The organism is Occallatibacter sp. FHG110214_02, from assembly GCF_059115385.1.
Genome location: NZ_JBZYWK010000012.1, coordinates 57482 through 115152 on the forward strand (window position 1 = coordinate 57482; position 57671 = coordinate 115152).

Below are 57671 nucleotides of genomic sequence, written 5' to 3' on the forward strand. Positions count from 1 at the left end.
GAGATCGTGCAGTGTCCATGGATGAGCTGGAGTGGCGTGAATCGCCTGAATTGCCGCGCCAATCTGCGGATCGGCAAGCGCATAAAGCCATCCCACACCGCCCTGTGGACCATAGCAACCCGTCATGTAAAGACGCAGCGCCTGCAGCAGAATCATGTGGGCAAGATGCTGAACCACGAGAAAGCCGCCCGGCTGCTCATCGCCTAGCTCCTGGCGCATGTGTTCGAGATACCAGCGGAGCGTGGCTTTGTCTGACTCCTTGCGGATGTGCGCGACAGGCGGCAGCACATCGAGCAGAATGCGCGCATGATTGCCGGTGAAAGCGAAGAAGCCACCAACAATGCAGCAGTCTCCGCCGCCGTTGATGACAGTGAAGCGGCCCTTGGGTTGTTCGTTTTTCAGTGGTATGTAGGCCCGATAATCCACTGGCGGAAGAGAGAGGTCGGTTGCCAGGCGGAAGGGACGGCCATGAGGGAGCAGAAAGCAGTCGCCCGCAGTAAGGCGCATGGGCTCTGGTTCCCCCTCGACAACAAGCCAGCCCTCGCCGGAGACAACGGCATAGCACTTGATGCCGTCATGGCGTCCGAACTGAACCGCGTGGCTCCCTCCGATGTCAAAACCACCGGCGGCGTAGGTATGAGGCTTGAGCAGTGAAAGAACGTCGGATAGCGGGTCCATATCTGTTTGATTCCAAACCTGGCTGGACGATTGCAAAGATATTACGGACTTCCAAGTATAGATAGTACGCAGCTTGTAGCCTATTGTGCTGATAGTGAGGTTGCGGACAGCATGGATAACTGCTCCAACCCACCGATAAGGAGAAGCTATCATGCGTGTTTTTGTTACGGGCGCAGCGGGATTTATTGGCTCAGCGCTGGTGAAGGATCTGATTGGTGCGGGGCATAGCGTGCTGGGTCTCGCCCGCAATGACGCGAATGCGGCAAAGCTGACCGAGTTGGGCGCAGAGATACATCGCGGCGATTTGACCGACCTGAAGAGCCTGCAAAACGGCGCGGAGCAAGCTGATGCTGTGGCTCATCTTGGCTTCGTTCATGACTTCACGCGGTTTGCTGAAGTAAGCGCCATCGATAAGGCTGCGATTGAAGCAATGGGCGAAGTGCTGCTTGGCACCGAAAAGCCATTGCTGGTAACGAGCGGAGTAGCCGTTCTGCCGCAAGGCCGTGTCGTCACGGAAGAAGATGTAGCGCAGCATCAGTTTCCGCGCAAGTCAGAGGAAACAGCCGCAGAGCTAGCACAGCGTGGAGTACGAGCGGGCGTGGTACGACTGCCTCCCACGACGCATGGCGCTGGCGACCACGGCTTTGTTCCGCGGCTGATTGAGATTGCGCGGGAAAAAGGCGTAGCGGCATATGTGGGCGAAGGCAAAAACCACTGGCCTGCGGGGCATCGCCTGGATGCGGCAGTAGTATTTCGCCTGGCGCTGGAAAAAGCCCTGCCCTGGGCACGCTATCACGCAATTTCCGAAGAAGGCGTGGAGTTCCGCGCTATTGCTGAAGTCATCGGAAAGCGTCTGGGCATTCCCGTAGTCAGCAAAGCGCCGGAAGAAGCAATGGAGCACTTCGGCTTCCTCGGGCTGTTTGCGGGAGTGGATGTTATCGCTTCGAGCACATGGACGCGCAAGGAGCTCGGCTGGGCACCGAAGCAGCCGGGGCTTCTCGCGGACCTCGATACGCCAGAATATTTTGCAGGGGCGAGCAAGTACGCGGGACAGTAGCACTGCGCTTGACGGCGCTGGTGCTGGAAAGAAGGGACGTCCATCAGGACGTCCCTTCTTTAGTTGGGCGCGCCGGTTAGTTGGGTGGCAGCCAGCTTGCACTCGCCGCAGGTGCAGTGGCGGCGGAGGTAGTCCCACGAATAGATCCCAGCAGAGTGCCCGTCCTGCCAGTTGAGTTGCAGTGCGTAGCGTCCCACAGCCTGCGCACTTACCGGGCGCGCTGGCGGAGTATACATAGGGAGCAGTTCAGTCGCTTTTGACGGGGCTTCCCCAGCAGCGCGGTTTTGCTGCTTGCGCTCCTCAATGCAGGTGGCACAGGGGCAGGCATTGCGAAGCCACTTAAAATCCCAGGCGCTCTTGTGGCCATCCTGCCATTCAATTTCCAGGCCCTTACCTTCCGTAATGAGCACGCGGACCTTGGCGGGGGTAATGGCGGCGCGGGCAAGCGGCTTTTCTTTGGCTTCAAACTCGGCCTGTTCCTGCGCGCTGATAAAACGGATTCCTTCGTGGCTCATAACTACATTATAGGGACGAGTGATGAAGGACGAGGCACGAAAGGGACAGCTGGAGTCGCGGCGTTTTCGTTCCTCGTCCTTCGTCCCTACCTGTTCTTATAGAAAAACCACGCTGCCATGGAAAAACCTATGACTACAACCGTGGTTCGCAAAACCTGTTGCGGGATGCGGCGGGCCAGCGAAGCGGACGAATAACCGCCAATGGCGCAGGCAATCATAGCGAGAAGACAGTAGCGCCACTCGACCTGCCCGGTGATGACGAAGATGAAAAAGGCTACGCCGTTGGCCATGGTGGTGGAGACAACTTTGAGCGCGTTGATCTCGTTAAGGTCCCGGAAGCCGTACAACGAGAGCGTCGTAATGATGAGAAAGCCCGCTCCCGCGCCAAAGTACCCAATGTACGCGCAAACAACAGCGGTGATAACGAAAAGGGTAAGGCGGTTGGGTGAGGGTTCGGCCTGCGATGAGGCAAGCTTTCTGCTTTCCCGCCAGCGAGTAACGGGACCGCTCAGCGCAAAGAGCGTGGCAGCAATCAGCAGCAGCCACGGCACCAGGTGCAGAAACGTAGATTGCGGGGTACGGAGGAGAATGATGGCTCCGACGGTGCCGCCGAGGAAGCCAGCCGTGCCCATAAGAACAGCCAGCCTGAGATATTTGCGGACATCATTGCGATAAGCGGCGACGGAGGTAAGCTGCCCCGGCCAGAGTGCGACGGTATTCGTGGCATTCGCCTGCACGGGCAACATTCCGGTGCTCAACATGGCGGGAAACGAGAGAAACGAGCCTCCGCCAGCTACCGCATTCAGGACTCCGGCAAGAAACGAGGCCACAATCAGCCACAGCCAATGGCCGCTAAAGGGCAGAGCGTAAGAATTCATTTCTCTCTAGATTGTAGTGCTATGCGGGGCGTTCGGAGATTTCCGCGATTCCAGCGCGATGCAAGTCTTTTATTTTCAATGCATATATGATTATTTTGAATAATATTAGCGTAATAGACTCATATTTCATGAATCTTTTGTGCTACGATTCCATCAGATTGATTGAAGGCCGGTGAGAGGATCTCCCGGCTAAACATTTATCTGTTTGGAGGACACACAATCATGGCCATTACCCGTTGGGACCCGTTTCGCGAAGTCTTTGCGCTGGAGAACCGCTTCAAGCCGCTGTTTCGCGGATTTGACGAGGGCGCGGCGCTGACTGGTGGCTTTGTGCCTGCTGTCGATATTTATGAGGACGCCGAGAAGGTGGTTCTCAAGCTCGAAGTTCCGGGCGTGGAAGAGAAGGACCTCGACGTTCGCGTGGAGAAGAACACGCTAACGGTGCAGGGCGAGCGCAAGTTTGAAGGCGAGGAGAAGCAGGAGAACTTCCACCGCATTGAGCGGCGCTACGGCAGCTTTTACCGGGCCTTTACGCTGCCCACCACGGTGGACACCGAAAGTATTGACGCGAAGTACAACGCCGGCGTGCTGAAGCTGGAGCTGAAGAAAAAGGCAGAGGCTCAGCCGAAGCAGATCAAGATTAACGTTGCGGCGTAACAGCAGCGTTGAACCGCCGGCTTTTGGTTATTCGCTTGGTTAAGCTAAGGCTGGCGGTAGTGCGAGGCGCCGGGAGTGAATGCGAAATTGCTTCACCCTCGGCGCATTTTTGTTGGTAGTTGCAGGATGCGTGAATAGCATCCAAAATTCTGTGTGAGAGCTATGGCCGCAGCTTGGCGATCTGAGCTAAAAGCTAATAGCTAGCAGCTAAAGGCTGTTTTTGAGGAGCTGTCTTTCATGGCGATTCGTTGGGATAAGTTGACGGTAAAGTCGCAGCAGGCAATGCAGGAGGCGCAGGGGCGCGCCGCAGAGCTTGGCAATCCGGAGATTGTGCCGGCGCATTTGCTGCTGGCCCTGGTAGAGGACCGCGAAGGCGTAATTCCTGCTGTTCTCGAAAAGATTGGCGCACCGATTGAGCGCCTTGAAAGCGAACTGCGCGGCATCGTCGAGAAGCTTCCGCGCGTTTCTGGCGGGGCGCAGCCGGGGCTGAGTCAGGCGTTGAATAAGGTCCTCGAACAGGCATTCAAAGAGGCCGACACCTTTAAGGACGAGTATCTTTCGACCGAGCATATTCTGCTGGCGGCAGCCAAGCAGAAGAATGACGCAGCACGCGATGCTCTGGCAGCCGCGGGCGCCACGCACGACGCAATCCTGAAGGCACTGACCGCGGTTCGCGGCTCGCAGCGTGTGACCGATCAGAATCCTGAGGCAAAGTTTCAGGCTCTCGAAAAATACGCGAAAGACCTCACCGAGCTTGCCCGTCGCGGCAAGCTGGACCCCGTCATTGGCCGCGATGAGGAAATCCGCCGCGTCATCCAGGTGCTAAGCCGCCGCACCAAGAACAACCCCGTGCTCATCGGCGAGCCCGGCGTCGGCAAGACAGCCATCGTCGAAGGCCTCGCACGCCGCATTGCTTCCGGGGATGTGCCGGAGATTCTGAAGAACAAGCGCGTCATTTCGCTCGATCTCGGCTCCATGCTTGCCGGCGCGAAGTATCGCGGCGAGTTTGAAGATCGCTTGAAGGCGATTCTCAAAGAGATTGAAGAGTCGAATGGAGAGATTGTGCTCTTCATCGATGAGCTGCACACACTCGTTGGCGCAGGCGCAGCCGAAGGCGCAATTGATGCAAGCAACATGCTGAAGCCCGCGCTGGCTCGCGGTGAGCTGCGTGCCATCGGCGCCACCACGCTGAACGAGTACCGTAAGTACATCGAGAAGGACGCCGCACTCGAACGCCGCTTCCAGATTGTCTATGTCGGTGAGCCGAATGTCGAAGACACGATTGCGATTCTGCGCGGCCTGAAGGAGCGCTACGAGCAGCATCACAAGGTGCGCATCAAGGACTCCGCGATCGTCTCCGCGGCCACGTTGTCGCATCGCTACATCAGCGACCGCTTCCTTCCCGATAAGGCTATCGACCTTGTCGATGAAGCAGCAGCATCGCTTGCCATCCAGATCGGCAGTGTTCCCACGGAGATTGACCAGCTTGAACGCGAAACCACCTCGCTCGAAATTGAAGCAGCCGCGTTGAAGCGCGAGACAGATGCGAACAGCATAGAGCGGCTTGCGGAAGTTGAGAAGGAAGTGGCCGAGAACAAAGAGAAGATTACCACTCTGCGTGCGCGGTGGACCAATGAGCGCGATGCGATCACTCGCATCAGCGATCTGAAGAAACAGATTGAGAGCCTGCGCTTTGAAGCTGAAGAACAGACGCGCAAAGGCCAGCTCGACCGCGCCGCACAGATTCAGTATGGCGAACTGCCCAAGCTCGAAACCGAGCTGAAGGAGTTGAACGCCCTGCAGGATGGCGCGGCGAACGAATCAACAGCTCGCATGCTGAAAGAAGAAGTAGACGAAGAAGACATCGCGAAAATCGTCTCCAAGTGGACCGGCATCCCCGTTACCCGCATGCTTGAGGGTGAAGTAAAGAAGCTCGTCCACATGGAAGAGCGGCTGAAGGAGCGTGTCGTTGGCCAGGATGCCGCGTTGAACGTTGTTGCAAATGCAATCCGGCGTTCGCGTGCAGGCTTGAGCGACCCGAAGAAACCAATCGGCTCGTTCATCTTCCTCGGTCCAACCGGCGTAGGCAAAACCGAAACTGCCAAGGCTCTCGCCGAATTTCTCTTCGACGACGAGCAGGCGATGGTGCGCATCGACATGAGCGAGTATATGGAGAAGCATGCCGTCGCACGCTTGATTGGCGCGCCTCCGGGCTACATTGGCTACGACGAAGGCGGCCAACTGACCGAAGCGATTCGCCGCAGACCATACGCAGTCATCCTGCTTGACGAAATCGAGAAGGCGCACCCCGATGTCTTCAACGTGCTCTTACAGGTAATGGACGATGGCCGTCTGACAGACTCCAAGGGTCGCACCGTGGACTTCAAGAACACGGTGCTGATTATGACTTCGAATCTTGGCTCGGCTGCGCTGACGGCCGATACGTTGAAGACGGACCATGATTTCGAGATGGCGCGCGAGAGTGTGATGCGCGTGCTTCGCGAACATTTCAGGCCGGAGTTTTTGAATCGCGTGGATGACATTGTTATCTACAAGCCGCTGGGCAATGCGCAGGTGAGCGCGATTCTCGACCTGCGACTCATGGACTTGCAGAAGCTTCTCGAAGACCGCCAGATCAGCTTCGAACTGACAGAACCCGCACGCCAGCTAATCCTGGCCGCTGGCTCTGACGCGGCCTACGGAGCAAGGCCGCTGAAGCGCGCATTACAGCGCATGGTGCAAGACCCGCTGGCGATTAAGATTCTCGACGGCGAAGTATTGCACGGCTCGCATGTGAAGATTGACGTGGATCGCAAGACGAATCAACTGCACTTTGAAGCGATGGGCCGCGAAGCAATGGCTTAATCGTCAAAGCCAAATAACTTAAAAGCCGGGCATATCTGCCCGGCTTTTTTATTGCCTTAATTCAACGATCGTCGCCCCTTGTCCACCTTCGATCTGCTCAGCTTCTGCAATCGTAGCCACATGAGGATGCGACTTCAGAAAGTCGCGCACGCCGCGGCGGAGGATGCCTGCGCCGTGACCGTGGATGACTCGCACTCTTGGCAAGCCCGCGAGAAAGGCTCGATCGAGATACTTTTCTAACTCTTCTGTGGCTTCGTCTACGGTGCGGCCTATGAGGTTGATCTCCATGCGCATGTCGTCGGTGTTGGCGTGGGCTACGGAGACTACTACGTTCTTTTGTTTGCGGACAGCATCTAGCGGAGTCTGCTTTTGCGCAGCAGGCTGCGGGTCGGCCAGGTCATCGCGCTTGACTCGCATTTTGATGGGGCCTAGTGCTACTTCAAAAACATCTTTCTCTACTTCGCGCTGGACAATAGCAACCTTGTTCATGGATTTGAGCAGCACTTTGTCGCCGGGGGAGATGTGGCGAAGCAGATGAGGCTGCGCATTCGCATCCCCAGTATCGGCTCCCGTGCGATGCGCAACTACGGTTTGATTGAAGCTCTCCTGAAACTCGCGGCGGAGGCGGGTGATGCGGCGCTCGGCTTCCTTGGATAGCTTTTGCTGCGCGGCGCGGTCCTCTACGGCGCGGACATTTTCGCGCATCTGGAATTCGAATTCCTTGAGCAACGACGCAAGCTTTTGCTCCAGTTCGCGAGTGCGCTTGCGGATTTCGTTGTCGGATTCACGGTCGAGGCGTTTGCGCTCTTGATTCAACGCGTACTGCTCTTCGCGAGCGAGTTTGCGTTCGGCTTCCAGTTGCGCCAGCTCGTTGTGAAGCTTGTCGAGGAAACGGGCCAGGTCGACTTGCTGCGTGCCAAGGCGTTGCTTGGCCGCGGCTACGATGCGCGAGTCGAGACCGAGGCGCTCAGCGGTAGCAATGCCTGCCGACGCGCCGGGAACACCCAAGCGAAGTTGGTATGTTGGAGCGAGGGTACGCTCGTCGAATCCTGCGGCTGCGTTGAGAACGCCTGCAGTGTTAGCTGCATAAACCTTGAGTGAGGTGTGGTGCGTAGTGATGATGGACCACGACTTCGCATCGAGGAAGAACTGCGCCACGGCTACAGCGAGCGCAGAGCCCTCTTCCGGGTCTGTCGCAGAACCAAGCTCATCAAGCAGTACCAGCGAATGCGTATCGGCCAATTGCACAAGACGCGAGAGGTTGGTGATGTGCGCGGAGAAGGTAGAGAGCGCGGCTTCAATCGATTGCGCGTCGCCGATGTCGGCGAGGAAAGCGGTGAAGATGGGGAAGCTTGCCTTGGCGGCAGGAATGGGAAGGCCGGCCTGTGCCATCATCGCGAGAAGCGCGGTGGTTTTGAGGGTTACGGTTTTGCCGCCGGTGTTGGGGCCGCTGATGATTAGCTGGCGGTGTTCTGACGTGAGCTCGAGTGTTAGCGGGATGATGGTGCCGCTTGTTGCGCGGAGGCGCTTTTCGAGAAGTGGGTGACGGGCTTGTTCGAGGGAGAGGATTTGCTCGCTGAAGGTTGGGGCTATGCAGTCGAAGGCTTTGGCGAAGCGGGCGCGGGCTTGGAGGCTGTCGATTCTGGCGAGGACGCGGGCACCTTCGGTGAGTGGGTGGGCGTAGGTGCCGACCTGGCGGGTTAGCGCGACGAAGATGCGGTGGATTTCGGCTTGCTCTTCTTCGAGGAGTTGGACGAGGAGGTTGTTTTGCTCGATGGTTTCGAGAGGCTCGACGTAGACGGTTTGGCCGGAGCTGCTGGCGCCGTGGACTACTCCGCTGACGCGGCGCTTGAGCTCGCTGCGGACGGGGATGACGAAGCGGTCGCCGCGGATGGTGATGAGATCGTCCTGCGTGGCGTTGTCGGCGGAGAGCTTGCGGAGGGCGGCGCGGAGGGATTCTTCGATGGCGCGCTGCTGGCGCTCCTGCTCGCGGCGGATTCGGTTGAGTTCGGGGGAGGCATCGTCGGCCAGTGTGCCGTCGGGGAGGAATTTTCTTTCTATCGATTCGGCTAGTGGTTTGAGGTTGAGGGTCAGGGATGCGGATAGTTCGGTGAGGCCGGGGAGTTTGCCGGCTAGGCGGGCTGGCGGTTGCTGAAGAAGCGATTGCCAGTTGGCGATGTCGTGGGCGAGGCGAGCGATGGATTGGAACTCTTCGGGTTCGAGGGCGGCTTCGGGGATTTGAGCTTTCGCCGCTAGTTGCGTGGGGTCGAAGAGGCCTCCAAGCGGGATGCTGATTTGCTCGTCGAGGATGAGGCGGAGCTCGGCGGTGAGGGCGTGCTCGGTGGTGATCCATTGCTCGCTTGTCGATGGGACGAGGGCGAGGATGCTTTCGCGGCCTACGGATGAGGAGGCGTAACCGGAGACTAGCGCCAGGAGTGGCTGCCATTCGAGGGCGGCGAAGTCGGCGTTGAGTGTGGGAGACGGGATGGGATTTATGAGGGCCACACTACCATTTTAGGTGGGAGATTATGTTCCCACCCCACCCATGCGCGACAAAGCCGCGCATGAATGGGGCACCCGGATTATGGGTGGACCACCCGCCTCAAGAGTCCGACGGCTCAGACTGGCACTCCTTGCCCTGCCTCGACAACCGCCAGATTGCCACCAGCACCATCGCATCCGCGGAGCCATGAAATAAAAGAAGCTCCCAGATTGGGTAGAGCTTCGTTACGGTTGGTTTCACTTGCTCTATGATTGCCTGATTCTCGTCCGAGTCGTGAGCCTGGTACTCCTGGACGATCTTATAAATATGGGACCGGACATGGACAACATATCCCAGCGCCATGGCGTTGACGACGGCAAAGGTAAAGAAGCCTATCGAGAGCAGCACGGCGACCTGTTTCGTCTTTCGGGAGGGTTTAAGCGCGCCGAAGAAAGCCAGCGTGCCGAGCACAATCGTTATATAAATTCCCCACAGAGTCTGCTCTGCGTTGAATCGTTCGAAATATAACGTCACCAGGTCGCTGAATTTCATGCGCCCTCCCCGGGAAATATAGATATACCTCAGAAGTGCGGCGCGGGCATAACAAAAGCAACCGCAGATCCTTCACTCCGCCTGAAAAGCGGCTGTGCTCAGGATGACACGACTTGATTTTAGAGGGAGAACTGGTGGGAGTGTTATCCCCGCTCCCCAAATGCAAGGGACCGGGGGCAACCTCAGTTAGGTTGAGTACACCCGATGAGATTGGGGTCACCCGCCACCCGTCCTAAGATGAGATACGATAAGCGCAAATTGTTTAGGGGGCTGGAATGAAGATCAGACAGTGGGCTATAACTGCTTTTGTTGTCTTGGGGGGGTGTAATATCCAATCTTTCGGACAAAATGCGAAGCAGATTGCAGACCAAGGGAAGGGCAACCATCTGTATCACGCTTGCAAGGCAGCTATTCGTAACGCGGATTCAAATGAAACATCACTATCGCCAACAGAACTTATGGACATCACTGGATGTGAATCATATATTGACGGCTTCGTTACCGGCTCTAGTTTGCAATCCATAGCAGACCGCCACCTTTTCTGCCTAGACGAAAGTGTATCTTTGGGGGTTATCATTCGCCTCTACGTGCTGTATATGGAGAAGCATCCTAAGTTACTAGACGCCATTAAAGCTGAGGGACTTGTACGAACTTTAGAAGCTAATTATCCCTGCAGCAAGTCCGACCAGAAATGACCTGGAGATAAATTTGGTTGGCATGACTCAGAACACGTTCGCCCCCTGGGATGCGATTAGGGCAACTGCGCTTTGGTGGAGCCCGATTTTGGCTGGCTTTCTCGGCGCATTTGGAACACACTTGCTTACTCAATCACGCGAACGTGAGAAATGGATTTTGGACAACAAGAAACAGGAATACCGAGAACTGCTATCGGCGCTGTCTGATGCATACATTGTGACTATTTCTTCAACATTTGAAGAAATTCATAACGACAAAGACGGGCGCAAAAGATTCCACGACGCGCAGAACTACTCATTGAAGATTTTCCGTGACCGCATTTTCATTAATGATGATTTAGACCTAGAAGAGCTGGTTACACGGTGGGCCGAAGCCATCGGTTCGAAGGCTCCAAATTCCAGAAAGAAACTTCACCAAGAGTTCGACGCGATTAGGGATAAGATTGTTGCGGCTGCTAATCGTGCTGTGCCAAAAACTGCATGGCAACGATTGATGTTCTGGAGAGATTGACACAGCAGCGCGTCATTGGCACAAATTACGTTTAAATGAAATGGCGGGCCGAATGGCCCGCCATTTGTGGTTGGGATTGAATTTTGTTTACGCCTTGGCGGGAACGAGGTTGCCTAGCTTCTCCTGGACCATTTCGTAGGCGTGGGCGAAGAACTCTTCCTTGCTGATCTTGCCTGCGTCTACTTCGGCCAGGATGGCTTTCTGGGCTTCGTACTCGCGGTTTTTGATGCCGGCTTTGGACTGCAGCATGCGCCATGCCTTGCGGCGCTCTACGCAGAACATTACTAGCTGGCGGCTGAGCGAGTAGTAGGTTTTCTTGCCGCTATCGGTGTCCACTACTTCGATGTAGACGCCGAAGTCGGGGATGAAGGCGCGGTGCGTGGGGTCGAGGTAGCGGCGGTAGACCACGTCCTGCTGGGTGATGCGGACTAGCATGTTGTCCAAAGACACCAGCTTGTCTAGCTGCTCGGGCTTGACCTTCTTCAGGTGGTTGCGGAAGCGGGCTTCCGTGGTGCACCAGTGGGCTACCGTGTAGCGGCGAGTTTCGCCGGTTTTGTTGTCCTTGACTTCGTACCAGTCGAGGTCCTTCGTCGGGTTGCCGGTGATGTCGAGGGCTTCCTGGTAGCTTTCGCCCTTGCGGGGGTCGAAGACGAACTCGGGCACGCCACGGGAGTCGCGGACGCGCTGGGCCTGGTGGAGAGCCATGTCATCAGGGACGCCGTGCTCGGGCTGGCAGGTGGTGAAGGCCTGCAGGAACATGGTGCCGCGGTATTCCAAGCCGTCGAGGATGGCCCGGTAGAGCTTGGGCGCGTTGGCCATGGAGACCTGCGCGACGAAGGGCGAGCCGTGACCGGCGAGGAAGGTTTCCGCTACGGTCTTCTTCTCCGTGTTCTTGCCCTGCGTGGCTGCGCCGAAGACGTTCATGTCGTTGCCGCCGAGCATGGGGGTGGAATCGGAGTTCTGGCCACCGGTGTTGGAGTAGACCTGCGTATCGAGCATGAGCGCCTTCACGTTGGGGCGGTTCTGCAGGATGACCTTCGACATGTTCTGGTAGCCGATATCGCCCATGCCGCCGTCGCCGCCGACGACCCAGACCTTGGGCAGCTCGTGGATTTCGTCATCGGTCATCAGCGCGTCGGTGAAGTGCGTGAAGTGGTAGTAGGTTTCGGCGTCGATGCCCTTGCCGGCGAGGATGATGTCGGTGAGACGCTCGGGCAGGACGCTGCGGCGGGCGTGGTCGACGATGAAGCTTTCGCCCATGAGCCAGCCGACGGTGACGCCGTCCTGGAAGAGCGAGTTCATCCACGGGTAGGGGTGCGGGTTGTTCGGCGTCGTCGAGCCATAGACCGTGTTGCAGCCGGTATGCGCGGCCATGGCCATGACGGACATGCCGTTGGCGAGGCGGCCATCGATGGGCTGCAGGCTCTTGTGGTTGAAGGCTTCCGTGAGCAAGACCGCTGCCAACGCTTCGACGATCTGCGCGTCCGTGATTTCGCCGTGCTCCTTTTCGTAGGCGGCGATGCGCTTGACGGTGTCCTTATTGTCTTCTCCGCCGAGGCCGAGGATGAGGTGCGCTACGCCCTGTTTGAGCTGGGCGTAGGCTGCCGGATCAGAAGACTTGAGTGCTGCTAGCTGCGCGGGGCCTTCCTTTTCAAGCTGGCCGGCCTTGGAGATGAAGCGGTCCGCTTTCGCGTGGTAGACGGGCCGCATGTAGGCTTCCGTCACCGCCGCGATGGAGCGGAGGACGGACTTTTCACCGCAGCCGGCGCAGGCGCCGTCACCGGATACCAGCGCATCGTAGTTGGTGCGCACCATGAGCATGTTGCGCAGGGTTGCGGTCTTGGAGTCAGCCGGGTTGGCGGCGTTGAAGAGGCCGAGGTACTTTTGCGAGGTGTCCGGCAGGAGGTTGAGGAAGTGCGTGCCGGTTTCGTGCTCGGCATTGATTTCCTCGGTTTCGGCAACCATTTTTAGGGCTTCGTGATCGCCGCAGGCGGTGACGCAGGCGGCGCAGCCTTTGCAGAGGTCCGAGACGAAGATGGAGAAGATGCCGCCGGAGCCGGGCGACTTGCGCTCGGGCGAGGAGAAGATGGCGTTGACCTTCTGGTAGGCCATGGGCACCTTCGCGAGGATGTCAAAGAACTGCGTCTTCGATTCGGCGCTGAAGCCGTTGAGGGACTCCGTGACTTCCTTAATGATGGCGGGCAGCGGAGTTCCCTGCTTGATTTCGGCAAGCATGCGGGTGCGGGTCTGCTTTTCGATTTCGGGGAGGGCTGCGATGAGGGAGCGGCGGTCTTCGGTGTTGGTGACGTAGCGCGTGACCGCGGTTGAGAGCAGAGTGCTCAGGTCCTGCGAAGTGTTGGGGAGGGCTGTATCCGGGCAGACCGAGATGCACTCCATGCACTGGGTGCAGTTTTCGGGGATATAGAGCGGGGTTTCGCGGCGGGCTACGTACTTGCTGGCCGTGTCGCCGGTGGCTGCGGCGATGACACCCATGGCCGAGAGCGGCGTGGCGGGCTGGTCATAGCCGAAGCTGGAGCGGAACTCCGCGTCGAAGGCTTCGATGGAGGTGATGGGCGTGCGGGCGGCCTGGCCTGCGGGTGCAGGGGTGGCACGGCAGCCGATGCTGCAGGTGGCTTCGGCTTCTCCGCCAACGGGCACGCTTTCGAGGATGGGCAGAAGGGCCTGGCCGCGGAGCGAGCTGTGATCCTTGGCTGCGAGCTCGCCTACCTTGATTTCCTGGACGCGCTCGAAGCCCTGAATCATGACTTCCATGTTGGACTGCACGACGGCGTCGCCGAATTTGCCGAACTTTTTGACGTACTGCTTGTGGACGACGTCGCGGAACTGCTCCTGGGTGATGCCGAACTCCTGGAGGAGAGTGCTGCAGGCGAAGAAGGCTCCGAGGAAGGCGTTGCCCTGCATGCGGAGCTGGAGGTCGCCGCGATCGGTAGCCTTGCGGGCGATGTCAAAGCCCGGCAGGGTGAAGACGCGGATCTTATTGTCGATGATCTGCTTGCGGGCCCAGATGGGGAGGTTTTCCCATGCGCGCTCGCCGTTGGCGTCGGATTCCCACACCAGAGAACCGCCGGGCTGAATGCCGTCGAGCGGGTTGGTGTGCGTGAAGGCCTTGGGGTCGCAGCAGAGAACCGTGGTTACGTGGCGGAGGTCGCAGTTGACGCGGATGCGGTCCTTGGCGGCGACCATGAAGTAGCTGGTGGGCGCGCCTTTCTTTTCCGAGCCGTATTTGGGGTTGGCGCTGACGTGGATGACTTCCTTGGGATTGCCGAGCTCGTCGCGCTCGCCGTCGCGCTCGAAGATGAGGTCGTTGAGATCGCCGAGGATGGCTCCGAGGTTTTTGCCGGTGGTGATGGCGCCCCAGCCGCCGATGGAGTGGAAGCGAACGGCGACTGCGCCTTCGGGGAGGAGCGAGGGGGTTTCCGCGCCGATGACCGAGTAGGGATGGTCAATGCCGAGGACGATGAAGTTGGCGCCGTCGGCTGCGGTTTTGCCGTCTTTGCGGGCGAGGCCGGCGGTGGCGAACTCATACGCGCCGAGGATGTGCTCGGGGCGGAAGTCGCGGGAGCCGAGGCCGTAGCTGCCGCCGATGATGTGCGGGACTTCGGCTAGGGAGATGTGAGGAAGGCCTTCGGTGCCCTGCACGGCCTTGGAGAGCGCGGTGCGGATGTCGCGGCCCATAGGGTTGTCGCCAGCGAGGGCTTCGTCGGTGCGCTCAAGGATGATGACGTTCTTTTTGCCGCGAATGGCTTCCACGACTGCCGCCTCGGGGAAGGGGCGGATTACGTTGAGGTGAACGGAGCCTACGCTGGCATTGCGTGTCTGGCGGAGGTAATCCACTGCCGCTTCGATGTTTTCGGCTGCCGAACCCAGCGAGATGAAGACGGTATCGGCGTCCTCGGTCTTGTATTTCGTCACGAGGCCGTAATAGCGGCCGGTGAGGTCGCCGAAGTCCTTGTAGGCGGCTTCGAGGAAGTGGAGAATCGGCTCGGCGAAATTGTTGCGGCGGGCAACGACGCCCTGCATGTAGTGTTCCTGGTTCTGCACAGGGCCGAGCAGCACAGGGTTCGTCAGGTCCACCATCTTGGGAACGCGGCGGCGCGTGGGTCCAAAGAGGACGCGCTGGGCTTCCGTCGGGCTATCAATAATGTCGTCGGGGCGGCCAAGATACTCGCGAATCAGGTCTGACTCGTGCTTGTAGAAGGTGCGCTCAAGGTGGCTCGTCAGGAAGCCATCCATGATGTTCATGCCCGGCGTCAGGCTGAGCTCCGTCACGCGGCGGAGGATGAGCGCCTGGTCGGCGGCCTGCTGAGCGTCTTTACCGAAGAGCATAATCCAGCCGGTGTCGAGTGCGCCGTAGATATCGTCGTGGCCGCAATGCACGTTAAGCGCATGCTTGGTCAGCGCGCGCGCGCCAACTTCCAGCACCATAGTGCTGCCCTTGCCGGGAGCGTGGTAATACTGCTCGACGCCGTAGACTACGCCCTGGCCGGAGGTGAAGTTGACCACGCGCTTGCCGGTAACGGAGTGCGCAATGGCTCCACCCTGCGCGGCGTGTTCGCCTTCTGTCTCAATGGCGATGGTGCTGCCGCCAAAGACGTTCAGATGGCCTTCTGCGTAAGCCTGCTGGAAGAGCTCGCCGCCTTCTGTTGAAGGCGTGATGGGGTAAAAGACACCTGCGTCGGCGATGCGGGTCTCCGTATGATACGAGACGAGCTGGTTGCCGTTAGCGGTGACGCGAATTCCGGGATAGCGAGCTTTCATTGGGTTCCCCCTGGTTCTCTTCCTCCCGGCAGTGCCTGGGAGGGTTGCTGCATAAGATTGCGCGTTCAGCTTGCGCTTGAAAATGGTTGCGGTGCTTCTATATCCGCGCCGGAGATTGCAGGTTCCGGCGGCTCAAACTCTTCAATGTGCGGCCCCGGATGTGCAAGGTGCAGTGACGTTCCGCACCTTTATTGGGACCGGCTGGCTGGTTCGGCTGGGGCCATGCCCGGAGGGCCGGATTTCTACCATGCCACAGTCTAGTTGCCGTTGCGCAAGACGGGAAACAGGATGAGGCGTGCGTTTCCCGCATTGCAGGCTAAATGACAGTATGCACCTGCAGGCGTGAGACAGCGTCCTACTATATGGGAAATTGATTGAATTTATCCAGCGCAATTTTAAGAGCGAAGGATGGCATGCGAATTCGAGGAAAAACGGAGAGGGGAAGAACGGGTGGTACAGGTAGCCCAAGGCCAAAATACCGGCCTGGGGCACTCGTGATTTGCAAGCGCGAAAGTTCCGATTCCGGTTAAAAACTTCCGAATTTGTGGAATCGATACCATACCTGTGAATTGGCGGTTTTCTCTATGCGAAAAGGGTGAAGACAAGGCCGGGGCTAAAACCTTACTATGTCGGGGAAAGGAACTCCCATGTATTTGTTACCAAAGGCCGCACGCCAAGGATGGCTGCGCCTTCTTTTTGCTGGTCTTATTGCGGAAGCTACGCTGTTTCATTTTTCCGCCGTATCCCACGGGCAGACGGCGGTTGAGCAGGCGCGGGTGGCTGCCGAAGTGAACCGCGTTGCGGGCAACCTGCCAGAGGCGTCGAAGAACGTAATTGTGCGGTTGACGTCGCTGCGCTCGCTGCCGGACGGCACATGGAAGACGCACGCCGGCGATGTGGCGCATGGCGAGGCCGTGGACCTGGACGAGAGCGGATGGACACCGGTCGTCCGCAAAGAAGGCGAGCGCAGCACGAAAGCGCCGAAGGATGCCGTGTGGTTCCGGCAGACCTACACGGTGCCGGAGACGCTGAACGGCTACGACCTGACGGGCGCGCGAATCTGGTTCCAGTTCCATGCGTGGGCCAACGGGCCAATGCCGGAGATTCTCTACTTCAACGGACGGCGCGTGGCGCTGGGTGACGACCTTGAGCCGGTTGTGCTCTTCGATAAGGCGAAGCCGGGCGACAAGGTAGTGGTCGCCATCAAGCTGCTGCACACGGTGGACGAGAAGAACATCCAGGGCGCGGAGCTGGGCATTGACTATGCCGAGGGCAGACCGAATCCTGAAGATATCCGCGAGGAGTTCCTAGTAGGCGCGCTGCTGGTTCCGTCGCTTGCGCCGAATGACGCAGCGAAGATGACGACGCTGAATGATTCCATTCAGGCGGTCGATATCAAGGCGCTGGATGCGAAGGACCAAAGCAAGTTTGACGCGAGCCTGAAGGCTTCGCACGAAAAGCTGGAAGCGCTGCTGCCGCTGATGCAGACGGCTTCGCTGCATCTGACGGGCAACTCGCACATTGACGCCGCGTGGCTATGGCCGTGGACCGAGACGGTGGACGCGGTAAAGCGCACCTTCGGCACCGCGCTGCAGTTGATGTACGAGTACCCGCAGTACACCTATACGCAGTCTGCTGCTGCCTACAACGAGTGGATGGCTGAGAAGTATCCCGACATGAACGACCAGATTAAGCAGCGCATTGCAGAAGGGCGCTGGGAGGTGGTCGGCGGCATGTGGGTAGAGCCTGACCTGAACATGCCCGACGGCGAATCGCTCGTCCGTCAGCTTCTCGTCGGCAAGCGCTGGTACAAGCAGAACTACGGCATCGATGTGAAGATTGGCTGGAACCCCGACTCGTTCGGATACACGTGGCAGTTGCCGCAAATCTACAAGAAGTCCGGCGTCGATTACTTCGTCACGCAGAAGATGACGTGGAACGACACGAACCAGTTGCCGCTCAAGCTCTTCTGGTGGGAGTCGCCGGATGGCTCGAAGGTGCTGGCCTATTTCCCGCATGACTACGCAAACGGCGACCTGAGCCCGGTGCGTTTGGCTACGGATCTGAAGCAGGCACGCGAGCGCGCTCCGGGAATCACGAACATGATGGACTTGTACGGCGTGGGCGACCACGGCGGCGGTCCGACGCGCGCCATTCTCGATCAGGGCACACACTGGTCGCAGCCTTCCGTGCCGGCAAAGGTAGTTCCGCAGATGCCGTTCGGCCTGGCGCTTCCCTTCTTCAAGGACGTGGAGCAGAAGCTTGCGCCAGAGAGCCCGACGTGGGATTACCAGTCGATTGCAAAGGGATATAAATTCCCCACGCCTGTCGATGGAAAAATCTCGATTCCCACTTGGAACAGTGAGCTTTACCTTGAGTATCACCGCGGCGTCTTCACCACGCAGGCCGCTCACAAGCGCAACATGCGCGACAGCGAAGAAGAAGTGCTCAACGCTGAGAAATGGGCTTCCCTCGCATGGCTGGATGGCCGCGCTTATCCCGGCGGCGAGTTGACGGAAGACTGGAAGAAGGTTCTCTTCAACCAGTTCCACGACCTTGCGGCTGGCTCTGGCATCGGCATCATCTACAAAGACGCGCAGAGAGACTACGACTATGTGCGGCTTTCGACGAATGAGATTGCAGACAAATCGACTGCGCTTGTAGACGAGAAGATCAACACGCAGGGCGCGGGTACGCCGGTGGTTGTGTACAACCCGCTGGGCTGGGAACGTTCCGGCGATGTGCAGGCGCATGTAGATGGCAAGGACATCTCGCTGCATGTAGACCGCGTTCCGGCGCTCGGCTACAAAGTGGTGCATGTTGGCGCGAAGGAAGTGAATTCGACTCACCTGACCGCGGGCAGCGCACTTACACTTGCGAACGAGTATGTGAGCGTTTCAATCGACAAGACCACGGGCTGCGTAACGAGCCTGGCTTCCGCAGACAAGTTCGAGACGATTGCCTCGGGCGCTTGCGGCAACCAGTTGCAGTTCTTCAAGGACACACCGAAGGACTACGATGCGTGGAACGTGGACCCCGGCACCTTTGATGCAGCTCCGCAGACGATTGCAAAGGCTGACTCCGTAGAGGAGACAAAGCTCGCCAATGGCGCGCCGGCCATCAAGGTCACGTACACATGGGGCAAATCGAAGTTTGTGCAGACGTTCAGCATTCCGGCTGGCTCAGACATTGTCGATGTGGAGAACGACATCGACTGGCATGAGGCGCACGTGCTGCTGAAGGCATCCTTCCCTGTTGCCGCAAGCAGCGATTTTGCAACGTACGAAATTCCGTATGGCTCGATTGACCGCGCAACCACGCGGAACAACTCGTGGGAGAAGGCGCAGTTTGAAGTACCTGCAATGCGCTGGGCTGACCTTGGCAATGGAAAACATGGCTTGAGCTTGCTGAACAAGGACAAGTACGGCTATGACGCAGTGGGCAACCAGCTTCGCATTACGCTGCTGCGCTCGGCAAAGTGGCCTGACCCCGATGCCGATATGGGACGTCAGCACTTCCACTATGCTCTCTATCCGCATGCGGGACCGTGGAAGGACGCGCAGACCGTTCGCCGCGGATGGGAGTATGACTATTCGCTATCGGCAGTTGTGACAACGGCTCACACGGGCTCGTTGCCTGCTTCGCATTCATTCGCTTCTGTCACGCCGGAGAACGTGGTGCTGACAGCGGTGAAGAAAGCAGAAGACGCCAACGGACTTATCTTCCGCGTGTATGAATGGGCAGGCAAGGCTGCCACGGTAGAGTTCCATGTACCGGCGGGAGCTACGGGCGCGACAGTTACGAATCTGCAGGAAACGCCGGAAGGCGCTCCGCTTACGGTTTCAGGCGACGTGGTGAAGGCGCCGATTAAGCCGTATGAGATTCTCACCATTCGCGTGGATTACAAAAACTAGGGACATAGGGACTAGGGACGTAGGGACTGGAAAGACTCTGCGCCCCGTGACCTTATTCTGTTACTCTGGTTGCCGAAGGAGCTTGGTCGCATGGATATTACTTCGCCGTTTTTTGTGGTGCCGCTGATTGCGGTGGTATTTATCGCGTCAATTCTGTTCTCGACCAGCAGCAAGGAAGATGGGCACGAAGAACACGGCTCGCACTAAGCCCAAGATGAGACGGAAGGATTACTGAGCCGCTGCGAAGAACTTCGCGGCGGCTTTTGTTTGTGCGGAAACAGTAGTCAGGATTTTCCGCGGAAGGTACACTGCAGGCAACCATCATGATATGGAACCGCTGGGTGCGGATGCGCGTATCTGGGGATATTGAGAGTCAAGGTTAGGAGTTGGGGGCTATGTTGCGTAATCTTTCTCGAATGGGTCTGGGGCTTCTGGTGGCAGCGTCTTTGGCCGGCTGCCGCGTAAATGTGGACAAGGGCGCGAATGGCGAAGATAAGAAGGTCCAGGTGGATACGCCGTTTGGCGGCATCCATGTAAATACGAACCAGACGACGGCTGCGGATCTGGGGCTGCCGTTGTATCCCGGCGCGCAACTGGTAACGGATGACGAGCACAAATCCGCCGATGTGCATATGGGCTTTGGCGAGTGGCAACTGCGCGTGCGTGCGGTGACCTACTCCACGCAGGATGAGCAAGACAAGGTTGCGGAGTTCTACAAGAAGGCGATGGCGCGCTATGGCGACGTACTGACCTGCAAAAACAAGCAGCCAATTGGCACTCCTACATCCACCTCGGAAGGACTAACCTGCGCAGATGACAGCGGCAAGGGCGTAAATGTGAATGTGGACACAGATGACCAGAAGAAGAAGGGCTTCCACTATTCCGTGCATGACGGGATTGAGTTGAGGGCCGGGTCGAAGAAGCATCAGCACATTGTGGGTATGCAGGATAAGAAGGAAAACGGTAAAACGGTCTTTGCGTTGGTCGCGCTGGATTTGCCGGGGTCTGGCTCGAGCAAGGGAACGGATTAAGAAACCGCCACATGGCAGCCACGGCTTACTACCAGCCTGTGGAAAACTCTTGTCAAGCTCCTGACAGCACCTAAAACCACACAAGTCGATGAAAAAAAATGCGAAAAACCTTCTTGGGATTTGCGCTCAATTATCTCGAATTTGCTGGACTTGAATCAGTAGAAGAAAAACGGCCCGATTCCACATGGAGTTGGGCCGTTCTGTTTCCACACGCACAAACATAGACGCGCAACTAAAAACAGAATAAATACATGAAAATAAATAACTTAGGAGACAGAAAGAACGGCGACACTGTGGAGAATGCCGCAATTACAACAAAACAAAATACTTCTGGCGGGAGTCTCCACAGGAATTCACGGGCAATCCCAGGCTCAGGTTTTGTACAATTCCACTCAAGTACGACATCCCCTGAAACAATTTGGAATTGGAGTTGTAATGCCAGTGAAGCCTTTTCGTATTTCTGCCGTGGCGGTGTTGTCCGCGGCGGTTAGTCTCTACGCGTCTAGCCTCTACGCGGCCGACAAGCAGAAGGCCGCACCTGCCGCACCGGCGGCAACCGATCCTTATGCCGAGGTTCAGCCTGCGGTAGAGAAAATTGACCTCGACATGTACCAGCGGATTCGCGAAGAGGGCTTGAATCACTCGCATGTCATGGAGTTCGGCTCCGCGCTGATGGATGGAATTGGCCCACGTCTCACGGGCTCGCCAAATGCGAAAAAAGCCAACGAGTGGACACGCGACACGCTGACGAAGATTGGCCTCGAAAACGCGCACCTTGAGGACTGGGGCGAGTTCGGGCTTGGCTGGCAGCAGCTCAACACCTGGGCACGCATGGTAACGCCGGATACGGCGGTACTGATGGTGCAGGCCACGCCGTGGTCGCCTTCCACACCGGGCGCGGTAACAGGCGATGTAGTGTTTGTCAGCATCCAGAACGAAGCGGACTTTGACAAGTACAAAGGCAAGCTGGCTGGCAAGGTTGTACTCTTCGGCGCCATGCGCGAGGTTCCTCCGGTAGAAAAGGCCCTGTTCAGCCGCTACACGGAGAAGGAGTTGGAAGAGCTGGAAGCGTTCCCGGTAAGCAATGGCGGCGGCGGTGTTCCTCCGGAGATGCAGGCACGGCTGCGGGCCTACATGGAGCGTGCGCGGTTGATTGACAAGATTGCGCAGTTCTTTGCCGATGAAAAGGTAGCAGCAGTAATTGAGCCGAGCCGCGATGCTTCCAATGGCGGCGGTTCCGGCGGCACGTTCTTTGACGACAACGGCGCAACGATTGGCCGCACGCCGTACATCGCTGAAAAGCGTGTGAAGATTCCCGTGGTTGTAGCAGCGATTGAGAGCTATGGCCGCTTGTATCGCCTGACGCAAGCAAAGGCCCCAGTAAGCGTAGAAATCAACGTAGAGACAAAGTTCACCGGCGAACACGAGCACGGCTATGACACCGTTGCGGAAATTCCCGGAACCGATCCAAAGCTGAAAGATCAGGTAGTCATGATCGGCGGGCACCTGGATAGCTGGATTGCCGGAACCGGCGCAACCGATAACGGCGCGGGCACAATTGTCGCAATGGAAGCGGTGCGTATTTTGAAGGCGCTGGGCATAAAGCCGCGCCGCACAATCCGCATTGCACTGTGGACAGGCGAAGAGCAGGGCCTCTTTGGCTCACGCGGATACGCCGTGCAGCATTATGGCTCGGCCAAGCTCTCCGACGCACCAGACCAGAAAGCTTTGCCGGATTTTATGCGCCGTGCAGTTGGCCCGCTGGAACTGAAGCCGGAGCAGAAACTTATTTCGGGCTACTTCAACGTAGACAACGGCTCAGGCAAGATTCGCGGCATCTACACACAGGGCAATGCGGCAATCGCGCCAATCTTTGCGCAGTGGATCGCTCCGCTGAAGGACCTTGGCGTAACAACAATTACCAACCGCAATACCGGCGGCACGGACCACCTGAGCTTTGACGCAGTGGGAATCCCGGGCTTCCAGTTTATTCAGGATGAGCTGGACTACGAGACGCGCACGCACCACTCGAACCAGGACACGTACGAACGGCTGCAGCCTGCGGACTTGAAGCAGATTGCGACAGTCGAAGCAATCTTCCTGTACAACACGGCCCAGCGCGACCAGATGCTGCCGCGCAAACCGCTGCCGAATCCTGCGGAAGAGCAAAAAGCTCGCGAACCGCTTGGCGTGTTCCCCGGAGCACAGCAGTAACGCTTTCGTTGCTTGAAAGCCCATCCTTGCATAGCGACGCAAGGATGGGCTTTTTCATTTGGGTTGTACTAAGCGATAGGATGAGTTGTTAGAAACTCCGCGAGGAAGAGCGCATTGGAACTGAAACATCTGCTGTCATTTGTGAAGGTGGCAACCCTGCTTAGCTTCAACAAAGCAGCGCGGCAACTGCACCTGTCGCAGCCCGCGCTAAGCACGCAGATCAAGCTGCTGGAAGAAGACCTTGGCGTCAAACTGCTGGAGCGAAATCGCAGAACAGTGCGGCTAACGCCGGCAGGCGAAGCATTGCTATCCGATGCCGCAAATCTGCTCGAACAAGTAAGCGAAACAGAGCGGCGCGTTGCGAAAGTTGCTTCAGGAGAGGAAGGGCACCTTCGCATTGGCTTTGTGGCTTCGGCAACGGCAGAGATTGTTCCGGCAGTGGTGCTGGCTTTTCGCAAGCAGTATCCGCGCGTAAGCCTTTACCTGAGAAATATGCCGACGGTACAACAGGTTGAGGCACTGCGCTCAGGCACAATTGACGCGGGTTTTGTGCGTATGCCGCTGCATGAACCAGGATTGATGGTGGACTTGGTGCATCGCGAGCCGTTTGCAATCGTAGTGGCAAAGAATCACCCACTGGCACACGAGAAAGAGTTGTCCGTGAAGCATCTGGCACATGAGCCATTTGTGTCTTATGGACGCAGATGGGCTCCGGAGTTTTATGAGAGCTGGACCGGCATTTGCCGCAGAGCGGGATTCGAGCCAACCGTTGTACAGGAGACAGGCGAGATGGAAACGGCGCTCGCGCTTGTAGCTGCAGGACTCGGCATAGCAATTCTTCCGGAAGGAATGGCAAAACGCCACCGGAGAATCTTTCGCATCAAGGTGCTCAGCGCGGAGAAGACGAAATCGGAAGTGGGTATTGCTACGCTTGATGGTCCCAGCTCGCCGCAGATTGAACATTTGATTGCAACAGCGAGAAAGTTAACGCTGCCCGGAAATACCAGAAAAAGCTAAATTGTCTGTAAACCCTATTTATAGAATTTTTGGATTACTGAGTTCCAATAATACAGTTATCACTATCACTGCATTCCCTATCTAATCGTATGTATCGCGAGAATTCATAGGCCTCGCGAGTCTCTCCGGTTGCATGGCGATGCGCCGGAGAGGCACAGGACCTTGAAGATGAGGAGACAGGGATATGATTTCCACGACTGTGACAGAAGCAGAAGTAACAGAGAGGCAGACGGAACAGAAGCCTCTTTCACGGCGCATGTTCGTTGGTGCCGCAGCACTGGCCGGCGCGGGATTTTTTGGCGCGCAGGCAGTGGCACAAACCCGGCAGGAGCAGATTACCGGACGCAAGAATGGCGTGAGCGATCCCGGCCCGGAGAACAAGGGCCTGCTCGATTTGAATCCGAACAGCAACATGCCTCCATTTACGGACCATGGAAACCCGGGGCCCATTTGGTACTCGTTTGACCTGGCTCCAAAGCGTGTGCAAGCAGGTGGATGGACACATCAAGTGACGCAGCGTGAGCTGCCAACTTCGCGAGATTTGGCCGGCGTGAACATGCGGCTGACTTCGGGGTCGTTCCGCGAACTGCACTGGCACACGGCAAACGAGTGGGCGATTATGCTGACGGGCAAGGCTCGCGTGAGCGTGATGCAGCCGGATGGCAAGATGTTTCTGGACGACGTGGAAGCAGGCGACCTGTGGTATTTCCCTGCCGGCTTTCCGCACTCGATTCAAGGATTAGGCGCGGATGGATGCGAGTTTCTGCTGGTGTTCGATGAAGGCGCGTTCTCTGAAGATGACACCTTCCTGCTTTCGGAGTTTATGGCGCATACGCCGCCGGAAGTAGTTCAGGAGAACATGAGCTGGAATCGGCAGCAGTTCGATAAGTTACCGGAGACGGAACTGTATATCTTCCCTGCAGAACAGCCTGATTCGCTGGAGGCAGAGAAGCGGTTCCTGGGTGAAAACCTTGAAACCGTGAACAAGTACACCTTCAAGATGGCGGCGATGAAACCTACAAAGAAGACAGAAGGCGGCGAAGTGCGCATTGTGGACTCGACGGTGTTTCCAGTTTCGACAGGAATTGCCGCGGCGATGGTGACGATTAAACCCGGAGCCATGCGCGAGATGCACTGGCACCCGAACACCAGCGAGTGGCAATACTGGATTAAGGGTAAGGGGCGCATGACCGTGGTGACGACACATGCGACAGCGCGCACCATGGACTTTAATGCGAACGACGTAGGCTATGTGCCGAGCATGGCGGGACACAGCATTGAAAACACGGGAACAGAGGACCTGGTGTTTCTGGAGATGTTCAAATCGAACCGCTATCAGGATGTGTCCCTGAACCAGTGGATTGCGCGGATGCCGGACAAGATGGCGCAAGCGCATTTGAAGCTGTCTACGCAGGTAATTCGTCAGGCGCCGCAAGATAAGAATGTAATTCTGCCGCGGTAATAGAAACACTACAAAAAGAGACGCTGCCAAATAGCCGCGTCTCTTTTTATAGTCAGGATGGGCAGACTAGAACTGCCCAAACTTTGCGCTTCAAGTGTGTGGCTTGAAATGCAACAATTCTTTTCAGGCTCCCGCTGCTCTCGTCTGTACAGCCATCGCTCTCAACCTAATTCCTGCAAATCTTATGCGACAGTCAATCTTTGAACTGCTCCGCATTTTTATTACTCGATGAACTGCATCAGGACAACACCATTCGCAATATCAGCAAGTACGCTCAGCAATGGCGGCCGCAACTGGGACTTGGCGTGATACCCGGTGCACCGTCTCCGCGCTACTGGACCAGTGAGGATTTGCTGGAGCGCGACTTTGGCTCTCCGATTCCGACGCTGGCACATCATGTCATGCACCTTGACACTGACTATGCCGGAGTTAAGCACGCGCGTGAGACTATGGCTGGCTGCGCAGGATTGATATACGCCCTGCATGCCGAGCCGGCAACACAGTTGCTGAATAACTGGTGCACAACACTTCAGCCAACCATCAAAGAAGAGGGACTCGCCGTCTTCCCTGTCTATGTACCTCTAATGAACGCCGGAAATATTGGAAAGAGTTCGGCGGAAGACCTTGCGCGATGGATGGGAGATGCCCAGGTCTACATACGCGAGAGCCTTGAAGACCTGGGAGTGGTGATTCTATCGACTATTCCGCTGGCGACGGCCTTCAATAAAGCCAACATCATGGTTCCCGATCTGGCTGCACCGCGGAAATAAGGAAGCAATCTTCTACGGTGTTCCTTCTAATAATGACCGGAACGAGCAGACTTAAACTTCCGTCCCATATCATCCCAAGCGCATAGCTTGATATTCAGCAGCTTGGCCAACTCTTGCCAGCATTCCCGGAATTGCTCAACTCCCAATAGGCACGCGCTGGCTCTAGGCCCCTCCCAGCTCTCTGCAAATTCCAGTCACCGTAAATCTATGACCTTTCAGCCCGCAAAATCCGTCATTCGCTGATTCTGGCTTCCCGTAAATATACGACCAAATTAGTCTTCATTTGTCGGCAGCAACTGGCACCACAAGAACAACAAATTCTGCAGGAGTCTTTTGGCGAAGCCTTGCGGAGTTTGGGAGATCGACTAACCGCAGGCACACGACTCGTCGTGTCCTGCAATTCTTCATTACCACGGAGAAGTTGCATGGGCATTCTCAGCTTCCTTCCCGTTCGTCCGGCCTGGCGACAAGCCCGGTTTTCCGCATGGGCACCAGTTGGTTCCCTGCCTGAATCCACTTTGCGCTCTTGCTATGCCTTGCGCGCAAAAGAGCTTGCACATTTTATTCAGCAAGCACTGGAGATGGAGCCAACTCATCCGCTCCATGCCGTGGTGTGCCTGCTGGAGCGCCGGCTGGAAAATGTCGTCTATCGCATGGGATTTGCGGAAAGCATTCCGCAGGCTCGCGCATTGGTTCGACGCGGACACATCCTTCTCAACCGCTACCTGCCGCAGAGCGCAGGCATGGCTCTGCGGCCCGGCGATGTTGTGCATTACACGCCGCAGCCGTACGATGCCAACTCCATCACGCATTTCCCCAAGAGGCCACTTCCCTCCTACTTGCAATATCTGAATCCGCACACAACAGACCGGGGGATGATGCTTTCGTTTCCCACCCTCGACGACTCGCCTTTGCAGCTTTTCCCACGCCGTACTGACACTCATTGCCCTTATGCAATGAGCTATCGAATCACTTTCTGACTCAAGGAGGAATTCATGGCTGACTCTCGCATTCTTCTTGCGCATTCTCCCCAGGGCGCAATCTTTGCCTGCCAATGCGGCGCCATTCATGTCGTCACAGGCGGCATCACGCTTTCTTTCTCACTCGAAGAGTTTGTTGTTCTGCTAGAGCTTCACCACCAGGCAATCAATGGGCTCGAAGCCAACCTCATCGCCGTGCGTGAACTCTGCGCCATGAGTTACGCACAGCAAAACGCGAGCCGGACAATCCACTAGACGGGAGACCACAACATGGCAGAACATCTTCCGCGAACCTCCTCCCGAAAGCGCGCCCCTGCACGGGCGCTTCCCGCTGGGTATCACAGCACTGCGCTTCCTGACCGGCTTGCTTCCTATATGTTGCGGCTGGCGCCAACGGAAGTGGATCTTCTGACCGTAGCAACCAGCAAGCGCGTTGTCTGTCTTAAACCCGAATGGCCTGAGATTCTCTGGGATCTTTTTTCACTCGGGCGTGCGCGATTGCTTACTGCGGGCACAGGTGCTTTTATTGAACGATACGGTATCTATCCCTCTCCGGAAATTTCAGGCTCCATGGTGTCACTGTTCGATGAAACGATGGAACTGCGGCATGACCTTACTCAATGGGGACGCGCCTTTGCAGTGTTTCCCTCTGTCTCAGCGAATATCGCCGCGCCAGAATACGGCCTCCATTTCTTCGACAGAAGAGGCGTCGCCATGCACAGAGTCTTTCTCTCCTCTTCCGGCTCGGCGGATGCGTTGGAGCGCATTGCCGAAGAATATAGCTGGCATGGCGAGGACAACTCGACAGAGCTTTTCAGTGAAGATGCTTCTATGCAGCCGTCATCGCCGCTGGTTGCAATTGGCGCAAAGCTCACAGCGCTACAAAATACTATGCTGCTACGAAGAGTCCAGAACTACGAGATTGTGCGCGCACTCCATAACTGTCATCAGGAGCAGTCTCTGGCTCGAATTTCGATTGGCAATGAAGGCTCGCTTCAGACCTATCGAGGTAGAATTCGCGCCATTCACTCCAATACCTCATGGACATGCGTCATAGATGGAGACACGGTGCTTTACATTCGTGACGCGGAGATTGCGGAGACATGGATTACGCAATCTGCAACAGAGGATGGCGAATCTCTGTCTCTCACTGCGTTTGCCTCAAATGGCAAACCCATTGTCACGTTGTGCACAGAAGAGTGCGGCAGCTTGCGCTCTGATGAGCGATGGAATCGCCTGCTGGAAGGCCTGCCCGATCTCTAAGCAGACGCCTGTACATTGCACGAGGAATCTCAACATTGATACCCGAGGAAATTATGAGAGAAATAATAGCCAGGCATGAAATCACGCGTGTCCGCAAAGATGTAGTGCGGCGTAAGCTGACCGTGGCTTCCAAGCAATTCATCACACCGCGCATGCTGCGAATCGTATTTGTTTCCGAAGAATTGGAGGGCTTTGACAGCCCCTCCGCAGATGACCACATCAAAATCTTTCTTCCCGGCAAGAACGGCGATGCTCCCGTGATGCGCGACTTCACGCCGCGTGCATGGGATGTGGAAGCGGGAACACTGATATTGGAATTTGCTCTGCATCCGAAGGGGCCGGCAGTCGAGTGGGCACGTAGAGCAGAGATCGGAGACATACTGGAAATCGGTGGTCCACGCGGATCAATCATCGTGCCGGATGACTTTGACTGGTATCTGCTCGTCGGCGATGCAACAGCATTGCCATCCATTGGCCGCCGCATCGAATCTCTTCGTCCAGGTGTTCCTGTAAGCGTATTTGTTCTTGTCGCAGACCACCGTGAACAGCAAGAGTTCCACAGCGCTGCAGATTGCAACATTAAATGGCTCAACTCAAGCGGACGTGTTGGACTGGATGCGCTCGCGCTGCGAACTGCCGTGGAGAAATTTCAGGCTCCGCCGGGAGATGGTTTCATCTGGATCGCCGGCGAGGTTTCCATTGCACGGGAACTTCACCACTATGCCGTAAATACTCTGCATCATCCTAAGCAGTGGATCAAAGCCGCCGGTTACTGGTCCCAGGGTGAGGCGGATGCACATGAGCGCATCGAGTGATGCTGTTGAATCAGGACAGAAACCGTCGCAATCTTTCTTTCGCATTTCAAACAACTTAATCAAAACGAGGACTAAATCAGTCCGCGCAAAGTGCGACTAAATGTGTCTCTTTTCAATAATTTACGAGAAAATTTCTCTTGCTCTTGAGCTCAGATTCGCGCAGAATGAAAAGCGTCGGGATCGACAACATCAGGAGGATAAGAGATATGTCAGCGATTCAGAATGGACAGTGCGGACTCTGTACCCACTTCGGCGAAAGCGACAAGCAGAGTGAGAAGCTTGTCACGATTCGTACTTCCCATGAGGCTCCCGAAGGCTTCATCGAAACCTGCGGCCACCCCAAGCTCGCCAACCTGCGTTTGAAGGTTACGCCCATCAGCGGCTGCGACGGGTTCGCTCCAGCGATTGCAGCGTAACACCGCTCTTCAGCAAAACAGAAAAAGGGCCGCAACTGCGGCCCTTTTTCTTTGTAGCATTGCCAGGCACTCTCACGCGTGTTGTTTCTCTGCAACAAAGTAAGAACCGGCGACCAGCATACATGCAATCGCTTGCCCAACAAGCGATTCGATGTTGGGATACAGGGAAAACCATAGCCCCATCCATGCGGGAATCCGCGGCACAAGCCATGAAACATCGTGCGATGGCATCCAGTGTGCAAGCTGCATCTCTTGCACCTGCTCACCTACCATCACTAGCAAGACAGCACCAAGCATAACTCCCGTAAACACCAGCATCCTGCGATATGGAAGCTTACGATGCGCAATAAACGTCAGCACAGCCACAATGCCTGACAACACGACTCCAATCAAAACACCTTCCAGCACAATCGCACTTCCCAGCTTCAGCCGATAACTCTGAAGAAAGAGCACAACCTCAAAGCCCTCGCGATAGAAGGAAGAAAATCCAAGCAGGCCAAGCCCCCAGAGAAGCTTTTTCGCAGCACCCGCATCGCTAGTTAACTCTCGCTTCTTACGGTTGTGCAGAGAAATCCATCCGGTCCAGTACACCTTGTGAAAGAACCAGTTCATGACAATCAACAGCACCACGATAGCAAGCAGGCCAGTCGCAGCCTGAAGGTTCAGCGCGGAGACGCTGCTACTCAGGTCATCAAGAATCCGCACCGCTAGAAACCATGTGATGACAGTAGCCACCGCACCAATCGCCGCACCTCCGGCAACCGGACGTTTCTGCGCGCTCTGCTTACCGGTCATGCTGGCAGTAATTGCCGCCAGCACAAGAACGCATTCCAGTCCCTCACGAAGAACAAGGACACCGATGTCGAAGATAGCCGCCCCAGCTCGCTTGTTAGCGGCAACAGGATCGGGAACTCCCAACGCAGCAGCAACGCGCCATGCGAAAATGCTTCCTCCTGCCACCGCGCACAGCAGCAAAAGAGAGCGTATGGAAACCCATCGCCGCCACCCGGAATGATTTGCTTCACCAAAAAGAAGTTGGGTCATCAAAGCTCCTGGTGCAAAGCCCCGGCGGCATTCTTCTGTGCCGTTGACACAACCCAGTCCACAATCCGCTCATCAGGAAGCAGGGCCTGCGATGGCATACGGTAAGTCAGCCCATCAAGCCGCTTGCGCAAACCATCCTCAATGCCTCCATAGGAAAGTAACAGCGGCACAATCAACGCGCTATTCCCGCTCTTTGTTACTTGCTCGACCTTTTGCCGAAGCTGTGCCGTTGCCGCGTTCCGCACCGGGTCATCTGCATCGTCGCGCAGGGTAAGGCAATCAATCGCAGCATAATGTGTCGTCTGCCTTATCTGCTCTGCAAGAACTCCCATATCCTTGAGCCAGAGTTTGTTGTCATCGTCCGGCACAGGCCCGTGCGCTACCAGGATTACAACTTCATGCGAGGAGTCGTGACTGACAGAAGCAGCGCGGTCGGTAAGAATGGCAGCAACTACAGGATGAGCATCCAGAGCTGGAGCCATGTGAATGGGTACGGAAGATGTAACAGGCTTCATGGCATCTGACTGTGCAGCAGGGTCATGCACTGCACTGTGGTCCATTGCGCCGCAGTGACTCATGCCATGGTCCATCGCAGCAAATTCCTTCAGGTCTTCCGGCATCTGCGATCGCAGGCCAAGCAAATATGCCTGGCTTTCAATCACAGAACTGTGCGAACTGACGAAGAGAGGAACAGCAACGATTTCCGTGACGTGCCGCGCAATGAGGCGGTCAATCGCCGCCTGCGTGGTTGAACGTGTTGCCATGCCGAAGGCAACCTCCGTGGGAACCTGGAGGTCTGCTTTGTCGGCAACATGACGCACCTCTTCATTCCATTCGAGAGAACCCCCATGCGTCAGCAGGAGCACCCCCGGCCGTGGTGCTTTTGCTGGCGCCGCGCCCTGCCCAAAGGCAGCAGCGCAAGAGAGGCAAAGCATAAATAGAGCAAATGTGATTCGCTTCATAGGTGTCTTCCTTCTTAATTCACAAATTGGCTGGGGGAGTTTTTGTGCAGTGAAATTCCATGCTCGGTGCTCTCCTGCGATTCATTCATTCTGGAAAGCTGCCTGGAAGCCGTGCTTACCAGCACAGCCAGTTGCTGAAATGCTGCCGGTTCGAGATTGATGGTGACGGGGCCAATGGTCACATGAACCGCGTTGCATTCGCACAGGCGTATCCGCCCAAGCCCCGGACATTCAGCAAGAACCTTATTGATGCTGCACATAACTCCCTCGTAGTCGGTTATTCGTGTGGAAAGGTATACCGCAGACCAACGCGAAAAGTTCTTCCGTAATCGGTACGGTCATAGGTAGGTGTGCTGCTGGAAAGCAAGCTATCCCGGCTGTTGCCGAGGTTTTCAATTGCGCCATAAGCCTGCAAGCCACGATGAATGTCTTTAGCGCCGTACACGTTCCAGATTGCGTATGCTTCTTCATGCTCGGCAGGAGTTGGAGTAATCAAGTAGCGGCCAAAGAAGTTGCCGCGGATATTCGCGACAAGTCCCAAACGTTTCGAGAAATATTCCGTGCGAAAATAGCCGGAGTTGCGGCTTCGCTCAGTGAGCGTCTGCTTGTCGGTAACATCGTAAGGGTCGAGATAAGCGTAGAAACCATCGACACGCAGATTCCGGTTCAGCAGCATGCTTCCCTTGAGATTGATGCCCTGCGTATAAGCCTGATCGACATTCGTATAAACAAAGGTCATCAGTCCGGGCTCTGCGCCAAAGGATTGCGGAACGCCATACTGCGCAAGCAGAGCCTCTAACTGCTCCTCATCCATCGGAACGCCCGCGAAGATGTAATTAATCAAGTGGTTCAGATTATTCCGATAGAGCGTAGCACCAAAGCTATATCGATTCGCCTGGTAGTCTCCGCCAACAGACCAACTTTCGCTGCGTTCAGGCTCAAGATTCGGGTTGCCGATAACCTGGTACCCATATTCAGGATGAAGCAACAAGTAGTAAAGCTCTCCAATGGTCGGTGAGCGAAAGCCCTTGCCGAACGCGCTGCGCACGGTCCAGTGGTCGTTGATGCGATATACAAGCCCCACCTTGGGAACAACATGGCTGCCATACAGCGAATGATGATTAAAACGCCCGCCCAGGTTGACGATGAGCTTCTTCCATTGCACGCGGTCCTGCAGCCACGCATCATCCGTCGTGATTTGCTGCCCATTATCATCGCCGACAATACGGTTCAGCCCTCGATAAGAGTCCTGAACCCACTCATCACCGCCCTGCAGAAACTGCCATGAGCCAATCTGTTGTGAAACAGTAGCGTCAGCACGGTGATAGCGCTCGTAGAGATTGCCATAATCAAACTCTGCCCCGCGGCTATTATCTGCATTGATAGGATTGGAATAAGAGTTCGAGTCATAACGCGACTCATACAAGCGCGCCTGTATCGCAGTAGTTGAAGTTGGAAGAAAATCGCCCACCAGCGCATGGGTTTGCGTGCTGTCGGTGCTGGCCGCATAGTCATAACCGGATGCAGCAGTTCCCGTATAATCGGCGCTCTTTCCATTCGACTCGTTATGGTAAGCATCTCCCGTATATGCGATAGAAGCACGCGGATTGAAAGCATAGCGCAGCTTTATAAACCCGTCATAACGCTGATTGTTTGCGCCGATGGTGCTTTCATCGCCGGGAACCAGCGAGTATGAATCGATGCGATGCAGTTCCAGATCAGTAAATGCAGTCAGATTCTTCCATTTACTGCCAAGGTCAAGGTCGCCATCCACCACGCCAAGGTTGCCCCCAGAAATGCGAAGAGCGCCTTCAAACGGATGCGTCGGCTCATGCGTAATCATGTTGATGACTCCGCCAATCGCGTCAGTTCCATAGAGCGAAGACGCAGCCCCGCGCACCACCTCTACACGGTCAAGCCGTCCAATATCCTGCTGATCCAGGTCAATGATGCCGCTGTTGATGCCGCGCGCTCCCACAATGGGCAGGCCATCCTGCAATACCAGCACATCCTGTGAAGCAACGCCGTCAATCATCTCCTGCGACGAGCCGGAGTAAGAAGCATTGTTGCGCGTGACCACGCCCGGTATCTCACTCAGCACATCGGCTACGCTCTCAAATCCCGTGCGTTCGATGCGCTGTTTTGTCGCAACATCAACAGGCTGCGGAGAATCCTGCTGCAGTTCTTCAACACGCGAACCAGAAACGACAGTAGCAGTCTGTTGCACAGAAGCAACCGCAAGAGAAACGGCAAGATTACTGACAGGATGGCCGGTCGAAACTGTAACCGCGCGTGTCTGTCCGGCAAAACCAGGCGCCGAAGCTGTCAGCACATATTCGCCCGATTCAATTTTCGCGAAAGCATATTCACCACCTGCTCCGCTCTCTGTTGTTTGCGCAACTCCGCTAAGAGTATTGCGCAGAGTGATTGCCGCATGGGATACAGCATTGCCACCAGGGTCAAGAACACGGCCTGCAACACTCCCGGTTTGAGCGTTGAGCAGACTGGAAATAAGAAACACAAGTGCCACAACGGTTATTCGCATAGCCTCGCCTCTTAAGCAGGTGCGACGACGCAAGGCTTGAAGCGAGCGCCGTCCGGTAATCGATCTCCACACTGCAACAGCGCTTCGCCAAAAGACTCCGCTGCAATGCCTTCGCATATAGGACTAATTTAGTCCGTGTTATTTATAACACTAATCCCGCTCGCCAGATCAGGCAAGTAAAATTCTGGAATTTCGGTGTCAATGTTTGCCTTGCGCCTTTCTTTTAGAACAGATAGAAGGCCACGAGAGTCCCCACAAAATCCCCCACAGCGCTGATCCCCTACAACCACCATTGCATATGATTCTGTTGGCAGGGCAATCCATCCCGGGGGGCCGATATTGCTGCATCGGCGACTAGCTGCAAATCCGTCACCGCATATATTCGGTTGACGCAATCAGGGCAAGGCTCTCAGGGAATAAAACCGCGCAGCGTACTGGCTAACTTCCCAAAAGCGCGTTTACCGTTACCTGTTTGCTCCAGAGTGCGAAAATCTCGTCGGAAGGTCGATGAATATATGGCAGATATCAGCCGTGAACAGCCTAAGCAATCGTGCCAAACAGACTAAGCTCAGCGAGCGCAATCGAAACCGGCGAATCTGTAATACGTAGCCGCATTTCTCGCACTGCAACGGGTTGCGGCAAACGGATGAGTCTGCACGCGCCGATACTGGTGCCGTTTGCAATCTCTTTCCAACTACCATCCTGCCGCGCATCCACTGCAAATGCCCCTATGCGCTGCCCCAGTTGAATGGCCTCGCGCAGCCGAATCACGCCAACCTGCTGCACAGCACCAAGATTGATTACCAGCTCCGGTGTCGTTATGCCATCATCAGTAGCCCAATAGGTCGCTGCATTCCCGTCCACAAGGTGCATTGCACTGAACGAGTGACTCTTTCCGCGCACATTCGAGGGCTCAAACCGTGCTCCAGCAGCAAGATTCTGCGCGAAAAGTTTCTCCAGCTTCTCGTGAAACTCGCGAAGAGACGCTGCGTCCTCCGACTCAATACGTCCTTTACGATTCGGCGGAACATTCAAGAGAAAGCTTGCGCCTCGACCAACTGACTTGAAGTAAAGATCCAGCAATGCATCCGGGCTCTTCACCTTCGAGTTTTCGCTCTCATGCCAGAACCACCCCGGCCGGATCGAAACATCACACTCTGCCGGCTTCCATATCGAGCCACCGCGCACGCCGTGCTGCAGCAGGCGCATTCCGCCACCTTCAGAATCCGCCTTATCCTGGATCAAATTCTTCTCAGCATCGAACGTCGCCCAGCACGGATCGCCAGCAACGCCACCTTCATTCCCCACCCAGCGAACATTTCCCGCCGCACCGAAGACTACTGCGCCAGGCTGCAATTGGTGAACAATTGCAAGCGTCTTGTCCCATTCGTAATAGCCATCAGGAATGGAACGCTTCTCCTTTGCGCCGCCGTAGTAGCCATCGCCGCCATTGGCGCCGTCGAACCATACCTCAAAAATTGTCCCGTAGTTTGTGAGCAACTCGCGCACCTGCTCATGGTGCATCGGCGGATACTCGGGTGTCCCATACTTGCCAGTCGAACGGTCCCACGGCGAAACGTATATGCCAAACTTCAGTCCCTCGCGCCGCGCAGCATCTGAGATATCCCGGACCACATCGCCCTTGCCATCGCGCCATTTGCTGTTCCGAATGCAATGCTCCGTCGTCTTTGTTGGCCAGAGACAAAACCCGTCATGATGCTTGCAGGTAAGGATGACGCCCTTCATTCCGCCAGCCTTCAGGTCGCGTACGATTGCATCTGCGTCAAATTCCGTAGGATTAAAAATATTGGGATCCTCATCGCCATCCCCCCACTCTTTATCTGTAAACGTGTTTACCGTGAAATGCAGAAACGCATAAGTCTCCATCTGGTGCCATGCAAGTTGCGTGCTTGAAGGCGTTGCTCCATACACAGCAGGCGCCGGCGTTGTATCCAATCCCACAAAGCATGTGCCCGCCGCAGCACCAAGAAAATCCCGGCGTGAAAGAGAAATCATCTTTAACCCTTCAGCGCGCCACGAATTCGGCTGCGCATAATGCTATTTCCAGTCACTTTGTTTCTTAAGCCCCTTGATAAAGACTCCCGGAACGCACGGATCCTCTGCCATGACATGTTAGAAGGCCGCTTGCGTTCCGGGAAGTGGAGGCGCAGGAGACATTGCGCACCTCAAAACCGTTGCCCATCGTGAATGTGAGGCCACTACTCCTCCCGCGCCTGGTTATTCCCCTTTTTTGCTGCCCATTGAGACATATAAAGACATCTCGGCCCGTGTATATCTGACCGTATTTCCATAGGGATCACATAGGCAATCCGACATTCGAGCACAAAGATCAGGTGCAATTTTTCCGCTTATATATGCGCTTTATGAGTCAGTTGAAGATGGTGCATATGTGCCATATGGCCGAGCAGCCACTCACTCCAGCTCACCGCCGACGCGTGTTGCAACCGCTCATCGCATTACGGGCGTTCGAGATTGGATAGGTCAATCAAACCCCGCATTGCCGGTCAAACGTTTGTGGTGGAGAGACACATTGCCATCTGGCTGAATCGGAGATTGGGAGTGAAACTCCAATACATCGGAGTGTATTGAAAGAACCCACCCAATTTCAGATAGAAAATCGTAGACTATTCGAAAGTCATGAGCTGAACATAAGGCCCTTGTTCAAAGGTTGTGTTTGGCGTGTTCCGTTGAGTAAGACTAGGATCGAAGACCGCTATGCCGCGGATGGAGAGAAATGCCAGTTGAAGAAATAGAGGGAATGGCGCACACTCGCCTCGACATCGGGGATAGAAAAAGAGCCCTTGTACGCTTTCTCTTGATATGGCACGCTTTCACTCTTATCACTTGTGGTCTGCTCTTTGGAAAGACCGAAGCGCACAGTGCACCAACAATCGAGTATCGAACAGCGGAGTCTATCCTTTCGCTTTCCTATGACGAAGCAGCCAAGGGTGGTTTCGCCGAACTTAGAGGCATAGTTACACTTTCAAGCCCGGTGGGATTCGTTCTGCAAGATGATACTGCCGGGATATGGGTGGAAGACCATCACAATCATCTTTCTGTCGGCGACGTAGTCACACTGCGCGGCCCCGTAGGCCCGGGCTCATATAGCCCGCAGATGGAGGCGCCGGCCATTCGGCTCAACGGACATGCAAGCCTTCCACATCCGAAGGATGTGTCCTTTATGCAGTTGAGTGACGGGCGGGAAGATGCGCAATACGTAGCGGTCGAAGGCGTCATTCGCGCAGTTACGCAGAGAGATGATGCCCTGACCACCGTTCCAATTGACGGCACACTGCTTATGGTTGACATGCCAGGGGGACGCGTCGATGTCGCGCTGCCAACGCAATCTTACAAGGCTGCCGTTAGATTAATTGGTGCAAAGGTTCGGATCAGCGCCACTGCACTCGCCCGCAAGAACGATGACAGGCAGGCAACGGGCGTCGTGTTAATCGCTCCAGGAATCGAGAGTCTGACAGTCCTGCAAGCGGGACCGGGCGACCTCTTCAATACGCGAATGGTCCCCATTGGCTCACTCTTGCAGTACAGATCAGGCACTGATTTTTTTCAGCGCGTTCGGATACAGGGAACCGTGACCTACTATGAGCGAGGTCAGCGCTTCATCCTGCAAGACCGTTCCCGCGCAATAGTTGCGTATCCTGCAAATTCCCAACCGCTGCAAATTGGCGACCATATTGAAGCCGTGGGATTCCTCGAACCCGATGCACCCGGTCCGGTCTTGCGCGATGCTGTGGTACGACGCCTTGCAAATGGGCTCCCGCCCGCACCGATGCCAGTGAATCTACAAATGGCTCTTAAAAGCAACTATCGATCATGCCTGGTTTCGATGCGTCTTCGATTGGTACGTGTCATCAAGGAGCCTGCGCGAACATTATTCTTGCTCGAATCCGGTCATACCTTGACTTCTGCCGAGTTGGCAGCCAACATCGTAATACCCGCATGGCTGCAGCCTGGAAGTGAACTGAAGCTGACAGGCATTAACATGCTGACAGTCGATGAAGGCATGGGGTATCTCAATTATCTGGATACTAAAGTCCACTCGGTCTTGTTGCTTCGTTCGCTGGACGACGTCACTCTCGTTTCTCCTGCGACCTGGTGGACCCCTGCTCGTCTCCTCTCTCTCACCATCGTTCTTGGAGTGCTCTTAGCTGTCTTCCTTATTCTCCTTATCTACATTCAACTCAGGCATTGGAAAACAAAGTTGACCTTACGAGAGCGTGAGAGGCTGGCGCGCGACGTGCATGATACTTTGGCGCAAAGTTTTGCCGGGGTCGGATTTCAACTTCAGGTAATTCGCCGTGCAATTACAGCCGGTGATCCCGGTCTACTGCACCATGTTGATACAGCGAGAGAGTTGGTGCAGTTCAGCCATAGAGAGGCAAGGAAGAGCCTGGCACCGGCCATCTCTCAAGAATCTGTTGGCGCTGACTTATTGGCCTCTCTGCACGAAAATGCACAAGCGCTCGTCAAGGGTGGTGAGATTGAAATTGAAGCGAACTCAGCAGGCTCAATCCGCACAATCCCGCGCCACGCGAACGAAGAGCTGTTTCGTATCGGCCAGGAAGCCATCGCGAACGCTATTCGACACGCAAATCCAACACAGCTTGCTATCAGTGTCGAATATGAAGAACACCTGGTTCGACTTAAAATTATGGACAACGGGAAGGGCTTTGTAATGCGCGGAGATTTATTAGGGTTTGGTATTCGCGGAATGCGCAAGAGGGCTTCTGAGATCAATGCACAATTCGATCTTGTAAGTGTGCCCGGCACTGGAACCACCGTCGCTGTCACTGCCCCGATCCAGAGCCGGAAGAACTTCTTTTTTCTCCTTAACGCCAAAGAAGTGTTTTTGAAATCAGCCGGAGGACGCTGACGCGATGAAATCAACGAACATGAATCCAGTCCGTGTTTTGATTGTCGACGATCATCCAGTCATGTGTTCTGGGTTGTCGAATATGTTAGGAATGCATGAGAACATCTCGGTGATAGGAAGCGCTGGGAGCGGTTCCGAGGCCTTGAAAATCATAAGCCGGGAGCATCCGGATCTAGTTCTCTTAGATCTTCGTATGCCCGGAATCGATGGTATATCCGTTTTGCAGGAACTGCAGAATATCCCTAATTCCCCTAAAGTCGTCGTGTTGACGAGCTACGCGGAGGACGAACTGATCTACCGGGCTATTAAGGCCGGAGCTTGGGGATATCTGCGCAAGGACACATCGGAGGATGAGTTGGTAGCAGCTATTACTGCCGTTCATGCCGGCAGGCGCTACATTCCTGTTGATATCTCCTCAAGGCTTGTAGAACGGATGACAAGGTCAGATCTAACGCCTCGCGAGCTACAAACTTTAGAGCTCCTGGCAGAGGGTTATACCAATAAGCAAATCGCTGCTGCTCTTCATTTGAGCGACTACACAGTTCGGCATTATGTCATTAACATCATGGAGAAATTGCAGGCTCCGGATCGAACTGGAGCGGTAGCATCCGCATTTCGAAGCGGCCTTCTCCAACGCCTTGACCGTTAATAGCGCAACTATTCTTCCGCTCCCTGATTGTCAGGGCAAGCGCAAGCAAGCCCCCGCCCTGCGACACTATCAGCAGAGCGAAGGCCATGTCTCCCATCCCAACTTTCCTCGCAGAGGGAAACGAACGCGTCGATATCGAAAATCCCCACGCCCGTTTCCGCATTCAAAACTCGCAGCCGTCAGGGCCGCCAATCAAGAATCGGCTTATCGGAAAAGCTGAGTGTCCTGCCCGGCTGCCCATCGAGATCGAAGATAACAATCCGGTTGCGCCCCTTCTTTAGGAACGGCGCAGGCAGATACAGTGCCCCCTGTGGACCGATCTTCCAGAAGCGGCCCAGCGGTACGCCGTTCACCCACACCATTCCTTTGCCCAATGCACGCGTATCGAGAAACGTGTCCGCAGGCTGATCCACATCCAGCGTTGCCTCGTAGAAACACACACCTTCGCACGGCTTGGCCACAAAGTGCAGCTTATCCGTGCGCTTCATCGGCAGGGAATAAATAAACCATTGTGCCAGTGGTTTGCCTGCCAGCGTAACACCATGCGTAATGCCCGCCCATTCCTTCGTAAACTGCGGCCCGTAGTTTACGCGTCCCGTGTTTTCAACAAGAATCTCCAGCCGAGCGCCGTCATGCGGCACCGTCAGCTGCAGTGAATCCTGCAGCAACCGCCGGTCCAGCGTTCCGATGAGCTTGCCATCCAGGTACACCTGCGCATAGCTGTGCAACTCGTCGAGCTTTAACTTGCCCGACTGCGTCGCGTCCACGCTCGTCCGGTAAAGAATGTAACCATAACTCTGCCCGAAGGTCTCCATCGGCTGCACACTGTCAGACTTGATAGCCTTCGGCAGCGCGTCACTCAAAGCAACCGACCTCGTCAACGCAACCGGAGCATACGCTTGAGCTGCAATCGGCGCGGGCGGGGCCGGCGGCTGCATCCCGGTAGCCTTCGCAATCACGTCGCGAAAGAGAAAATACTTCGGCGTCAGCGCGCCGTTTTCACTCACAGGCGCGTCATAGTCGTAGCTCGTAACATCCGGTTGATACCTTTTGCCATCTGTGTTCGCGCCGTTCATCCAGCCAAAGTTGGTGCCGCCGTGAAGCAGATAAATGTTCACCGAGTAGCCTCTCTCCAGCATCCACTTCAGCTCATCCGCCTCTTCCTTTGCGCTCATCGTATGATGATGCTCACCCCAGTGATCAAACCATCCGGCCCAGTATTCGCCGCACATACGCGGCCCCGAGGGGCGCAGCTTTTCGAGCTTCGCAAACTCACCCTTCGCAGTGCCTGTGGCAAAGTTAATCACCGCCGGCAGCTCCGGCAATGCACCATCCTGCAGCTTATCCGCGCCATCAGCCGTGTACAGCATCGACTTCGTAAATCCCGCATCGATCAGCACATGGTGAATCTTCTCCATGTAGTCATGGTCTTTGCCAAACGAACCATACTCGTTCTCCACCTGCGTTGCGATGATCGGGCCGCCGTTGCCGCTCTGCAGCGGAGCCAGTTCCTGCCCCAGCCTGTGCAGCCAGCGCGTCGCAGGCTCCAAAAAGGCTGGATCGGATGTGCGCACCTTGATGTCAGGATCCTTCAACAACCACGCCGGGTAACCGCCAAACTCCCACTCCGCGCAAACATAAGGTCCGGGACGCAGAATGACATACAGCCCTTCCTGCTGCGCCTCGCGGATAAACTCCGCCACATCGTTCTGCCCGCTAAAGTCGTACTTGCCGGGCTCGGCCTCATGCTCGTTCCAGAAGACGTACGTATCAATCGTATTGAGCCCCATCGCCTTCGCCTTCTTCAGGCGATCATGCCAGTAAGCGCGCGGCACGCGTGCATAGTGAATTGCGCCGGAGATAATCTGGAAGCGTTTGCCATCCAACTCAAAGTGATCGCCCACCGCACGAAGAATGTGGTCCTGCGTCTGAGCACATAACGTCGCAGCCCCTGCAAAGAGAATAAGAAAAGCCAGAAAAGTCGAAGAAAATTGCTTCACTGCTTGTGACGCCTCCCGCGTCAGCACCTCAAACGGCGCAATTGGAAAAGTATGTGGTTCACCCGTACGCCGGTAGCACGTGGATCAAGAAAGGAAACGTCTCAGAGCCTAGCCGAAGGTAGACAGAGCGCATTCAAGATTGAGAAGCGCGTTATATGGAGTGGCTGAAGCAGCCTTGGGCGCAACCCGGACAGCCTGTGAGCTATTTTCCTGGCCCAATGCACTGTCGCCACGAAGAGCCGCACCGAGAAGCTGCTTAGGACGAATGCGCCCTGCACTGCTTCGCAAGAAATCTCTTATGGAGCGGCAAATTGCAGATGAGGAAGTAATATCTTTCCAATACATAGAGCGAGTACTCCCTGCCTGCCCGTGGCGCCCGTCGGCTCTCTCATAACAAGGCACGACAGCAATCGCTGTCGTGCCTCGAAGTTGGCATTTCGTTTGTGTTAGAAGGTAAGACGGCCTGCCACCTGGATCGTACGCGCATCCGGAAGAATGCGACTGAAACGCGTGGATCCAATATGTCCTGCAGTAGTACTAGTGATCGAGTTGCTCGGGTCTCCGAAGGATGGGTGATTGAAGACATTGAACCCGTCAGCACGTAATTCAAATGCCGTGTGATGGAACTCCAGCGGAAACGTCTTAAACAGGGACAAGTCAAGACGGTTGAACCCGGGTCCTGCGACCGTGACGCGGCCTCCACCATAGGGCAGTGAACCTGCCTGCGCGAGAGGAACGTAGTTTTCATTCAGAGTTGTGGCCGTACCAGGAAGAATGGCGACAGGAGCCTGCGAGAAAGCACAGGGGTTGAACCAGTGCTCCAGAGTCTTCACTTTCGTGGCGCATGAGACATTATGTTGCGTAATCGCATTCGGCGTTCCACCCGTTGCAAACGGATTACCGGTCTTGAACAGGCCACCAAAAGCGATAGGGGTACCGGTCTGCGCCTGGAAAATCCCGGAGAGCCTCCAGCCGCCAAGCGTCTGGTCGATAACGCCGCCATGGTTCAGGAACTTCTTTCCCTGGCCAAAGGGCAACTCATATGTGGACGACAAGGTGAAGCGATTGCGAACATCTGTAACGCTTGCGCCATAATTGAACCGCAGCCCCAGGAAGTTGTAATTGCTGGCGCCTTGGCCTTCATTGCCTTGAATTGGTTGGGCAGCATCATCCAGACTATGCGACCACGTATAACCCGCAAGGAAGTAGAGGCCGTTTGACATTCTCCTCTCAATCTTGGTCTGAAGCGAGCTGTAATTGCCTATGCCCTCGTTCGTCATGCGATTGATTGTGCCAATGTCATAGAAGGGCTGATAAAGCTGACTATTCGCACCCTGCGGAATGACGCCAGGATATTGATTGCCTGCAACCGTTGTAAGCAGATGGCGGCTCACATTGCCTTGATAGCTGATGGTGAAGCTAGTGCTGGACGTGATGCTTTGCTGCAAGCTCAGGTTATAGGATTCCGTGTACGTGCTCTTGGCATTGTAGTCATGTTGGAAGAGCGTGGGCAGTTGCGCATTGGCAGCCAGTGCCGCCGCGCTGGTAGCTGCAGCGCCAAATCCAGTTTCAAGCGTTTGTCCATTGGTGGGACAAACAACTCCCGTAGTCGCCGTGTTGTAGCACTGGTTAGGTGCGGGAATGTAAGAGCTGGTGATGAAGAAGGGCGGATTGTTGAATAAGTTCTCTCCGAGCCCATAATTCTCTTGACCGCCGTAAAAGAAACCGAAGCCGCCGCGCAGAACGATTCTTGCCGTTGGCTGATAGGCGAAACCTACGCGCGGAGCAAATTCGTGATGATCTGGATTCAAGAGAGATCGGTTCGACGTGTATTGGATCGTGACATTGTCCTTGGCAAAGGCCTGGGCCATGACTGCGGGAATGGGGTAACCGCTCTGCGACCGCGGAATCAGCAACGTGCCGGTTCCCTGGTTCATACCGAGATAGTTGCCGATGAAATTCGCCTGCATATCATTCAGCTCAACGAAAGGCTGCGTGTACTCCCAGCGAAGGCCGAGATTCAGGGTGAGGTTGGAGCTAATCTTGTAATCATCCTGAATGAAAGCAGCGTCGTAGTAGCGGAGATCGGTGTACGGCGAAACACTGTTGAGGCCTGAGGAGTTCATCGAATCGAGAAGAAAATCCGCGACTCCCGATCCCGTCACAGCGCCGGATAAATCACCGGGATCTCCGGTGTAGGTTCCACTGTAGCTCTGCGAACCAGTTGGATTCGGAGTCTGCAGCCCGTGGAAACGCGCGTGCTGAATATTCACACCGACTTTAACCGTGTGCTTGCCGACGGTTTTCGTGACGTTATCAATAAACTCAATCACATTCTGCAGCTCATCGGATGGCATGTAACTGGGAATGCCAACGCCATTGATATCACCGCCGAAGTTAATATCGGGGAAGCCGCCAAGATCCGGGCCATAGGGAATACCGCCAAGACCATACTGCGCTGCAATGTTGGTCTGGCTTCCTACCTGCAAATAAGATGCATGCAGCCAGTTGTAACCGACACGGAACTCGTTAACCAAGGTAGGGGAAAAGAAATGGGTTTCACTGACGACGCCGCTCTTGGAGTAGTTCGAGTTTTGGCCATCGCTTCCGAAACCGCCACCATCAAGAATCGGGAAAGGCGGAGCATACGTTGTTGGGTTGTTGGAGTAGCTATAGCGTCCAAAGGCTTGATCCTTCGACGATGGATTGAAATCGGCACGGATATCGTACTGAGTGGTGTTGTTGGTCGTCGAGGTCGCAGGAATCGTGTAGTTTTGGAAGGTCTGGTGCGCCGCGCCCTGGTTAGGCTCGGGGAATAACTTAAGAATCCCCTTGGCAATGGAATTGACATTCGCGGGACAGATAACATTCTGCCCTGAAATTCCCGTCTGGTAAACAGCCGTCGTCGTTGGACAGGAAAGATATCGAGAAGGATCTTTCGCCGCCTCGGCGCCTCCGATTGTCGAAGTCACGTTACCGCCGGTCTGGTAGAGCGTTATGGCGCCCAATCCAGTCGTGTTGGCCGGGTCCAGCAACTCGGAAAAGTCGCCATTACGCATCGCATCCGTTGGCACAGTATTATTCGGCTGCTCAGGACTGAACTGCGAAATCCGGGTCCCTTGTCCGTCGGCAAAAATAAAGAGCTTGTTTTTGAGAATTGGTCCGCCGAGCGTCGCTCCGAAAACGTTGCTGTGGTAAGCAGTCGATCCCGATGTATTGAAATAATCGTTGGCCGTCATGCGATCGTTGCGCAGATATTCCCATAGACTGCCATGAATCGAGTTTGTTCCCGACTTAATAGAGGCATTAACAGCTGCGCCGGTGCCACGCCCCAGCTCAGCACTGTAATCGCTCGACTGCACCTTGAACTCCTGCAATGCGTCAGGCGGAGGCAGTACCGCATAAGTAGCGCCATTGAGAAAATCCTGCATGTTCGAATTGTTGTCAACGCCATCAAGAACGAAATCGTTCTGCGAGGCTCGGCTACCGTTCGACGAGAAAGCGCCTGAACCAGAGGTCTGGGAATTTCCCTGGTTTGGTGGGTTAACACCAGTTGTTATCTGCGCAAGAAACGTGTAGTTCCGGTTTGCCAGCGGTGCATCATTCAACTGCTCCGTCGTAAACACCTGCCCAGTGGAGGCATCTTCTGTCTGCAGTTCCGCGTCGTCCGCCTTAACCTGCACAACCTCACTCACCGCCCCCGGATTAAGCTTGATATTCAGGCGAATAAAACTACTGACATCAACCTGGATATGATTCCGTTCGGCAGTCTGGAAGCCTGGCGCCGTAACTTTCAGGGTGTAGTCGCCAATCTTGATGGGCGCAATGGTGTACTGCCCCGCACCGTTCGTTGTTGCACTCAATGTCAGATTAGTCGCCGTATTGGTCGCCGTAACCACAGCGCCTTGAACAACAGCACCGGTAGGGTCGGCGATTGTCCCCGAAATACTTCCCTGGTCCACCTGGGCATGCAGCAAACCAGCGAGCAGAAACATCATGAACACTAGCGTCAAGCCAGAACAGCGCTTGGCAATCTGAGAACAGCGACACAATTTGTACGTATACTCTTTCAGTCCCACAAGGCCTCCTTGCGTCGCAGACGGAGCAGTTAAACTGGAACTAATTACGGTGCGCACACTTTTGAGAGAGCGCTTATTCGTAAATAAGTGAAGGAAAACACTGAATCAGTCTGCGTTTAGCTGACAGTATTTCCATCAAGGCAGAGCAGGCAATCCGACATGTTATCGCAAAGATTTGGCACAAATTACCTGGCTTTCGGTACATCATATTAATCATTTCAATATGGTTAATATGTGCCATTTGCGACTGCGCCGTTCGCTTCCGCCAACTGCCTGCGCTTGTTCAAATCGACTCTATACTTACTTCGATTCTGGATTGACGAATGCGTCCACGGAAGCAATCAATCGGACAATTCACGGCTTGATCACGACCAGCCGAGAGCTCAAGTATGAGGTTCTCCGTGCCAGGATCTTGTACACGACAGCCCCTAGCTACTTTGTTGAAGAGAGATATATATGCCACGTTTTCAGTCCAGACTTCGGCGTGGCAGCAAAGAAGCTGGAGCAGAACATGGCGAAAATGGGCTTCGATGAGGCAGAGGCACAGCAGTATATCGAAGTGGAGCAGCGGCCCGATTTGCCAAAACGAGCACGCGATTGACTAAGCTTTCACGCCAAAAACGCCATACTCGGGAAGCTCGGCGACGATTACAAGGATTTGCTGAGCGATTAGGTGCTGCGCACTGCAACCTTCTCCAAGGCAACTGAGGCGCAATACATACATTGTTTGAGTACCAGGGCTTGTAATGGAGGAACCACGGTTATTGTCGTGACTTAGGAATGATCCTACAGATTTCCCCATAGCTGCAGCATGACAGCCAATTCTGATCGCGTATCTTGCGCTGCAATGTAAGCTATTGATTCTAATAATGGTCGGGACGGGCAGATTTGAACTGCCGACCCCTCGCACCCCAAGCGAGTGCTCTACCAGGCTGAGCCACGTCCCGACACAGTCAAGCCGGCTCGGACGAGCCGGCTCATGGGGTCTACTTCATTCAGTCTACACCATTGGTACAGTTTCGGGGCGGATTTCCTGTCCCGATTCCTGCGCCACTACTGCGAGGGGGGAACAAACTCCTGCGGCAGGGCAGAGCCTTCTCCAAAGAAGAACTCCTCCATCTGCTCAACGAGAAACTGCTGGGCCTGCGGAGTCCACGGCTGCAGGCGATACTCGTTCAGCAGCATCTTTTGACGCTCAACCCACTCTCCCCATGCCGCCTTGGAGACGTTCTTGTAAATCTTCTGGCCAAACTCCGAGTCGAAGGGCGGCTCGTCGAGCCCCTCCATCTCCTTCTTGTTGCGAACGCAAAAAACCATGTGCGCCATTCGTAAAATTTCTCCTTGGATATTGTATTGGATGCGCCGGAAATCGCGGAGAACCAAGCCGCAAATGCCGAAAACGGTCGTCCGAAGTACGGATTGGCAGGGTAAGTCTCCAAAAATACTCTTGACAACGGGTGCTATTCACGATTTTCTGATGGCGTTCAACAATTTGCGCATTCTTTCGCGTGTGTTGGCAGCCTGTAACGGATTCCACGCTGCAGGCACCATATAGGCTACAGCCCGGCAGCCGTACCCCAGCATGGGGATGGCAGCAACTTCCTCTGCAACAGCCTTCGATGAGAGAGTCCCGGATGGCTCTAACCAGACCGGCTCCGCGTTGTTTCCCCATATGCCGCTGATTGCAGAGCCCGTCGTCCTGCGCACGCAGTTTTACCCCTTTTTACGGAGAACGAAATGACAGACCAGGCGCCCTTTACCCCCACTAGCCAGGCCGGGCTGAGCGACAATGCAGCCGGCGGATTGGCTTACATCACTTTCATCCCAGCAATCATTTTCCTGATACTGGAGCCCTATAATCGAAGCTCCTTCATCCGCTTTCACGCGTGGCAGTCGTTGCTGCTCTCCGCCTGCACGTTCGTCATCAACATTGCGCTCTCCATCCTGGGGCGGATTCCCTTTATTATGTTCGTTGACCTGTTTCTCTATCCGCTGGTGTGGCTGGGATTTTTCATCCTGTGGCTCATTGTGATGATTAACGCCTTCAACGGTAAGAAGTTCAAAGTGCCCGTGCTCGGCGATATTGCAGAAAGGCAAGCCGGCTCATAGGCACGCATATTTCCCTGAGCCTACAAAAGCTCGAGAACACTTCCCCATACCCGAAAGGAGTCAACATGCCTGACGAACTTGCACCTGCGCCGGCTGCAGCCGGACTCACTGACAACACAGCCGGAGCGCTGTCCTACGTCACGATTATTCCGGCGATTATTTTTCTGGTGCTGGAGCCCTACAACAAGAGCTCGTTTGTGCGCTTCCACGCGTGGCAGTCGATCTTCTTTGCGGTCGCCTTTGCGGCGGCGCACATTGTGCTGGGTTTCATCCCCGTGATTGGGTGGCTAGTGCTGGGGCTGCTTGATCTGGGCTTCCTGGTACTGTGGATTATCGTGATTCTCAAGGCCAGCAAGGGCGAAAAGTACAAGCTACCCTTTATCGGCGACATCGCAGAAAAGCAAGCCGGAGCATAGCTTCGATAAATCATGGCAAGCGGCGATGTGATTAGCGCCGCTTGCCTTTTCTATGACTGTGCTTGGCGTGGCGATGCTTGCCGGCTTTGCGCGGCGCAGCAGCGTGAGGAGCGTGCGCCTCGCGATGCTTCTTCTTCGCTGCTTTTGGCTTGGGCAACTTTTTGCCGGTAAGCGGAATGCCTTCTTCAACAATGGAGAACTGCAGCTTGCGCTCCTGCGCAAGAATGCGATCGAGGATAACCTCGACACGGTCTCCAGCGCGAAAGATGCGGCCCAAACGCGAGCCGATAATTTCATGTGTATTTTCGCGAAAGCTGTAACGGTCATCGCGCAGGCTGTCGATAGGCACAAGCCCTTCAACAAACATATCCGTCAGCTCCACAAAGAGCCCGTATTTCGTGGGATTGAGCACAAGCGCGGCAAACTCTTCGCCCACGCGGTCCTGCATAAAGCGAACCTTCTTCCACTCAACAAGCTCGCGTTCCGCATCGGAGGCACGGCGCTCCGTCTGGCTGGTCTCTTCGGCAATTTGCGTCAGCTCAAATTCAGGAATAGGCGGCTCGATTTCAGAGTTCGTCGCATGACGCTTGGCGCGATGCAGCACAATGCCATGCAGCCCTTCATTGGGGTGCGTCCACGGAGAATCCATGCGCCCCTTAGCGATAGTTCCCTTGCCGCTGACACCGCGCCGCAGCAACTCCTTGCTGATGCGATGCACGATAAGGTCAGGATAGCGGCGAATGGGCGAAGTGAAATGCGTATAGGAAGGCGCAGCCAGCGCAAAGTGGCCTTCATTGATTTCGGAGTAGCGTGCCTGCTTGAGTGAGCGCAGCATTAAGTAGCTCAGAATGCGCTCTTCAGGCCTGCCTTCAAGTCGCCCGGCAAGCTTTTGATACATGCGCGGCGTAACAGCAATCTCCTCTGGCACCTCATGCGTGCGCGCTTTGTGCCCCCTGCGTTCCGAGTCGCGGCGGTCTCCACGCGTTTGGATTTTCTTAACAGGTAACGCACCAAGGCCAAGCGAATAACCAAAGCCTGCCGCCTGTTCTTCAAACTCAACAACGCGGCGCGCTTCGGGGCGCTCGTGAATGCGATACAGCGAAGGCACACCAAGGTCTTCGAGCCAGGTGGCGACGCATTCATTCGCCGCAAGCATAAACTCTTCGATGAGGCGATTAGCCCATGTACGCTCAGCCTTCGTAACACCGCGCATCTGCCCGTTTTCATCAAACTCGATAACAGGCTCAGGCAAATCGAAATCAATCGAGCCGCGCTCTGTGCGGCGTTTGTTCATCAGCATCGCAAGATGGTGCATGCGCTCAAAGTCTGCAACGCGGTCCGCGTATTCGGCACACAACTGCTCATCACCTTCGAGAATCTTATGCACCTTCGTATACGTCATGCGATGCGCAGAGCGGATGACGCCTTCGGTGACTTCGTAACTCTCAATGTTGCCCTGCGCATCAAGCTGCATCAGGCAGCTCAGCACAAGGCGGTCTTCGTTGGGACGCAAGCTGCAGATATCTGTCGAAAGCTCCTGCGGGAGCACCGGGATAGCGCGGTCCGGGAAGTAAACACTGGTGCCACGCAGCCGCGCTTCAAGGTCAAGGTCGCTGGCCGTACGCACGTATTCAGCTACGTCAGCAATGTGTACTTGCAGCTCATAACCACCGCCTTTGCGTTCCGTAACTAGAACAGCATCGTCGAAGTCGCGTGCTGTTTCCCCATCGATGGTGACAATAGGAAGCGCGCGAAAATCGCGGCGTTTCGCCACTTCTTCCAAATCGAGATGCGCAACGCGACGAGCTTCTTCCAACACATTTTCCGGAAAGGTATGTGGAAGCTTGTGCTTGCGAATCATCATCTCGACATCCACGCCAAAGTCATCAGGGCTGCCAAGAATTTCGATAACGCGGCCAGCCGCCGGTCTGGTCGGCGTAGGCCAATGTGTGATTTCTACATCAACAATGAGGCCGTCGAGATCATCGTACTCATCCGTGACATGCGCCTCTGCTCCCAGAACACGATGCGGCGTTGCCTTTTCTTCCAGCGAAGGAATTTCTTTGCCAAAAGGAATCAGGATGGGCTGCGTCATGCGCTCATCAAAAGGAATAACGAGATTGCCCCCGGCGCGTTCAGACCTGGCATAGCGGAAGGTACCAACCACGGTTGCGTTGCGCCGTTCGACAACGCGAACAATGCGGCCCATGCGGCGGCCATCACCACGAGGCGGAGCCACTTCAACCAGCACCTGGTCGCCCTGCATAGCTCCGTTGATTTCATCAGGCGGAACAAAAATATCTTCGTCGATTCCCGAAGGCTGGCGCGGATTGGGACGAACAAAGCCATAGCCGTCGCGATGCAGGTCAAGACGGCCAGCGGCGAGATTATCGCGGGTTCCACTGCCTCCGGTTTGCGAGCCGGTATTGGCGCGGGGAATTCCCCAAAGCTCGCGGTCGATTTTTACTAAACGGCCGCTGGCAGTAAGGCGGGCCAGATGTTCAAGGAGCAGACGGCGCTCGCGGCCGCCGCCCAGGCCGAGTTCGCGCACCAGTTGCTTATAGCCTGCTTTTCCGCCAGGGGAGCGGGAGATGCGCGCAAGGAGTTCCTTATCCGTCATATTCATGAGGGTATCGCGTGACGGGACGCAGGGCACGGCTGGAACGCTCGGACGCGTTCCCACTTTGCCACTGGAGTGTCGTGCAAGCATCCTGTTGGCAATTTTTCTTAGATTTTTCAGTGTCTGGACTAGGCAGTGACCGCGCCAAGCCGATTAGAATGGCAGAACAGCGAGGATGCGAACGCTTATCCCCCCGCCGGAATCATCTTTTAAGGAAGTTACGGAAAGGAACTACATTGAATCGCATGTGGAAACCCAGCCAGCCGGAGTCCCCGACCTCTAATACCCCTACGCCTGAGCCCGCGGCGCGCCCTGCTGCGCAGCCGGCAGTTTCGCACGAGCCCGCGCGCAGCAGCAGCGTTTCGGCGGCCGGCGACCAGGCCTCGATCAGCAAGGGGCTTTACATTAAGGGCGAGATCTCTGGCACGGAGTCGCTGTTCATCGACGGCAAGGTCGAAGGCAGCATTGTGTTGAATGGAAATCGCGTAACGGTAGGCCGTAACGGCCAGGTTGCCGCCAGCATCACGGCGCGTGAAGTGGTTGTTCTTGGTAAGGTTCGCGGCAATGTTTCAGCGACCGACCGCGTGGATATTCGTGCGGAAGGCGCGGTGACGGGCGATGTTTCGGCTGCCCGCATCAGCATTGAAGACGGCGCGTTCTTCAAGGGCGGCATCGACATCAAGAAGTCGGGAGATGCTGCACCGGCCAAGGCTTCGGCGGCTACGCCCGAGCCGGCCAAGGCTACCGTCTAAGCAACAAGCAAGCTGCATATAGATTATTTGCACCGAGCCTCCGCTACGGCGGGGGTTCGTGCGCTTTTATAACGAAAACTGCAGAGATTTTCGTCCGCGCCGCGCCCGGGTTATTTCGCTAGCTTGAGTTTCCTGGCCATTACGCGAGGCAAAGCTGACCCCGTCCGCTCCAGCACAAGCCACGCAACGGCCATCCACAGCGCGCTTCCTGTCAGCAGAATAATCAGATCCGTCAAGCGCCCACCGGCGCTGGCATCGCGATGCAGCGCGTGCATCAACCAATCACGAAGCACGGTAAAGATGAGCCATACCGCCCCGCCCCCAGCAATGCCCGCAAAGAGGCAGCGCCCAATCTCTTCAAAGTCCAGGCCGGCAAGCGAAACCATGCGCTTCTGGTGCAGCATAAACGCAAGCGTCAGCGTTTGCAGCGTGATTCCAGCGTCCGACGCAACAGCAAGCCCAGTTGCTCCCATCCAGTGATAAAGGCCGTAATAAATAGGCAGAGAAACCAGCGTAACAATGGTTCCGGCAACCATGGGCAGCAGCGTATTTCCCGCGGCGTAAAAAGCACGCGCATAGATGGACTGCGCAGCCCACAGGAACATCGAGACGCAAAAGATGGAGAAGTACGCAGCAAATGCGCCCGCATTGTCACGAGAGAAACGTCCGCCAACAAAGATGAGGTCAACAAGCGGCAACGCAAGAGCAATCAGGCCGGAAGCCATCAGAAAGCCAAGCGAGATAACGCGGGAAACAGAGTCAGCAACGCTGGTGGCAAACTCGTAGCGCTTGTTGTTGTTCCACAGGCTGGCAAAAAACGGCATCGAGGCCACTCCCGCAGCCTGTGCCAACATGGACATGGGCGCAGTAAAGAGCCGCTTGGCATAGCTCATCAGCGAAATAGCGCCATTGGTAGTAGCGGCAATGTGGCCGATAATCCAGTTATCCGCCGTCACAACGGAAACACCAATAATGAGCGGCAAGGAAAGTCGAACCCATTCCCGCAGCCCCTCGTTGTTCCAGTCGAGCATAGGCCGAACACGCGCACCAGCACGAATTGCAAAAATGGCATTCAGCAGGAATGGCCCAAGAAACGCGCCCACTGTCGTGCCAAGTGCAAGCGACGAGATGCCCATGCGGCGCACCAGAAAGATGCCGCCAAAGATGGTCCCCAGGTTGTAGATGAGCGGCGTAATAGCCTGCACGCCAAACTGCTTGCGCACCAGCAGCACAGAGCCCAGCACACCTCCGCCAAAGAAAAACAACGGCCCCGGAAGCAGGATGCGCGTGAGACGAACGCAGAGCGCAGCCTTGTCCGGCGAAAAGCCTTGAAAGTACGCACCCACATAGTAAGGAGCAAAAATCTCAGCAAGGACAATCGCGCCGCCAAGCACCAGCAGCATCGTGGTCAGAATCACCGAGAGCGCGCGATAACCCTCATCCTCGCGGCCAGAGTCGCGATACCGCGTGAGGATCGTAACAAAAGTGATAGACGCCGCTCCGCCGACAAGAAAGTACATAATCTGGTCGGGCAGATAGAAAGCAGCGTTGAAAGCGTCTGCCTCCGCGCCACTGCCAAAAAGCTGGGCAATGTACTTCGTGCGAACCAACCCAATCAGGCTCGACAGAAGCGTCGAAATCATCAGGATGATGGTTGCGGTAGAAGCGGACTGCGCACGCGACGGACTGAGCACGCCGAGAATACGCGACAACGGCGATGCCCGTCGCTGGCCCGGATTAGGCCTGGGCTGCTGCATCTCTACGCTGGCGAGCGGTTCAGTCACTAAGCTTGATTTTATCTGGAGGCGGGCTTGGATTTCCCGCATCAATCCGGTCGCGTATCCTGTTCGCAATCAGAAAGTTCTTAATGGGGAAACTGCTCATGATGCGCCTCGCTACCCGTTCCGTATTGTTTATTTCGGCTTTTGCACTTGGATTTCCGCCAGTTATGCCCGCGCAGGCGATTCACGGACGCGAGGGCATTACCCTGCCCGCTCACCCGCCCACGGAGACCAAACCTGTTACGGATGACTACTTTGGCACAAAAATTGTGGACCCGTACCGGTGGCTCGAAGACGCAAAGAGCACGGAAACACGCGCCTTTATCGACGCACAGAACGCCTATACGCAGCGCTATTTGAAGCAGGCGCGGATTCGCCCCCAGGTGGCCGAAGACCTGAGTGCCCTTGAGCATGTAGCCGTATGGTCCGTGCCCGACGCGCACGGAGAAAACCTCTTTTTCATGAAGCGTCTCGCGGAAGAGGAACAGGCCTCCATTTACATCCGGCGCGGCTATGCCGACCACGGTTCTACGGAACACGGTTCTACAGAAAAAGACGAGCGACTGATCGACCCCGCGCAACTCAGCCGCGATACCAACACCTCGGTAAACATTGAAGCAGTCTCACACGATGGCAGCCTGCTTGCCTACGGCGTCAGGCAGGGCGGAGCCGACGAAACCGCACTGCGCATCTACAACGTAAAAACAGGCAAAACACTGGAAGACGAACTGCCCGCAAGCCTGCTCCGCTCAGCCAGTTTCACGCCAGACAACACAGGCATTTTCTACTCCGTCCAAAAGCGGGAAGGAACCCTGCTTTACGAACACAAATTTGGCGAGCGCATCTCCAGGGACACCCTGCTCTTTGGCCGCGAGTTCCGCGGCGAGCCGCTGGGGCCCATGGACCTCTTCAACGCCTACGTAACCGACGACCAGCACTATCTCGTTGTAACCATCGACCGCGGCGTCCCAGCACGCCGTGTCGATGTCGTTTACCGCGACCTGACCAAACCGGGGTCCTATTTCGAAGTACTCGTCTGGGGCGTCGATTCGCGCTTCTACGTGCGGCGCGCCGCCAACGCGTGGTACGTCATCACCGACTACAAAGCCCCCAATTACCGCGTGCTGAAAGCCGACCCCGGCGTAGCAGCCGACGCCTGGCAGACCATCGTCCCCGAATCCTCCGACGTCATGGAAGACTTCTCCATCGTAGGCGGAAAGCTCTACGTTCACCGCCTGCATGACGTGCAATCAGAGAACACCGTTTACACATTGGCCGGCAAGCCGCTCGGCAAACTCGACGCTCCCGGCGCGGGCACAGCCTCCAGCGTCATGGGCTACCCTGGCCAGCGCTACGGTTACTTCACCTTTGAGTCCTACATTCAGCCGCCAACCATTTACCGCCTCGACACGCAAACCGGCAAGCGCGAAATCTTCTTTGCCCCCAAGGTCCCTTTCAACACCGCCGATTACGAGTTAAAGCAGGTCTTCTACACCTCAAAAGACGGAACCAAGGTGCCCATGTTTATTGGCGGAAAAAAAGGCCTGAAGCAGGATGGAAGCGTCCGCCTGCTCATGTCCGGTTATGGCGGCTTCAACCTATCCATGACCTCGCACTGGAACCCGATGTGGGCATGGTGGATGAGCCAGGGCGGCTGGTTTGCCTATCCCAATATGCGCGGCGGCGGCGAATACGGCGAAAAATGGCACCAGGCGGGAATGTTTGAGAAGAAACAGAACGTCTTCGACGACTGGTTTGCGGCAGCACGCTATCTCATCGACAACAAGTACACCTCCGCGGAACACTTTGCGATTACCGGCCGCTCCAACGGCGGCTTGCTGATGGGCGCTTCCATTACGCAGCACCCGGAACTATTTTCAGCGGTATGGTGCGGCTATCCACTGCTCGATATGCTGCGCTATCAAAAGTTCGAGCAGGGCCCGCAATGGATGACCGAGTACGGGTCAGCGGAAGACGGAAAGCAGTTCCAGTATCTACTGAAATACTCTCCGTACCAGAATGTGAAGGACGGAACCAAATATCCGGCGATTATGTTCTTTACAGGCGATTCCGACACACGGGTAGACCCGTTGCATGCACGAAAAATGACGCCCCTGGTACAAGCGGCAAGTTCGAGCGGACGTCCTATTTTACTGCATTATTCGCTGTCAGGAGGACACTCGGCGGGCGTAAGTGTGGAGCAGGCGGTGGAAGACGATGCCGACCAGATGACGTTTTTGTGGGTCGAATCGGGACCAGTGGCTTCGCACTAAGGCCTCTTTTGGCATTACCAAGGGGAGTTGTCCCCGCGTAACCTCATGACTACGCCACGCGAGCCGATAAACCGAGTACGGACGCTTATCCGCTGAGTAAAAATTCTCTGAATATGTGCCTTTGACCACGTAACAGCAAAGAGCGCGAGACCCCTGATGACCACCAAGGCTGAAACGACCAAACAGCGCGGCGCTGAGCTTACAAGGCTTCAAGCGTTGCGCAGCCTTGCAATTCTGGACACTGTTCCTGAGCCTGCTTACGACGCCATTACGCGGCTCGCCGCGGACTTTTTTCATGTGGATGGCGTGACGCTTGGCTTCGGAGATGAGTCACGGCTGTGGGTCAAGTCGCTCTGGGGCAAAGGGCCGCAGGAGCTGCCGCGTGGGCTCTCCATGCTCGAAGCGGTTTTGGCGAAAGACGGACCTGTCGTAATTCTGGACGCACATATCGAGAGCTGCGAGCAGGCAATTCAACTACGCAGGCGCGAGTTTCGCTTTGCTGCAAGTGTACCCATCCGGCTGAGCGAAGAGCACATCATGGGCACGCTGACGCTGCTCAACGGTAAGCCTCGTGCGGAGTTCACAGCCGCGGAACTCGAAACACTGGAAGACATGGCGGCGATGGTGACAAGCCATCTTGAGCTGCGACGGCTGCGTCTGGCGGAGAAGCGGATATTCAAGCGCCGCGGTGGTATGGAACGCAAGGCGAAGTCCGGGTCACCGTGGCCACAGCCCGCGGATCTGCGCCGCGCGCTCGACCGCAATGAGTTTGTCCTCTATTACCAGCCGGAAGTGGAGCTGGAGACGCGCCGCATTGTGGGGCTTGAGGCACTCATTCGCTGGCAACACCCGGAGCATGGCCTTCTGCTTCCGATGAGTTTTATTCCCCATGCGGAACAGTGCGAGCTGATTCACCCCATCGGCGACTGGGGGCTTGCCGAGGCCTGCGCACAGATTCAGAGGTGGTCCAACGAGGATGCAGGCAACGGCTCGCTACGCATTTGTGTAAACCTTTCCGCGCGGCAGTTTATGCGCACAGGGCTTACCGACCATGTGCGGTCTCTGCTGATGCAGACAGGGGCAACGGGGCATCAACTCGGGCTTGAGATGACGGAGTCCGTGCTGATTCCCGATGTGCACGCCGCAACCGAGGTGCTCAACGGACTGCGCACGCTGGGCGTGAAGCTGGCCATGGATGACTTCGGCACCGGATACAGTTCTCTCAGCAACCTGCACTCGTTTCCATTTGACATGCTGAAGATCGACCGCTCTTTTGTGAGCCGTATGGAAGACGGCGACCAGGCCATTCATATTGTGCGCACCATTATTGAGCTATCACGCGCCCTCAACATGGACGCGATTGCCGAAGGCATTGAGACACGCGGGCAGTTACAGTTGCTGCGCGAGCTTGGCTGCCGCTACGGGCAGGGCTACTACTTTGCGCCGCCAGTGCCCGTCGATGAAATTACGGAGCTTCTGCGCCTGCCCGGACGAACCCTTCCGGAGACTGCGCCTTCTGCCGAGTATGTTGCCTGAACTTCGTGCCGATTCGGAACACCATACCCGCAATTTCACTTTGAAACATTCATTGCAGTAAGCACCTTCCTTTGCTGCTCAAGTTTTTACTGTACGAGCTATGCTGCAAGGCATGTACAGCTCCGCGACACTTTCGCCCTCCCCCGAAACAGCCGTGCCGGATTCCGCTACGCCGGAGCTTGATAGCTTTGCGGCATTCCTTGAGAAGCTTACGTGCGTAGACCTGGGTGACACGCTAATGGCGCCAGCACCAACCACACAGCAAGATCAAGAGGACGACGTAAGCAGCCTTAGCTATGAATACGCATTGCGGCGTAAGCCCGCTGCCGCTTCTCCCACCCTGGACGTACAGCAGAAGCCGTCCGCCTCAATTGCAGTTGCAGAAAAGCGCAATGTGCGAGCTTCACTATGCCTGACAACACCAGAGCGTGACCTGCTGCGG

General features: G+C 55.9%; 41 protein-coding genes and 1 tRNA gene (2 of these 42 running past the window's edge). 25 read left to right on the forward strand and 17 right to left on the reverse strand.

What is annotated here, in order from left to right; translation table 11 throughout:
* Positions 1 to 678: the 5' portion of an AraC family transcriptional regulator gene (locus AC5S3R_RS12445; RefSeq protein WP_494267362.1), read on the reverse strand. 297 nt of this gene lie to the left of the window's left edge; only the first 678 of its 975 coding nucleotides appear in the window; its start codon is at positions 676 to 678; its stop codon lies beyond the left edge, outside the window.
* A gap of 151 nt (positions 679 to 829) precedes the next feature.
* On the opposite strand from AC5S3R_RS12445, the gene AC5S3R_RS12450 reads away from it, so the two are divergent.
* Entirely contained in the window at positions 830 to 1735 is a 906-nt protein-coding gene (locus AC5S3R_RS12450) for an SDR family oxidoreductase (protein WP_494267363.1), read from the forward strand.
* A gap of 59 nt (positions 1736 to 1794) precedes the next feature.
* On the opposite strand, the gene AC5S3R_RS12455 is transcribed toward AC5S3R_RS12450, so the two are convergent.
* Positions 1795 to 2250: a gamma-butyrobetaine hydroxylase-like domain-containing protein gene (locus AC5S3R_RS12455; protein WP_494267364.1), complete on the reverse strand. Its 456-nt coding sequence runs from the start codon at positions 2248 to 2250 to the stop codon at positions 1795 to 1797.
* A gap of 86 nt (positions 2251 to 2336) precedes the next feature.
* On the reverse strand, positions 2337 to 3128 hold the full coding sequence (locus AC5S3R_RS12460) for a sulfite exporter TauE/SafE family protein (RefSeq protein WP_494267365.1): 792 nt from the start codon (positions 3126 to 3128) through the stop codon (positions 2337 to 2339).
* A 222-nt stretch (positions 3129 to 3350) separates the two neighbouring features.
* On the opposite strand from AC5S3R_RS12460, the gene AC5S3R_RS12465 reads away from it, so the two are divergent.
* Entirely contained in the window at positions 3351 to 3785 is a 435-nt protein-coding gene (locus tag AC5S3R_RS12465) for an Hsp20/alpha crystallin family protein (RefSeq protein ID WP_494267366.1), read from the forward strand.
* Positions 3786 to 4022: 237 nt separating this feature from the next.
* Positions 4023 to 6650 carry an ATP-dependent chaperone ClpB gene (clpB, locus tag AC5S3R_RS12470; RefSeq protein WP_494267367.1) on the forward strand — a complete coding sequence of 876 codons (2628 nt, stop codon included), beginning with the start codon at positions 4023 to 4025 and terminating at the stop codon, positions 6648 to 6650.
* A gap of 48 nt (positions 6651 to 6698) precedes the next feature.
* On the opposite strand, the gene AC5S3R_RS12475 is transcribed toward clpB, so the two are convergent.
* Positions 6699 to 9155, reverse strand: a complete 2457-nt coding sequence (locus tag AC5S3R_RS12475; protein WP_494267368.1) for an endonuclease MutS2 — start codon at positions 9153 to 9155, stop codon at positions 6699 to 6701.
* A gap of 97 nt (positions 9156 to 9252) precedes the next feature.
* On the reverse strand, positions 9253 to 9684 hold the full coding sequence (locus AC5S3R_RS12480; RefSeq protein ID WP_494267369.1) for a hypothetical protein: 432 nt from the start codon (positions 9682 to 9684) through the stop codon (positions 9253 to 9255).
* A gap of 275 nt (positions 9685 to 9959) precedes the next feature.
* Here AC5S3R_RS12480 and AC5S3R_RS12485 point away from each other — a divergent pair, with 275 nt between their 5' ends.
* Positions 9960 to 10379: a Rap1a/Tai family immunity protein gene (locus AC5S3R_RS12485; protein ID WP_494267370.1), complete on the forward strand. Its 420-nt coding sequence runs from the start codon at positions 9960 to 9962 to the stop codon at positions 10377 to 10379.
* Positions 10380 to 10401: 22 nt separating this feature from the next.
* On the forward strand, positions 10402 to 10890 hold the full coding sequence (locus tag AC5S3R_RS12490; protein ID WP_494267371.1) for a hypothetical protein: 489 nt from the start codon (positions 10402 to 10404) through the stop codon (positions 10888 to 10890).
* Positions 10891 to 10977: 87 nt separating this feature from the next.
* Here AC5S3R_RS12490 and AC5S3R_RS12495 read toward each other — a convergent pair whose 3' ends face one another.
* On the reverse strand, positions 10978 to 15669 hold the full coding sequence (locus AC5S3R_RS12495) for a 2-oxoacid:acceptor oxidoreductase family protein (protein ID WP_494267372.1): 4692 nt from the start codon (positions 15667 to 15669) through the stop codon (positions 10978 to 10980).
* Between the two features lie 647 nt (positions 15670 to 16316).
* Between AC5S3R_RS12495 and AC5S3R_RS12500 the strand changes: the two genes are divergently transcribed.
* From AC5S3R_RS12500 to AC5S3R_RS12550, 11 genes are all read left to right on the forward strand, one after another.
* Positions 16317 to 19583, forward strand: coding sequence for an alpha-mannosidase (locus AC5S3R_RS12500; RefSeq protein WP_494267373.1), 3267 nt, complete (start codon positions 16317 to 16319; stop codon positions 19581 to 19583).
* Positions 19584 to 19978: 395 nt separating this feature from the next.
* On the forward strand, positions 19979 to 20614 hold the full coding sequence (locus AC5S3R_RS12505; protein WP_494267374.1) for a hypothetical protein: 636 nt from the start codon (positions 19979 to 19981) through the stop codon (positions 20612 to 20614).
* A gap of 435 nt (positions 20615 to 21049) precedes the next feature.
* Complete coding sequence (locus AC5S3R_RS12510) at positions 21050 to 22828, forward strand: M20/M25/M40 family metallo-hydrolase (protein ID WP_494267375.1); 1779 nt, start codon at positions 21050 to 21052, stop codon at positions 22826 to 22828.
* A 114-nt stretch (positions 22829 to 22942) separates the two neighbouring features.
* A complete protein-coding gene (locus AC5S3R_RS12515) occupies positions 22943 to 23845 on the forward strand; it encodes a LysR family transcriptional regulator (RefSeq protein WP_494267376.1) in 903 nt (300 codons plus the stop codon).
* Positions 23846 to 24029: 184 nt separating this feature from the next.
* Entirely contained in the window at positions 24030 to 25307 is a 1278-nt protein-coding gene (locus tag AC5S3R_RS12520) for a cupin domain-containing protein (protein WP_494267377.1), read from the forward strand.
* A gap of 200 nt (positions 25308 to 25507) precedes the next feature.
* Positions 25508 to 26077, forward strand: a complete 570-nt coding sequence (locus AC5S3R_RS12525) for a hypothetical protein (RefSeq protein WP_494267378.1) — start codon at positions 25508 to 25510, stop codon at positions 26075 to 26077.
* A gap of 581 nt (positions 26078 to 26658) precedes the next feature.
* Positions 26659 to 27057 carry a S4 domain-containing protein gene (locus AC5S3R_RS12530; protein ID WP_494267379.1) on the forward strand — a complete coding sequence of 133 codons (399 nt, stop codon included), beginning with the start codon at positions 26659 to 26661 and terminating at the stop codon, positions 27055 to 27057.
* 15 nt (positions 27058 to 27072) lie between these two features.
* Positions 27073 to 27312, forward strand: a complete 240-nt coding sequence (locus AC5S3R_RS12535) for a hypothetical protein (protein WP_494267380.1) — start codon at positions 27073 to 27075, stop codon at positions 27310 to 27312.
* Positions 27313 to 27327: 15 nt separating this feature from the next.
* Positions 27328 to 28320 (forward strand): ChuX/HutX family heme-like substrate-binding protein, encoded by a 993-nt coding sequence (locus AC5S3R_RS12540; RefSeq protein ID WP_494267381.1) that lies wholly within the window; start codon positions 27328 to 27330, stop codon positions 28318 to 28320.
* A 53-nt stretch (positions 28321 to 28373) separates the two neighbouring features.
* Positions 28374 to 29135, forward strand: coding sequence for a siderophore-interacting protein (locus AC5S3R_RS12545; RefSeq protein WP_494267382.1), 762 nt, complete (start codon positions 28374 to 28376; stop codon positions 29133 to 29135).
* A 206-nt stretch (positions 29136 to 29341) separates the two neighbouring features.
* The gene (locus AC5S3R_RS12550; protein WP_494267383.1) at positions 29342 to 29551 is read left to right on the forward strand and encodes a hypothetical protein; all 210 of its coding nucleotides are present in this window, start codon (positions 29342 to 29344) and stop codon (positions 29549 to 29551) included.
* 72 nt (positions 29552 to 29623) lie between these two features.
* Here AC5S3R_RS12550 and AC5S3R_RS12555 read toward each other — a convergent pair whose 3' ends face one another.
* The 5 genes from AC5S3R_RS12555 to AC5S3R_RS12575 form a co-directional block, all read right to left on the reverse strand.
* On the reverse strand, positions 29624 to 30595 hold the full coding sequence (locus AC5S3R_RS12555) for an FTR1 family protein (RefSeq protein WP_494267384.1): 972 nt from the start codon (positions 30593 to 30595) through the stop codon (positions 29624 to 29626).
* Complete coding sequence (locus tag AC5S3R_RS12560; RefSeq protein ID WP_494267385.1) at positions 30595 to 31557, reverse strand: sirohydrochlorin chelatase; 963 nt, start codon at positions 31555 to 31557, stop codon at positions 30595 to 30597. Before AC5S3R_RS12560 ends, AC5S3R_RS12555 begins: the two co-directional genes overlap by 1 nt.
* Before the next feature lie 14 nt (positions 31558 to 31571).
* Positions 31572 to 31817: a hypothetical protein gene (locus AC5S3R_RS12565; RefSeq protein ID WP_494267386.1), complete on the reverse strand. Its 246-nt coding sequence runs from the start codon at positions 31815 to 31817 to the stop codon at positions 31572 to 31574.
* Positions 31818 to 31834: 17 nt separating this feature from the next.
* Positions 31835 to 34102 (reverse strand): TonB-dependent receptor, encoded by a 2268-nt coding sequence (locus tag AC5S3R_RS12570; protein ID WP_494267387.1) that lies wholly within the window; start codon positions 34100 to 34102, stop codon positions 31835 to 31837.
* 540 nt (positions 34103 to 34642) lie between these two features.
* Positions 34643 to 36118 (reverse strand): alpha-L-fucosidase, encoded by a 1476-nt coding sequence (locus AC5S3R_RS12575; RefSeq protein ID WP_494267388.1) that lies wholly within the window; start codon positions 36116 to 36118, stop codon positions 34643 to 34645.
* A gap of 739 nt (positions 36119 to 36857) precedes the next feature.
* Between AC5S3R_RS12575 and AC5S3R_RS12580 the strand changes: the two genes are divergently transcribed.
* Positions 36858 to 39014 (forward strand): sensor histidine kinase, encoded by a 2157-nt coding sequence (locus AC5S3R_RS12580; RefSeq protein WP_494267389.1) that lies wholly within the window; start codon positions 36858 to 36860, stop codon positions 39012 to 39014.
* A 4-nt stretch (positions 39015 to 39018) separates the two neighbouring features.
* A complete protein-coding gene (locus AC5S3R_RS12585; protein WP_494267390.1) occupies positions 39019 to 39663 on the forward strand; it encodes a response regulator transcription factor in 645 nt (214 codons plus the stop codon).
* A 179-nt stretch (positions 39664 to 39842) separates the two neighbouring features.
* On the opposite strand, the gene AC5S3R_RS12590 is transcribed toward AC5S3R_RS12585, so the two are convergent.
* Together AC5S3R_RS12590 and AC5S3R_RS12595 are read right to left on the reverse strand one after the other, a co-directional pair.
* The gene (locus AC5S3R_RS12590) at positions 39843 to 41663 is read right to left on the reverse strand and encodes a glycoside hydrolase family 35 protein (protein ID WP_494267391.1); all 1821 of its coding nucleotides are present in this window, start codon (positions 41661 to 41663) and stop codon (positions 39843 to 39845) included.
* Between the two features lie 446 nt (positions 41664 to 42109).
* On the reverse strand, positions 42110 to 45661 hold the full coding sequence (locus tag AC5S3R_RS12595) for a TonB-dependent receptor (protein ID WP_494267392.1): 3552 nt from the start codon (positions 45659 to 45661) through the stop codon (positions 42110 to 42112).
* Between the two features lie 256 nt (positions 45662 to 45917).
* Here AC5S3R_RS12595 and AC5S3R_RS12600 point away from each other — a divergent pair, with 256 nt between their 5' ends.
* Positions 45918 to 46343 (forward strand): hypothetical protein, encoded by a 426-nt coding sequence (locus AC5S3R_RS12600; RefSeq protein ID WP_494267393.1) that lies wholly within the window; start codon positions 45918 to 45920, stop codon positions 46341 to 46343.
* A gap of 269 nt (positions 46344 to 46612) precedes the next feature.
* Here the strand turns inward: AC5S3R_RS12600 and AC5S3R_RS12605 are convergent.
* A tRNA-Pro gene (locus AC5S3R_RS12605) sits at positions 46613 to 46689 on the reverse strand.
* Positions 46690 to 46795: 106 nt separating this feature from the next.
* A complete protein-coding gene (locus AC5S3R_RS12610) occupies positions 46796 to 47068 on the reverse strand; it encodes an oxidative damage protection protein (RefSeq protein WP_494267394.1) in 273 nt (90 codons plus the stop codon).
* Between the two features lie 411 nt (positions 47069 to 47479).
* On the opposite strand from AC5S3R_RS12610, the gene AC5S3R_RS12615 reads away from it, so the two are divergent.
* On the forward strand, positions 47480 to 47851 hold the full coding sequence (locus AC5S3R_RS12615) for a DUF4870 domain-containing protein (RefSeq protein WP_494267395.1): 372 nt from the start codon (positions 47480 to 47482) through the stop codon (positions 47849 to 47851).
* A 65-nt stretch (positions 47852 to 47916) separates the two neighbouring features.
* On the forward strand, positions 47917 to 48267 hold the full coding sequence (locus AC5S3R_RS12620) for a DUF4870 domain-containing protein (protein WP_494267396.1): 351 nt from the start codon (positions 47917 to 47919) through the stop codon (positions 48265 to 48267).
* Between the two features lie 31 nt (positions 48268 to 48298).
* Here AC5S3R_RS12620 and AC5S3R_RS12625 read toward each other — a convergent pair whose 3' ends face one another.
* Complete coding sequence (locus AC5S3R_RS12625) at positions 48299 to 50893, reverse strand: ribonuclease R family protein (protein ID WP_494267397.1); 2595 nt, start codon at positions 50891 to 50893, stop codon at positions 48299 to 48301.
* 239 nt (positions 50894 to 51132) lie between these two features.
* On the opposite strand from AC5S3R_RS12625, the gene AC5S3R_RS12630 reads away from it, so the two are divergent.
* Positions 51133 to 51639: a bactofilin family protein gene (locus tag AC5S3R_RS12630; RefSeq protein WP_494267411.1), complete on the forward strand. Its 507-nt coding sequence runs from the start codon at positions 51133 to 51135 to the stop codon at positions 51637 to 51639.
* A 110-nt stretch (positions 51640 to 51749) separates the two neighbouring features.
* Here AC5S3R_RS12630 and murJ read toward each other — a convergent pair whose 3' ends face one another.
* Positions 51750 to 53423: a murein biosynthesis integral membrane protein MurJ gene (gene murJ / locus AC5S3R_RS12635; protein ID WP_494267398.1), complete on the reverse strand. Its 1674-nt coding sequence runs from the start codon at positions 53421 to 53423 to the stop codon at positions 51750 to 51752.
* A 98-nt stretch (positions 53424 to 53521) separates the two neighbouring features.
* On the opposite strand from murJ, the gene AC5S3R_RS12640 reads away from it, so the two are divergent.
* The 3 genes from AC5S3R_RS12640 to AC5S3R_RS12650 all read left to right on the forward strand — a co-directional run.
* On the forward strand, positions 53522 to 55693 hold the full coding sequence (locus tag AC5S3R_RS12640) for a prolyl oligopeptidase family serine peptidase (RefSeq protein ID WP_494267399.1): 2172 nt from the start codon (positions 53522 to 53524) through the stop codon (positions 55691 to 55693).
* Positions 55694 to 55849: 156 nt separating this feature from the next.
* The gene (locus tag AC5S3R_RS12645) at positions 55850 to 57229 is read left to right on the forward strand and encodes a sensor domain-containing phosphodiesterase (protein WP_494267400.1); all 1380 of its coding nucleotides are present in this window, start codon (positions 55850 to 55852) and stop codon (positions 57227 to 57229) included.
* A gap of 112 nt (positions 57230 to 57341) precedes the next feature.
* Positions 57342 to 57671, forward strand: the 5' end (the start) of a protein-coding gene (locus AC5S3R_RS12650) for a plasmid mobilization protein (RefSeq protein ID WP_494267401.1). It continues 396 nt past the right edge of the window; only the first 330 of its 726 coding nucleotides appear in the window; the start codon lies at positions 57342 to 57344; its stop codon lies off the right edge, out of view.

Coding starts and splice junctions, on each gene's coding strand:
- AC5S3R_RS12565 (WP_494267386.1), bottom strand. CDS start 31,817: ATGTGCAGCATCAATAAGGTTCTTGCTGAATGTCCGGGGCTTGGGCGG.
- AC5S3R_RS12510 (WP_494267375.1), top strand. CDS start 21,050: ATGCCAGTGAAGCCTTTTCGTATTTCTGCCGTGGCGGTGTTGTCCGCG.
- AC5S3R_RS12530 (WP_494267379.1), top strand. CDS start 26,659: ATGGAGCCAACTCATCCGCTCCATGCCGTGGTGTGCCTGCTGGAGCGC.
- AC5S3R_RS12560 (WP_494267385.1), bottom strand. CDS start 31,557: ATGAAGCGAATCACATTTGCTCTATTTATGCTTTGCCTCTCTTGCGCT.
- AC5S3R_RS12575 (WP_494267388.1), bottom strand. CDS start 36,118: ATGATTTCTCTTTCACGCCGGGATTTTCTTGGTGCTGCGGCGGGCACA.
- AC5S3R_RS12615 (WP_494267395.1), top strand. CDS start 47,480: ATGACAGACCAGGCGCCCTTTACCCCCACTAGCCAGGCCGGGCTGAGC.
- clpB (WP_494267367.1), top strand. CDS start 4,023: ATGGCGATTCGTTGGGATAAGTTGACGGTAAAGTCGCAGCAGGCAATG.
- AC5S3R_RS12570 (WP_494267387.1), bottom strand. CDS start 34,102: ATGCGAATAACCGTTGTGGCACTTGTGTTTCTTATTTCCAGTCTGCTC.
- AC5S3R_RS12550 (WP_494267383.1), top strand. CDS start 29,342: ATGTCAGCGATTCAGAATGGACAGTGCGGACTCTGTACCCACTTCGGC.
- AC5S3R_RS12585 (WP_494267390.1), top strand. CDS start 39,019: ATGAAATCAACGAACATGAATCCAGTCCGTGTTTTGATTGTCGACGAT.
- AC5S3R_RS12490 (WP_494267371.1), top strand. CDS start 10,402: ATGACTCAGAACACGTTCGCCCCCTGGGATGCGATTAGGGCAACTGCG.
- AC5S3R_RS12595 (WP_494267392.1), bottom strand. CDS start 45,661: ATGATGTTTCTGCTCGCTGGTTTGCTGCATGCCCAGGTGGACCAGGGA.
- AC5S3R_RS12580 (WP_494267389.1), top strand. CDS start 36,858: ATGCCAGTTGAAGAAATAGAGGGAATGGCGCACACTCGCCTCGACATC.
- AC5S3R_RS12620 (WP_494267396.1), top strand. CDS start 47,917: ATGCCTGACGAACTTGCACCTGCGCCGGCTGCAGCCGGACTCACTGAC.
- AC5S3R_RS12450 (WP_494267363.1), top strand. CDS start 830: ATGCGTGTTTTTGTTACGGGCGCAGCGGGATTTATTGGCTCAGCGCTG.
- AC5S3R_RS12535 (WP_494267380.1), top strand. CDS start 27,073: ATGGCTGACTCTCGCATTCTTCTTGCGCATTCTCCCCAGGGCGCAATC.
- AC5S3R_RS12555 (WP_494267384.1), bottom strand. CDS start 30,595: ATGACCCAACTTCTTTTTGGTGAAGCAAATCATTCCGGGTGGCGGCGA.
- AC5S3R_RS12465 (WP_494267366.1), top strand. CDS start 3,351: ATGGCCATTACCCGTTGGGACCCGTTTCGCGAAGTCTTTGCGCTGGAG.
- AC5S3R_RS12640 (WP_494267399.1), top strand. CDS start 53,522: ATGATGCGCCTCGCTACCCGTTCCGTATTGTTTATTTCGGCTTTTGCA.
- AC5S3R_RS12495 (WP_494267372.1), bottom strand. CDS start 15,669: ATGAAAGCTCGCTATCCCGGAATTCGCGTCACCGCTAACGGCAACCAG.
- AC5S3R_RS12460 (WP_494267365.1), bottom strand. CDS start 3,128: ATGAATTCTTACGCTCTGCCCTTTAGCGGCCATTGGCTGTGGCTGATT.
- AC5S3R_RS12505 (WP_494267374.1), top strand. CDS start 19,979: ATGTTGCGTAATCTTTCTCGAATGGGTCTGGGGCTTCTGGTGGCAGCG.
- AC5S3R_RS12645 (WP_494267400.1), top strand. CDS start 55,850: ATGACCACCAAGGCTGAAACGACCAAACAGCGCGGCGCTGAGCTTACA.
- AC5S3R_RS12455 (WP_494267364.1), bottom strand. CDS start 2,250: ATGAGCCACGAAGGAATCCGTTTTATCAGCGCGCAGGAACAGGCCGAG.
- AC5S3R_RS12610 (WP_494267394.1), bottom strand. CDS start 47,068: ATGGCGCACATGGTTTTTTGCGTTCGCAACAAGAAGGAGATGGAGGGG.
- AC5S3R_RS12480 (WP_494267369.1), bottom strand. CDS start 9,684: ATGAAATTCAGCGACCTGGTGACGTTATATTTCGAACGATTCAACGCA.
- AC5S3R_RS12625 (WP_494267397.1), bottom strand. CDS start 50,893: ATGAATATGACGGATAAGGAACTCCTTGCGCGCATCTCCCGCTCCCCT.
- AC5S3R_RS12630 (WP_494267411.1), top strand. CDS start 51,133: ATGTGGAAACCCAGCCAGCCGGAGTCCCCGACCTCTAATACCCCTACG.
- AC5S3R_RS12485 (WP_494267370.1), top strand. CDS start 9,960: ATGAAGATCAGACAGTGGGCTATAACTGCTTTTGTTGTCTTGGGGGGG.
- AC5S3R_RS12500 (WP_494267373.1), top strand. CDS start 16,317: ATGTATTTGTTACCAAAGGCCGCACGCCAAGGATGGCTGCGCCTTCTT.
- AC5S3R_RS12540 (WP_494267381.1), top strand. CDS start 27,328: ATGGCAGAACATCTTCCGCGAACCTCCTCCCGAAAGCGCGCCCCTGCA.
- AC5S3R_RS12545 (WP_494267382.1), top strand. CDS start 28,374: ATGAGAGAAATAATAGCCAGGCATGAAATCACGCGTGTCCGCAAAGAT.
- AC5S3R_RS12520 (WP_494267377.1), top strand. CDS start 24,030: ATGATTTCCACGACTGTGACAGAAGCAGAAGTAACAGAGAGGCAGACG.